We start from the raw sequence: 57,671 nt of genomic DNA, 5'->3' as shown, positions 1-57,671 counted from the left end.
AAAAGAATCGTCGGCCTGAGCAACAAAACACGTAAAGGTCAGTGAAACGGATGCGGGGAAATGATAAACGGTATCTATTGTACTATCTGTGGAAATTAAATCAAATAACCGGAATGAATTAGAAATCAGGAAATAATTCGCCAATCAACTTCATAAACAAGGCATAAATATGAATTACTACGAATATCTGCGCAGTGTTACTAAACGAATTGACATCAGACAATTACAGAAATATGTTTGCATATAAACTAAAACTAATAACTATGAAAAAATCAATCTTCCCGTCGCAAGGCATGCAGAAAGCAATTGCAGTGATGGCCTTGTTTTTTACATTATGCCTGCAAACGAAGGCTTTTGCAACCGTTACAGCTTCAGGCTCTGAAGCTGCAGCCAACGTACTAACGGCAAGCACGCCGGAAACTACCACAGATTCGCTCGCTGCAGGATTACGCGGATGTGCCGGCACAGCAGGTCTTGCCGCATATCCGTTGGGATGCTACGTTTATTTCAGCGACATCTCAAGCGTTACAAGTGGCACTGCTTGTGTGTTCACCATTGATTTCGGCGACGGCACAACAGAAACGGGAACAAATCCGTGGTTTACGCACAGCTATGCACAGAGCGGAACCTACACCATTACTTACGTGATACAGATTTGTGCCGAGAATGGCTCTACCTGCTCAGACGACGTAACCATTTCGGTGTACGTGCCGTGCTTTGATTAACCGGCAATCAATATTGTTTGGGAGATATTTTCAGGGGCGCGAATCATCGCGCCCCTGAATAAATTATTGTCCCTGCGCCAGCGAAAACGCTTTCTTACCGTCGTAAGTCATAAGCATTTCTACCGAGCAGATTTTAAGTTCGGCAGCCACACGCAGTGATTCATTCAGAATATCCTGCTGCGACACCGGCGCATCATTTTTGCTGATTACGCGCACGCGGTACTGGTTCATGCACTCGGTAAACACCGAGCCTGTGGGCCATACCTGTGTGCCACGGTTGGAGATAAGCTGAAGTTCAAACGCTGGTGTAAGCACGCGCTGAAAGGCTTCGGCCACCTTTACCGGTTGCGCATTGCTTTCAACAAAGAAATCGGCACCAATGATTTCGCCTTTTTGTGCAGGCGTTTCCTTGATGAGATTTTGCGTAAGCGGCTGCGGTGCTGTAAACGTAAGCGTATCGGGCTGAGCATCGGCTACAGGCGTGTTTGCAGGCTTTTTGCCGAGATTGGCGATAATGGCATCTGCATACTGCTGTGTATGGAGTGCGGGTGTGCCGGGCTTGCCGAAATCAGCCGTATGCGCACCTTCTTCGAGTGTGTAAAGCAGTGCGTTTTCAATTTTGGCCGCGCTTGCAGTTAAGCCAAGATGACGCAGCATCATAATTCCGCTCATGAGCAGCGCCGTAGGATTGGCTTTCTGCAGCCCGGCAATATCGGGCGCGGTACCATGCACGGCTTCAAAGATGGAAATATTGTCGCCAATGTTGGCCGAGGGCGCAAAGCCAAGTCCGCCCACAAGTCCGGCGCAGAGGTCAGAAATAATGTCGCCCTGCAAATTGGGCAGTACCACCACATCAAACTCGCCGGGCTTTGCCACCAGTTTCATGGCCAGATCGTCCACAATAATATCGTTGGCCACCAGATCGGGATAGTCTTTTGCCACCTCGTAAAACGCTTCGAGGAAAAGACCATCGGTAATTTTCATGATGTTGGCTTTGTGGCCGCAGGTAATTTTGCGCGCCTTTTTCTTACGCGCCATTTCAAACGCATATCGGTGTACCTGCAGCGAGCCGGGCCTGGTAATGAAGCGGCGGCAAAGCGCCACATCATGCGTAAGCATGTGCTCGATTCCGCCGTAGGTATCTTCAATATTTTCGCGCACAATGGTAATGTCAATCGGAATACCGGCCTTGCTGAACACGGTTTCCACACCATTGAGCGAACGGAACACACGCTTGTTGGCATACGTATTCCACACCTTGCGGGCCGTTACGTTAATGCTTTTTACACCTTTGCCTTTGGGCGTTTCCATGGGGCCTTTAAACAAAATGCCCAAACTTTCAATGGTGGCCTTGGCTTCGGGCGTCATGCCGGTGCTGAAACCCTGATCGTACATGTATTTGCCCATGTCAACTGGCACAAACTCAAGCTCAACTTGTGCTGCGCGGAAAATGGAAAGCACGGCTTCCATAATTTCTGGGCCGATACCGTCGCCCTTGGCTACTGCTATTTTCATACGTGTGGTTTAGATCCGGGGGGCGAATTTACACACAATGAAACCCTTGTACAGTAATTAGTTTGAATGTAAGGGCAGATTTAATGAAGATTTTAAGAATCAGCGCCGTTTATCTGGTTTTCATTACCGGCTGATGGTGTTGGGATAAGCCTGAATACACCGTAATGTAATAGCTTCCCGGAGCGAGATCGGCCGGAATTCCGATTCTGTTATCAAACGGAATAACACCTTCGAGCACCAGCCGCCCCGAAGCATCACTCAGCCTGAAACGGCTTTGCGGCGCCACACCCTGCACGTTGAGCTCGTTGCTGAACGGATTGGGGAATACCGAAATACCCGCCTGAGCTGCTGGCTCATCCATCCCCGAAATAATATTACCCACCGTTACGCAAACCGAATCAGCGCACCCGGCCGAATCGGTTACCGATACACAATAAACTCCCGGCAACAAGCCGGCAGCCGATGAGGAACCGGAAACAGCAGGACTCCACACAAACGAAACAGCATTACTGCCCGACACATACACCGCTGCCGAACCCGTTCCTGCACTGTCCACATCACTCACCACCACGGCCGAATCAATATGAATTGCCGGAATGGAAATCACATAAACAGTATCAGTTCCGGTGCAACTGTTGCTGTCACTGACCAGCACAGAATAGGTTCCCGCGCAAAGGTTATTTCCCGAAACCGGACCACTGCCATCAAAGAATGAAAATGTATAACCGGGAGTTCCGCCAGAAGCCGAGGGGCTGATGTTCCCGTTGCAATTGTTACATACCGAAGCCTGCACGACTGCCTGTAACTGAAGCGGAGGCGGATCGGTAAGCGTTACACTATCCGTCACAAAACAACCCGCACTGTCGGCTATGCTTACCACATAACTGCCCGCACATAAGTTGAAAAAAGTATTTTGTGCCTGCACTGCAGTATCAAGTACAAACTGCACAGCACCCGGTGAGAGCAGCTCCACGGCTCCGTTACAACTGTTTGCACACAACGGGTTGGCCGGAACCACCGTAAGCGGAGGGAGCGGCGGATTAGGAATGGTTTGTGTGAAATAGAACAAACAACCGTTTTCGTTTTTTGCCTGCACCGGATAAACACCGCTGCAAAGCGCAGTAAATACATTGAATGGCTGGTAGGTTAAACCGCTGTCGATACTGTATTCATAATTCCCCGGCAGTGAGGGTTGCACACTTAATTCCGCATCGCAATAATTGTGACAGGCGGGCAAAATTACACTTGCCGAAAGTGTAACAAACGGAGGCGCTGCAACCACTACAGTGGCGCTGTCAGTACAACCCGGCTGGCCGGTTACCACAACCTGGTAGGAGCCTGCGCAGAGGCTTGCAAACACGGGTGATGCTTGTGGTGTGGTATTGTTGAGCTGGTACTGATAACTCCCCGGAAGCGAAGGCTGTATCTGAATGCTGCCATCACACCGTTCGAGACAGGATGTGCTGTCTGTAGTAACCTGTATTGTAAACACAGGAGCCGGATCAATAAACGCCGAATCCGTAAACACACACCCCGGTACACGCTGCAACGCAATGGCTTGCATTCCCGGACACAACCCCGCAAACACACTGTCGGTCTGGTACGGCCCGTTGTTGATACTGAACTGATAAAAACCCGGAGGATTAACCTGCGACACTTCCAGCACGCCTCCGCAAAGTGAGGCGCAGGTAGCAGCCTGCGTGTTGTACTGCGCCACAGGCGGCGGCATCACCCCCACCGTCACCATAGCCGTATCATTATCGCCAAAAGAATTACGCACAGAAATACGGTAAGTACCTGCACATAAATTGCTGAATACGTTGGACGACTGAAACGGTAAATTATCAATGGCATACTGATATACTCCGGCCGGCGATACACTGGCTGTGATTACGCCATCGCACACACTGCTGCACGACATGTCGTTCACAACCGCAGTGACTACAATTGCCTGCGGTGCAGATTGCGGAACCTGCGCATAAACCACAGAAAAGGGGCACAGCAAAAACAGGATGAGTAAAAAACGGGATGAATGCATTAGTTGGTCCGGGAGGGTGCAGTACTACGAATTTAACCTATTCTGCGTTATGTTCAACCTTAACTGCCAGCAAATTAACCTACTTTGAGTTAAGAATAAAGTAGGTTTATTGGGTTCGATGTATATTCCCGAACCCCGCATCTTTTGTACCTTCGCAGTCCTTTACAACTCATTTTTGCTTTATGCTTCGTACACACAACTGCGGTGAACTCCGCATAGCCGATGCCGGAAAAACAGTAAGCCTTTGCGGCTGGGTTCAATATACACGTATGGCCGGAGGCGTGGCCTTTGTGGTGCTGCGCGACCGTTACGGCCTTACACAGCTTACGTTTAACATGGCTGTAAACGAAGCCTTGTTTAAGCAGGCCTCCGAACTGGGCCGCGAGTTTGTAGTACGCGCCACCGGCACCGTGCGCGAGCGCGAAGCCAAAAACCCCAACATGCCCACCGGCGATATTGAAATTATCGTATCGGAACTTACCGTGCTCAACAGCGCAAAAACTCCGCCGTTTACCATTGAAGACGAAACCGACGGCGGCGACGAACTGCGCATGAAATACCGCTACCTCGATTTGCGCCGCAACCCCGTGCGCGAAAGCCTCCTGCTGCGTCACCGCGTGGCACAGGCCACACGCGCCTACCTCAACAACCAGCAGTTTATTGAGGTGGAAACACCGGTGCTCATCAAATCCACTCCCGAAGGTGCGCGCGATTTTGTAGTGCCCTCGCGCATGAACCCCGGCCAGTTTTACGCACTGCCGCAAAGCCCGCAAACCTTCAAACAACTGCTCATGGTGGCCGGCTTCGACCGCTACTACCAGATTGTAAAATGCTTCCGCGACGAAGACCTGCGCGCCGACCGCCAGCCGGAGTTTACACAGATTGACTGTGAAATGAGCTTTGTGGAACGCGCCGACATTCTGAACATGTTTGAAGGACTTGTGCGCTTCCTTTTCCGCGAAGTAAAAGGCATAGACATTGGCGAACTGCCGCACATGAGCTACGCCGATGCCATGAAATACTACGGCAGCGATAAACCCGACACACGTTTCGGAATGCGCTTTGTGGAACTGAACGACGTGGTAAAAGGCAAAGGCTTCCCCGTGTTCGACAATGCCGAACTCGTGGCGGGCATTTGCGCCACCGGCGCCGCTTCGTTTACACGCAAGCAGATTGACGAGCTTACCGAGTTTGTGAAACGTCCGCAGGTGGGCGCAAGCGGCCTGGTGTATGCACGTGTAAACGACGACGGCACCATCAAATCATCGGTGGATAAATTTTACAGCGAAGACGAACTGAAGAAATGGGCCGCTGCATTCGATGCCAGGCCCGGCGATTTGCTGCTGCTGCTGGCCGGCAATACCGATAAAACCCGCAAAGCGCTGAACGAGCTGCGTCTGGAAATGGGCACACGCCTCGGCCTGCGCGATAAGAATACGTTCTCCTGCCTGTGGGTAATTGATTTCCCGCTGCTGGAGTACAACGAAGACGAAGGCCGCTGGTTTGCCATGCACCACCCGTTTACCGCGCCCTGGCCCGAAGACCTTGCCAAACTCGATACCGATCCCGGTGCAGTACGCGCCAACGCTTACGACATGGTGATAAACGGCGTGGAAGTGGGCGGCGGCTCCATCCGCATTTTCGACCGCGATTTGCAGGCGCGCATGTTTGGCGTACTCGGCTTTACGCCCGAAGAAGCGCAGGCCCAGTTTGGCTTTCTGATGAATGCGTTTGAGTTTGGCGCACCTCCGCACGGCGGCATTGCCTTTGGCTTTGACCGTCTCTGCTCACTCTTCGGCGGTGCCGATTCTATTCGCGATTTCATTGCTTTCCCGAAAAACAATGCCGGCCGCGATGTCATGATCGATTCGCCGTCGGTTATTGATGCGAAACAGTTGAAAGAACTCAGCATCAACACTACCGTATAACCATGCGCAAACTCCTGCTCACCGCACTGATTGGCTGTTTTGCATCTTTGCTCGGTGCGCAGGAGGCAGATACTTCGCGGATTGGCATTTATCGTTTGCTCGCTTTGCAGCCCGGAGATTCATTGATGGATTACCATTCCTTCGGTGTGGGCTTTTCCAATAGCGATTCTTCCTTGATTTTCTTTTTCGTGCGAACTGCACCCGATGCCAACCGGAATCAGATTACATTGGTTTACCCGGCGGTTAGTGCTTACGATGGATATAAAGCAGTTCTTCATCCTGATACATTGCATATCTCATCATCGTGCTTTGCCCCGGCTCAGATTGATACGGTTTGGCTGGAAAATGCGGATGAAGACAGGGAAGATGAGTTATGTGTATTGTTCTCCGTTTACCCATACTGCGACCTATATCGTCCCAAGCAGCATCTTGTAGTTTACGACAATTGTTATACCGCTAACAATCAGCATACCGTCATTCTTAACGGGTTTATTAAACGTGGCGCACTCAATGAGTTGAAACACCTGAGCACCACATTTCCCGGAATGAATATGCACAAGTCACCATACACTCAATTCAACAACATACTCAGCCGGCATTTTGCAAAACCACATGCCGCATTGCCCCCGGTAATGCGCAATGACCTGAACTACCTCTACGATTCAATTGGCGTGCAGGGTTGCTTTGTACTATACGACCCGCAGTTGCAGCAATACACGTATGTAAATCAGTCAATGGCCACGTGGCAAGTCACTCCGGCTTCCACTTTCAAAATCTGCAATACACTTATTGGTCTCGAAACAGGTGTATTGAAAGATGAACAGCAGGTATTTGAATGGAATGGCAAAAAGCACCAGAACCCCAACTGGAATAAAACTCAAAATCTGCAGGAAGCCTACAAAAACTCAACCGTGTGGTATTATCAGGAACTGGCGCGGCGTGTGGGTGCAGCACGAATGAAGATGTGGCTCGATTCGTGCGGCTACGGAAACGCAGATACCACCGGAGGCATAACACAATTCTGGCTCACCGGAAAATTGCGGATCAGTGCCGGACAACAGATCGAATTTTTAAAACTCCTGCACGACAATAAGCTCCCGTTTTCGGAACAAACAATGGGTACCACAAAGAAAATAATGATTAATGAAGCGAACGGCCAATTTACCATGTACGGCAAAACCGGCTGGGGCTATACCGATTCGCTGCTCATGACCGGCTGGTATGTGGGTTATGTGGAAGTGGGCAGCAAAGTATATTACTTCGCCAACCTGCTCACCACCTCAACTGATTACAACAATCCGCATTTCGGTAATGCCCGTAAGGCACTGGCCTATCGCATGCTGCGTGAAATGCAGGTGATTCCTTCATCCACCAATTAACGCCCTTTCATCAATCCATACCAAACACTGACTACTGTCAGTGTTCAATATTTAGACATTTATCTAAATATCGAATTTCATTGTAAATTTGTTTCGTGAATACATTATTTAAAGCCTTAGGCGATGAAACCCGACGTGAAATTTTGGCGATGTTGCGCGAGCGCGACATGACCGCAGGAGAAATAGCCGATGCGTTTCACATCAGCAAACCAAGCATATCGCATCATCTTGATTTGCTCAGGCAGGCTGGTTTGGTTACCTCGGAACGCAACGGGCAGTTTATCCTTTACACGCTCAACACCACGGTGCTTGATGAAGCACTGAGCTGGGTAATGAGCCTGAAAACGAAAAATGATAACCCTAAAAAGAAAAAACAATGAAAACGATCTTTACAAAGCCTTTCGAACTTGTGCTTCTTGCACTTTCGCTGGCGCCGCTCATTTTTATGGCTGTAACCTGGGGCAGCTACCCCGAAAAAGTACCTGTGCACTGGGGCCCCGACGGGCAGGTTGACAGAATGGGCAGCCCCGCCACGTTTTGGGTATTTGCATGTATCGGGCTGGCTGCCTATCCGCTGCTGCTGCTCATCCCCAAAATCGATCCCAAGCGCAAACAGCTGGCGGCAGACGATAAAGGCTTCGGCTCGCTGCGGCTTGTGCTTCATCTCTTCTTTGCCGCACTGCCCGTTGTGGCCGCTTTAGCCGCGCTGGGCACAGTTACCGATATTCCGCGCATCATTACCATCATGGTACTGCTGCTGTTTCTCGGCCTGGGTAATTACATGACGGTGGTAAAGCCCAACTACTTTGCCGGCATCCGCACCCCGTGGACACTCAGCAACGATGAGGTGTGGCGCAAAACACACCGTCTTGGCGGCCGTGTGTGGGTAATTATGGCACTAATCATGCTGCCGCTTGTGTTTCTGCTACCGGCCGAAGCCATGTTTATCACCTTCATTTCCGGAATTTTACTCAGCACGGCAGGGGTAGTGGTTTACTCTTATCTGCTTTGGAAAAAACTCAGCAAAACACCTACACAGCAGTAAACACTGCCATAAAAAAAGCGCATCACCCTTTGCGGATGATGCGCTTTTGCACTTATTGGAGAGTGGTTCAGCTTACAAAATAAGCATGGCATCGCCGTAGCTGAGGAAGCGGTATTTTTCCTTCACAGCTTCCTTGTATGCCTTCATAATCAGATCATAGCCGCCAAACGCAGTTACCATCATCAGCAGCGTCGATTCGGGCGCGTGGAAGTTGGTAATCATGCAGTTGGGAATCTGAAAATCATACGGCGGAAAAATAAAGCGGTTGGTCCAGCCGATGTAGGGCTTCAGCAAACCTTCGGTAGAAACGGAGGTTTCTATGGCACGCACGCAGGTGGTGCCTACGGCGCACACGCGCTTTTTACGGATTTTAGCGGCATTCACCACATCGGCACACGACTGGGGAATTTCTACCTGCTCCGATTCCATTTTGTGTTTGGTAAGGTCTTCCACCTCCACCGGGCGGAAACTGCCCAGCCCCACGTGCAGGGTAAGCATGCCAAAGCCAACGCCTTTGAGTTCGAGGCGCTTAAGCAACTCGCGGCTAAAGTGCAAACCGGCTGTGGGGGCCGCTACTGCACCTTCTACGCGGGCATACACGGTTTGGTAACGCTCGGCATCATCGGCCTGCAGCGGACGGCGTATGTATTTCGGAATGGGTGTGTTGCCCAGCTCCTCAATGGTTTTCTTAAATTCCTCGTAAGGCCCGTCGAACAGGAAACGCAGTGTGCGGCCGCGTGAGGTGGTGTTGTCAATTACTTCAGCCACCAGCGAATCGTTTTCGCCAAAATAAAGCTTGTTGCCGATACGGATTTTACGGGCCGGATCAACCAGCACATCCCACAAACGGCTTTCGCGGTTAAGCTCACGCAGCAGAAAAACCTCGATTTTTGCCCCGGTTTTTTCCTTATTGCCATACAAACGGGCCGGAAACACCTTGGTATCATTCAAAATCATGGCATCGCCGTCTTCAAAGTAGTCGAGAATGTCTTTAAAAAGCTTATGCTCGATTGTACCTGTTTTGCGGTCAATCACCATCAGCCGCGACTCATCGCGGTTTTTTGCCGGATAATCGGCAACAAGTTCGCGGGGCAGCGTGAATTTGAACTGTGATAGTTTCATAGTGCGTGTGGGGAGTCGTACTGCTACGGGCCGGTAAACCGGCTATCTCGCCTGGTTGTTTAGTGATACATGGTTCCAGTACACTACAAAAGGAGTTTTGCCATCACCCAGAGTAAAATGCCTGAAAATCGGGCGCAAATATATCCCCCAACATACCCCGTTGTCAAGAGGTTACGCCATTTTTTTCAAAATATGAAGGGAATGTTGGGTGTTTGTAAACGTTTTCAGGGATAAAAATTTCTCTAAATGAACTTAATTGAAGGATAAACGCAGGTTTAGATGCGATAAGACCGGGAATTAATTTTTTCGTATTCCCCTGAGCTAATGTAAAATTAACGGTTGTCAGCCGCATGATCAGGTATCCGTGGAAACATCCTGCCCTGCTCACGGTTAATTCACCAAAAATCAAACAGTTAACTGCTTTTTGCAACTGGAAACAGGTTTAATCCGACCGAAAACTGAAAATCCGTTAGCGGTAAGAAATTTCGACGCTTTTTTTGAAACCAATCCATATTTGTGCGTTATTAGATCATCTCCCCCAAAATAAACCGCTTTTTATGCCTTTACATGTTTTCCTTAGACAAGGATTAATGGTTCTGCTTTTACTTTTTTTCAATTTGACATGGGGGCAAACAGCGCCAAAACCAAAAAACTACAGTTGCATTACGGCTCACTTCAACACCACACAATGGCTGGGTATGCACAACCGTGCTATTGACAGCACCGGCATTCTTACGCAGAACAAACAATATCACGCACTCTCCATTGCCATTTGGGGAATTATGAATTATCACGAATACCAGGCCACGGCAAACAAAGACGCCCGTGCACAGGTAATTAATCAGTATCGCTATTTCTGCGATACGGCTTTAGTGGAAATAAGTAAAGACAGAAAATACATGGGGCTGCCATACCGTTTCAAGTTTCACGACTTAAATGCACCCTGGTATTCGGGAATGACGCAGGGCGTGGCGCTTTCCTTTCTGTATCGCTACTATGATCTTACCAAAGACAAAACCGCACTGGTAAAAATGCAGCAGGTTGCACAGTTTATGCTCCGCACGCAGGACAATAAAGGAACAATTGGCAAAACACCCGAAGGTTATTTGTGGATTGAAGAATACCCGAATTCAAAAAAATCGCCACAGGTGCTGAATGGTTTTATTAACGGACTCATCGGCCTTGCTGAATATCTTGAAGTATTTCCGGGCGATACGGCTGCGCGGCGGGTGCATAATGCGGCCTATCAGTCGTTGCTGAACACCCTGCACAAGTACGATACACCCACATGGACAAACTATAACCGGACAAACAGCGGCGTGACGAATGAATATATGAGGTATCAGCTTACGCAGATGGAGCATTTACTGTACTACTACGGCGACTCTGCATTTTACCGGCAAATGATGATCTGGTCGCCAATGGCAGTCAATAAATTCGACACGAGAACCCAATTCTACAAAGCGCCCCGGTATCAGTTTGCTATTGCCCTCGACTCCTCTAAAACCATCGGCGGGCTGCAAACCAGCAAATTATTTGAAGACAGTCTTAAAGCCATACCGGGCGGCATCCAGCTGCGTAAAAAGCATTATGCCGCATCAGATTCGCTGTCGTGCAGGCTACGTGCAGGTGCCACCCACCAGATAAGCTGGCAAAACGAGGTGCGTTTTATCCGCCTCGGTTTCGACACGCTTTTTGCCGAACTGCCTGAAATTTGGGTACGTAAAGGCACCGGTTCATGGAAGCGTGCTGCTGTGCAATCGCAAAACGGCACACTCTGGGTGCAGGCCGCCACACCGTTTACTGCAATCCGTTTTCATTCGGGCAAACGCCGTTACCAGCTGCGCCACATCACCAGCCTTCCACACAATTATGCCATTCCTAAGTTTCTGTTTTACAAATTCAGGGGCAGGCATTACCTCAGTGCCGGCCAGTTATATCAGCTAAGCGCACAAACCCGGCAAATTGTTCAGGCCAACGTATTTTACCGTTATGCCGATAAGCCCGAACAGCTTGCCAAGCAGATCTGGAAACAGGAACAGTGTGTGCAGCTAAACGGCACGTTTGTTCCTCCGGCCGAAGGGTATTATGAATTTTATATCTGTTTCCCTTACTATTTCCCGGCTCCGGAGGTGAAGAATTTTGATGTGCTCAAAATTTAAGGTTACGCAGTATCTCCGTCCACATTCAGGCTTTTTTCCATTTCCTCCATCAGTTCCATAAACTGCGCTGTAGTAATGGCGTCTTTCACGTCAAACTCGCCTATTTTGGTTCGGCGCAGGGCGCTCAGGTGCCCGCCGGCGCCCAACGCCTGCCCGAAATCGCGTGCCAGTGAGCGTATGTAGGTGCCCTTGCTGCAGGCCACTCTAAAATCAACTTCAATAAGTGCGTGGCCCTGCTCATCGGTAATGCGGCGTATGCCGGTAATGTCAAATGCCGGAATTTCCACCTCGCGCGGCGGCATGGTTGTTTCGCGGCCGCTGCGGGCGTGTTCGTAGGCCCGTTTGCCGTTTACACGAATAGCCGAAAATACCGGCGGCACCTGCGTTTGCTTTCCCATAAACTGCATGGCAGTGCGGTGCAGCAGCTCATCACTTATGTGTGCGGTTTCAAACCACGCATCCACCGGCTTTTCAAGATCGCAGCAGGGCGTGGTGGCTCCTACCACAATGGTGCCGGTATATTCTTTTTCCTGCGCCTGAAAGCTGTCGAGCCGCTTGGTGAATTTGCCTGTGCAAATAATCAGCAGCCCTGTAGCCAGCGGATCAAGCGTACCCGCATGCCCCACTTTGGCTTTTATTTTCAGCCTCCGCGTAATCTGATATTTCACGCGGTTCACCGCATCAAACGATGTCCAGGTAAGCGGCTTGTCAATAAGCAGCACCTCACCGGCCGCAAAATCATAGGTGCGCATCATGCTACGGTAAGCGGAAAAAAGAAGAAATGAATAACAAGCAGCACCAGCCCCAGCGCTATACGGTACCAGCCAAACACCGCAAAACCCCTTCGCGAAAGGAAACCGATAAAACCACGTATGGCCGCTATGGCTACTACAAACGCTACTACATTGCCCAGCAGCAGCATTTGTGTCTGATCGGGTGTAAAGCTGCCGCCCTCCTTCCAAAGCTTAAACAACTTGTAGGCCGTGGCCGCAAACATGGTGGGCACCGCCAGAAAAAACGAAAACTCGGCCGCCGCCCGCCGCGTTAGTCCCTGCGTTAACCCGCCAATAATGGTGGCCGCTGAGCGTGATACGCCCGGAATCATAGCCACCACCTGAAACAGGCCAATGAGCAATGCCGAGCGCGGTTTCACCTCATCGCTGCCCTGCGTTTCGTTTCGCGCAAACCATTTATCTATAAACAAAAACACCACGCCGCCCAGCACCAGTGTTACGGCTACCACAATTACATTTTCAAGCAGTGCATCAATGTAATCGTTCAGCAAAAAACCAAACACGGCGGCCGGCACAAACGCAATGGCCAGTTTCACATAAAAATTCACGCTTTGCAAAAAACGTTTCCAGTACAGCACCAGCACCGAAAGTATGGCACCAAGCTGTATGGCTACGGTAAACGTTTTCACAAACGGATCGGCCGCAATGCCCATAAACGACGAGGCAATAATCATGTGCCCGGTTGACGATACCGGCAGAAATTCAGTGAGCCCTTCAATAACGGCCAGTACAAGTGTTTCAGCTATACCCATCGGAAAAAGAAAAATGTTTCCCGGACTTTCGAGCGGAAAACATTTTGCATGGTTGAAAAAGCGTGTATGATTTGGTTAGGCCTGTGTTTTGCCTTTGTGCATAATGCCGTAAAGCACCACCACAAAACCCAGCAGCAGCACAATGGGCGATACCGTAATACGGCGTGTGCTGAACATTTCTTCGTTAAACACATTCGGATCGTCAGACCCGCCGCCTACCATAAGCAGATAGCCGATAATGAGCATCACCACACCACCAAGTATAATCAGGTAATTGGTGCGGCCAAAAGCCATTGTGGCAGGTTTCGCCTTCTCTGAAGAAGCAGCAGCAGCGGGGGCGTCTTTCTTTATGTTAATCTTAGCCATAACGCAAAGATAAGTATTGAGGCCAAAGTGGGAACGGTGCCCCGTGTTTTTATGACTTATTGGAGTTTTTGCCCCTGAATAGTTTGGAGCGAACCTGCGGGAAGCCTCAAAATACCGTCCGCTCCTGCTTTCCGCTCCAATCAACTAAAACAAAAAAATTAGTATTCACCTCTACGAGATCTTAAAGATCTCGTAGAGGTTAGCCACAGTTTTTGTTTTAGTTGATTTCCGCTGCAATCAGGGCTATACACCCAAATCGTCCGGTGCAATAAAAAACCAGCTTAGAGGCTGTTAGTTCCGGTAAAGCGCATCCGCACTTTGGCGCAGGTATTTGCGCACGGCCATTATGGTGCTTATCCACGTAATGCCTACACCCAGCAGCAGTTGCAGCAGCGCCAGCAGGGCCAGCGTTTGCACATCGCCCAGCTGCACCAGCTGCAAATCGCGGAAATTACGGTCAAGCGCCAGAATTACAACTGTGGTGGCCGCAATTGCCAGCAGCGCGCCCATTATGCCGTTTACCACACCGCGCCACACAAACGGACGGCGGATAAAACGCTGCGTGGCGCCCACCAGATCCATGGTGCGGATCAGGAACCGCTGTGAATAGATACTAAGCCGCACCGTAATAAATATTATCACCACTGCTATAAACAACAGCGCCGCACTCACCACCGTAGCCACCAGCCCTAATGAACCCATGCGGTTGTTCAGTTCGCCCACTAAGTCTTTCTGATAAACCACGTCTTTTATTCGCGCGTCGCTGCGCAGCTCCTGTTCAATAAATGTCAGACTGTCGGTATTGGCGTATGCAGCCTTGAGGTTGATTTCAATGGTGGGCTGCAGCGGATTTTCGCCCAACGTGGCAATAAAATCCTCGCCAAGTTCCTTTTTCATCATTTCAGCGGCCTCCTCGCGTGAGATGTACAGCGTACTTTTCCGCCACGGTGCCCGGTCAATCGTTTTCTGAAGGTTGATAATATCTGCCTCCCGCGCATCACGGTCAAGCAACACCATTACCGACACGTTTTCGCGCACATAATCAGAAACCGAGCGCGCTTTCAGCAGCATGGCGCCCAGCAGGCCCAGCATAATCAAAGCCAGTGTAATACTTATTACAATGGTGGCAGAAGCGGTGCGGAAACGGTTGCGGAACGAAAGTGAAGCCACTGGAAAAAGGTTTGCGGCGAAAATACAAACCTCACCCACCCGCTTTAGTCCGCACGCCCGAAAGTTTTACAAAAAACATCGTGAAAAACCCCTGAACGACCGCCCTATTCACGCTTTTGCATTATTTGCATACCAAAACCCGGTTTTCAAACCACCGGTTATAAACCCGGTTTGCACAACTTATTAACATCCCGGCTCAGATATTCACATCCTCTTGCTTTCACACGGGCAATGACCTTTCTTTGGGATGCTCACACATAAAAACAATTATTCAACGCAATGAAAAAGTTTTTTACACTGGCCCTGCTGCTCGCTTCCGGTCTGTTCATCACAGCCCGCGCCGAGTATGTATGGAAAACGGGCTATGTGGTGCTCAATTCGGGCGACACCGTGAAAGGTGAGGTGCGTTACAACACCAAGAAGGAAATTGATCTTTACTCAAAAGTACAGATCAAACTTTCCGAAACCGAAAAGAAATCCTACAACCCTGAAAAGGTTAAATCCTACGGCTACGAAGACGTAAAATTCCTTTCCCGCCGCATTGGTGGCGAAATGGCCTTCGTAAAAGTACTCGCCACAGGCCGCATCAACGTGTATGAATTTCAGTACGAATTGCAGCGCGGAAGTGAAATTGTGGTAGAGAAAGAATACTTTATTGAAAATACCGATAAGCAGGGCGAAGAACCCCAAAAACTCAAAACCGGTAAATTCAAAAAAATCGTAGCCGATCTCATGGCCGATCATACCGAACTGGTAGAACGCATTCAGGCCGAAGACAAAAAATACGAACTGACTGATTGCATCGAAATAGCCGAAGAATATAACGAGTGGGCTGCCTCCCAAAAAGGCAACTAACCCGAAGATTTCCCTTAGTAGTAGTTTCCGCCGACGACCCGGGTGCCTCCAAGCTCCGGGTCGTCTGGTTTTCAGTCAAGCCTGCGGCAAGGCAGGCTGCATCCGGTTTCCATCGTCGAAGACGATAGAAACCGGATGCATTGATTAAAAAAGTTTGCAACTTTTTTAAAACAAGCCCTCCAAAAATTTCCCAGGCAGCCTGCCGCAAGGCACAGACTTGCACAAACAATGCGGAAAGTTTCTCCGGCTTTGAAGGAAAAAACTTTCCGCAGCACACAAAAAAGCCCCCTAAATTTCCCCCGCACACTGGCAAACAACGCCCACTAACCTTACCTTCGCTTTCCTGTTGTTCCGAACACACACTACACCATGAAAAAACTTTTTCTGCTCGACGCATACGCCCTCATTTACCGCGCCTATTTCGCATTCAGCAACAGTCCCCGCATCAACTCAAAAGGCCTCAATACCTCCGCTGTATTCGGCTTTACCAATACCCTGCTCGATCTGCTCAAGAAAGAACAGCCCACACACATTGCCGTTGTGTTCGACACCGCCGCTCCCACGCAGCGCCATGTGGATTATGAACACTACAAAGCAAACCGCCAGGAAATGCCCGAAGACCTGCGCGTGGCCATCCCCTACATCTACCAGCTGCTCGACGCATTCAACATCGCCACACTCGAATCAGACGGCTACGAAGCCGATGACATCATTGGCACGCTCGCCAAAAAAGCCGAAGCCGAAGGCTACATCACCTTCATGATGACACCCGACAAAGACTACGGTCAGGTGGTTTCAGAAAACATTTTCATCTATAAGCCCGGTTACAAAGGCGGCCCGCCCGAAAAACTCGGCGTCAAGGAAGTATGCGCACGCTACGGCATTGAACGTACCGAACAAGTCATCGACATTCTCGGACTCATGGGCGACAGTGTGGATAACATACCCGGCATTCCGGGCGTGGGCGAAAAAACGGCCATTGCCCTTGTGCAGCAATTCGGCAGTGTCGAAAACCTGATTGCCAATAGCGACAAGCTCAAAGGCAAGCAAAAAGAAAAAGTAGAACAACATGCCGAGCAGGCTTTGTTCTCCAAAAAACTCGCCACCATTCTGCTCGATGCGCCGGTTGAACTGAACGAAGAACAACTCCGCTACCGCGAGCCCGACAAGGAAAAAATTCGCGCCGTATTTGGCGAGCTTGAGTTCCGCCGACTCATGCAAATTGTGCTTGGCGAAGAACCTGCCGCCGAAGAATTAAACACATCGGCCGCATCGCGCAAAACAAAACCGGGGCAGATAGACATTTTCGGCAACACCGGCGGCGACGAAAGCGATACACAAAGCAGTGAAGATACAGCCGCACCCGTTACGCACAAAACCATTGCCGATACGCCCCACACCTATCACCTGGCCGACACGCCCGAAAAACGTGCCGCACTCATTGCACAGCTTGCCCAGCTCCAAAGCTTCTGCTTCGATACCGAAACCACCGGACTTGACGCACACAATGTAGAAATTGTAGGCCTCTCGTTCAGCTGGGAAGCCGGCACGGGGTGGTATGTACCGGTTTCGGCCAATCAGGACGAAGCGAAAGCCTTGCTGGAAGAATTCCGCGCGCTGTTTGAAAGTGAAAGCATCGGCAAAACCGGACAAAACATAAAGTACGACCTCAGCGTGCTGCAACGCTACGGCATTGCCCTGCGCGGACAGTTGTTTGACACCATGATTGCGCACTACCTGCTGCAGCCCGATATGCGCCACAACATGGATGTGCTTGCCGAAACGTACCTCCACTATTCGCCGGTGAGCATTGAAACACTGATTGGCAAAAAAGGCAAAGACCAGAAAAGCATGCGCGATGTGCCGCTTGACGAGATAAAAGAATACGCTGCCGAAGATGCCGATGTAACGTTCCAGCTGCGCAAGGTATTTGAGCCTGAGCTAGCATCGTCAAACGTGCGCCCGCTTTTTGATACAGTGGAAATGCCGCTTGTGCCAGTGCTTGCCGCCATGGAGGCCGAAGGCATTACGCTTGATACGGCCACGCTGGCCAAACAATCGGCTGCGCTGGCCGAAGAAATTGCCACGCTCGACAAACACATTCAGGAACTGGCCGGCACACCGTTCAATATTTCGTCGCCAAAGCAGGTGGGCGATATTTTGTTTGAAGTGCTTGCCATTGGCGACAAGCCCAAGAAAACCCGCACCGGCCAGTACGCCACCAGCGAAGACATTTTGCAGAAGCTCGTGGGCAAGCATCCCATTGTGGAGCAGATTCTCAACTACCGCGAAATGGTGAAGCTGAAAAGCACCTATGTCGATTCACTTCCGCAAATGGTCAATCCGCGCACCGGCCGCGTACACACCAGCTACAACCAGGTAGTAGCCGCCACCGGCCGCCTCAGTTCCGACAATCCCAACTTACAAAACATTCCCATCCGCACCGCCCGCGGCCGCGAAGTACGCAAGGCTTTTGTACCGCGCGGCGAAGGCTGGACCCTGCTCTCGGCCGACTACTCACAAATTGAACTCCGCATTATTGCCGCGCTCAGCAAAGACCCCGGCATGACCGAAGCCTTCAACCACGGCCACGACATCCATACCGCCACTGCCGCGCGCGTATTTGGCGTGTCGCAGGAAGAAGTAACGCGCGAAATGCGCAGCAAGGCCAAAGCCGTAAACTTTGGTATTATTTACGGACAATCGGCCTTCGGACTTTCGCAAAGCCTCAACATTCCGCGCAAGGAAGCGCAGGAAATTATTTCGCAATACTTCATCCAGTACAGCGCCATTAAAGATTACATGGACACGCAAATGGAGTTTGCCCGCGAGCACGGCTACGTAGAAACCATCCTCGGCCGCCGCCGCTACCTCCGCGACATTAACTCGTCAAACGCCGTAGTACGCGGCTTCGCCGAGCGCAACGCCATAAACGCCCCCATACAAGGCTCCGCCGCCGACATGATTAAAGTGGCCATGATCAACGTACACAAAGAACTCAAAGCCATGAACGTGCGCACCCGCCTGCTGCTGCAAGTACACGACGAATTGGTGTTTGATGTGCCGCTGGATGAAGTGGAGCTGGTGAAACCGGTTATTGAAAACGCCATGAAAAACGCCGTGAAGCTGAGCGTGCCGGTGGAGGTGGGAATGGGAACGGGGGATAATTGGCTGGATGCGCATTGAGGTGTAATTAGCGTTAAGAGTACAAAAACCTATTTGATATGCAGTGATAACTAAGTGTTATCGCTGGGATAGGCTATTTTCATAAGTCGTTTTTAGGATATATTCTAAACCATTGATTTTTTGAGTTAAAAAGCAATGTAATTATTGCCTCAAGCTACAATTCAAAATTTTGTTTTTATGAAATCATTATGCTAATTTTCGACATTAGATAGATGCAAATAATTAATAATTAGCATATATGAATCCCAATCCCATTAATAATCTTGATCCTCTGGACAAAGAGTGTTACACTACATTAAAAAATGAGTTTATTCAGATATTCAACAGCTTCAGATTGCTTTTCCTCTATCAGATCGCAGGTTTTGTGGCATTAGTGTATTCAAGTTCGAAAACCGAAACCGTTCTTTCCTCTTTTCTTATTTGCCTTTTTATGATAATACTCACTTGGATTTGCAATAACATAGGCAAAATATGGGTTTCACAAGCCGTAAGACAAGTATCCTATACGTTTGTGGCATTTGAACTTCCCAGATATAAATATGCTCAGATTAATACCGAGGATAAAGATTATGAAAAAGAAACGCGGGGACTTTGGATACTTGCTAATCGGGTAGAAAAAAACACATCAGGAACAAATGCAATAAAAAAAGAGAAAAATGGACTTCGGATTCGCCCAATAAATCAAAAATCAGTGATTTCCACCTATGTGCCCGCATCAGAAATTAAACTGTTTTATCAAATACAAATTGTCTATATCTTTTTTTCAGGTATTATTTTTTATGCACAAAGCTGCTTGCTTTTTGATGAAGCAAAAGTCAACTCCGAAACAGTCGTCACCCTCGGATCTATATTTGGAATTATTTATCTGATTTCTCTCTATTACTTCTTGGTTCATTATCGGGACAATAAAAACATCATAAACGACGCAACAATGGAATGGATCAATTACTTTAACAACAAAAAGAACTATGACAAAAAATATACGAGAGAAAACTATAATATATAACTTATTTAAGTTACTTTTATAAGTCAGAGTTTGGCGAGGGGAAACTTGATTTTCAGTATGTATGTGACAAAAGAAGTGATTTTAAAATCAGTGGATTATACTACTATTTAAGTTAAGTATAGTTTGCCAGATTTTGAGCACATGAACTGACCCAGACGCAAAGTCTCAACTAGTTATTGCAAGTGTCTAACGAATTCATCAGGGCATAAAATGGCATCATTTGAAAAATATTTCATACAAACCAAGGGACAACCGGTTGATCTTGCTGGTGAGACTATTTATTTGTCGGACACCATTAGCCTTAAGCTTAATGAAGAAATTATAGTGATAATCGAAAGCACTAATTCGGAATTCATTCAGGGTATTGGCTTTACCGAAAATGTCTCAATATTTGGAGAGACTGTAAAAAAAGCAGTAGTGTTTGAACATTATTCTATTCCCCCAGAAGAAAGAAAGAAAAAGAAGTCGAAGCTTCCTTTTACTTTTACAGTCAAATGTAAAAATAAGAAGGGATACATAAGGTTTTACAACATGGCTCTAATCAACGGAACGCAACACATGGGTCATAATGGTTTCGCAATGAAAAAAGAAAAAACCGAGACGGGCTGGCGATATAAATGCAATGACGTAAAACCCAACGACGACTTTACAGATCTAATATTTACAATAAGCAGACACGCAAGTATAGCGTAACTTTATGCCGCCACCTCGCATTTGACAGCGCCTAGTTAAAAATGCTAATGAGCGGGGCTATCTCATCCTCTTCTTCGCAAATCCGAAGTTAGTTTTGCGATATTATCACTACTGACAACCGTCACTAAGACAATAGCTAATGAACGATCTTGACTATCTTACAAATCAACTAAATCAATTAGTTGGTTTTCTTGAAGTTTCAGATGAACAAGTTTACCAACGAATAAAGCATCACTACCGTTTTAATATAAGAATGACTATTGAACAGCTTTATGGAAACAATTTTGATAATTACAAAAATCATATAACAAAATCTGCTCTTCTTTTAGGCTTAGTTCATTTTGAGGGCTTCTTGACTTTGAGGACTTCTTGACTAAAAGTATTGTAAAACTATTAGTTACAAACCCAGACAAAAACGATTTTAAAGTAACTCTCAGAACAATAAAAGAAAAGGGCGACAATTTAATTTTATCACTCGCCGAGAAACAGTCAAGGCACTTGACTTTAGCGGAAAAAATTAAATTTATCGAAAAGAATCTTCAAGGAATTTCGGCATAATTGTTTACTGAAGTAAAGTTTGTAAACGACATTCGCAACTGTTTAAGGCATCACAATGGTTTGGCAGACAAAAGACTTATTCCAAAATATCAATACGGGCAAAATATTTTTCTTAATTCTGTTGAGGTAAATGGTTATGGGCTACAAGCAAGGCAATTGGCAAGAGAAATTTGGAGCAAAATATAACATCGCATAACATTGTATTGGCATTATGGCGGCTGACGAATATAGGCTCAAAGTTTGTGCTGCTATCTAGCTTTTGTACTATATCTGCTGACGCATTGCTATTTCCGCCATAACGTCAATACTTTAACATTGGCGACAATACTTTATAAACATACATCAAACTATAGAGACACATGAATCAGACTGAATTTTGGAAAAATTTCCGTTTGGGGACAGAACTGCAAATTTCAGGATCTTTCATATTTAACTCACTACATACTTTTGACAGAATGGATATTTTCTATTTTGAAGAAGATTGTTTTGAGCTTCTTTATAATTCCTCTGTCGGTGTTGAGCGAATTCTAAAAATAGCAATTATTCTTTCAGAACACACAGAACACATCAACCAACAAGATTTTGAAAGATCGTTAATAACTCATAATCACCTAGACCTATTTAACAGATTAAAGAAAAGGCATTCTTTAAAGTTTTCAGACGTGCATATTCATTTCCTGCAAATGTTATCTGACTTCTATAAGTCAAGCAGATATGACAGATTTGGACTTCATTCTGTATATAATGAAAATTCAAGCAAGGCTTTGCTTATTGATTTTTTTGAAAAGCATCTTAAGACAAAAATTCTTGCGGAACTTCCTGTTTCAACAGAGATTGATAATCGAATGAGAAACTTTTGGGGCAGAACAATTGGCAAAATATCTCAGACTCTTTACGGCTTGATTGAAGAATTAGCAAGTGCCTTAAATATTTATACTTATGAAATTACATATGACACAAAAGCATACAAAATATTTATCGCCAAAGATTTTACTTTTGAGAGGGAGAAAACACTTCGCAAAGAATTACTGATTGCATTTCTTCAAAATAAATTTGACGATGGATTTGTTGAATTTATTAATAAAATAAAGCCCATTGAATTTGAATCACATTCAGCTAATGAATATATAAAATATTTAACTGACATTCACCCTAAACAGATTCTATTGGAGGAATTAGAAACCAGATACGAAGATGCTCCGTTCGACAAAGAAAGGGCACAGTACGTTTCAATAATTGGTTCCGACAAAAAACTTGAAGAGGACGATGATGACTATTTTTAGTAGCATATGCCGCCAACAGGGTGGGCGTTATGCGAACTGAAGCACAACTCTCAACTTTGGTAGATGCGGCAACTGTGTTTCTAAGCTTGACTGATATTGCCCAACAACAAAATTTCACTTTAACTATTTAACTTTACAAAACTACCTTAACGAGCTGAAAGTTTTTCAATTTCTGCCCATCGCAAATCTACAACCCGTCCCCCCCCTACCAAACCACCACCCGCTCCGTAACCTACACACCCCCGGCGCCACATCCAAATTTAACTGAAAACGACCCGCGCCAAACGACATAGCAGACGCCGCCTGCATACACCCGCTTACATTGGTGTGCGTAAACTGTGCATCGGCATCGGGCAGTAATTGGCTGAATGCGCATTAAGAACACAAGCCTACATCGCATCCAAAGGACTTTTTACATTGCCCTGGCTTTTCTTGCTAACGTGCGTGTATATTTCAGTGGTTCGAATATCGTTATGTCCAAGCAGTTCCTGAATAAGGCGAATATCTGTTCCCTGTTCCAGTAAATGTGTGGCATAACTGTGTCGTAAACTATGTATGCCTATCTTCTTCCTTATCCGCGCCTTCTTCATGGCCTGTTTAAACACCGCCTGCACGCTCCTCACACTATATTGTCCGCCATACATTCCTTCAAAAAGAAAATCTTTGGGTTTGTAAGTAATAAAATACTCACGAAGTTCACCCAATATAGACCGGGGCAAATTTACATAACGGTCTTTCTTCCCTTTGGCACTTACAACCATCACCTGCATACGCTTACTGTCAATATCTGAAATTCTCAGATTTACAATTTCACTTACCCGCAAGCCCATACCGTAACAGAGCTTCAGCATTACCCGATGTTTGATATTCTCTGTTAGCGATAATATCTTTTTCACATCATCCATATCCAGTACTTTAGGCAAGGAACTCGGTTTCTTAGGTCGTGGAATTTCTAAGAAGAACTTCTCACGCCGGAGCACTTGTTCGAAATAAAACTTAATTGCATTGATACGGCTATGCAAATGGTTTTCTTTCATTTGTAATTCCTGTATGCAATACAAGAAATAGGCCCGCAATCGCTCGGAAGTAAGTTTATCAACAGGATATTTTTTTAGCACATAAAGTAATTGGGCAAACTCAATGGAATAGGTACGTATTGTGTGCTGGCTGTATCCTTTAAGCAGGAGTTGCTCTTTAAAACGCTGAAAAGCCGCTAAGTTAACAGATGCAATTTGGGATAACACTTCCTTTCCTGAAGGCTGATCCTCTAATTGAAATAATTTCCGGTGTTGAGGACTGTTATTTACGTACCACATTTTTTTGCTTTGGCTCCAAACCGGCCGGGTATGTTCTTTCAAATGTGCAATCAGCAAATTATCCTTAGGAAATGAAATCCAAATCACGGATAGCCCCTTATGGCTTCCAAATGTGAATGAATAAGAATTCCAGCTATTGCGCATTTTGTATATCCTCAAATTAGATATTCATTATGCGCAATATACGTATTTTATATATCTTTTTACTTAAATCCTTGTTTTAATGGGATTTGCTGTGCAACTATTTCGAATTTGAAAAATGGAATAATTGCGTATATTTGAAAGTTATGCACAACCATAGAATGACACGAGCAATAATATTCATATTGACCATTTTTTGCAGTTTGACAGTTAAGGCTGACTTACCAGGACCCGCATATCAGTATGACAGATACTCCGAAGACGAGAAATTTTATTTCAAATCAATCCCATTTTACAATTACGACTTGACAAATTTTGGGAAGACCATTGTTTATGATAGTAAAAGCAAAAAAGAACTTTACAAAATTGACAACTACTTACCAACAGAAGCATTTATCAGTAACACAGGGAAGACTTTAGTTACAACGACCTATTGGATGTGGGGGCATTCAGACTTTGAGAAACAGGAGTTGATAGAAATTTTCATTAACGGAAAAAGTTCAATTACATATTTCATAGACGATTTGGTAACAGACAAAAGTAAACTTCAACAAACAAGTTCACATACTTTGTGGTATAAGACAATGAATGTTACCAATGACACATTATACATTAATACTCTTGAAGATAAGATTGTTTGTATTGAGTTGTTGACAGGAAAAATAATCAACCGACATAAAAAAGCAGATTTTAAAAAGTGGGATAGTATTACGAAAATTCCAGAACCTCAGACAAAATACTATCGTGACATTAAATATCCTGAAGGCTATTTATTTCCTGACCTAATTACGGGAAATAAATTTAGAGAAAGTTTAATTAAAGGACTAAACAGGACAGAAGTAAAAGAATATTCAGACTGCAAATATTACATTATGGTTTACGGGACAATTGATAAGAAAGGCAATTGCGAAATTTTTATGATAAGAACAAGCGTGGACAACAAAGAAGATAAAAATTGGGAACAACAAGTTAGCGAGTGGGTAACTAAACAGAAGTATAAAACAAACTTAATTCCTGAAAACTGTGACAAATGGGTGTTTCAAGAATATTTCTACCTCAAATGACAAGAATGGCTGTGCATAACACGGGTTTTGCGTCAGGCGGGGTGACGTGCAAACTTGGAGCATTGTGCTTCTAATGAACTTTAGTAATATATTGAAACTTTGTGCTTCGAAATCCCGCCCGAACGCAAAGCCCGAAAACGTTGTGCGTCATATTAGAAAAACACGAAATAGACAATGAACAAAAAATTGAAAATGATTTACATACTACTATTATTGACCTTAAACTTTTCTTGTATTGAAAAGAAATCAACAGAAAAAGAAACTGATAAGCCCGAATTGGTAGTAACTTCAAAAACCGACACCTTAAAATTTACTTCTGGAATACGTGCTATCTTTCAGGACAGTAAAGGTAATTATTGGTTTGGAAGCCATAACGAAGGCGTAAGTTTATATAATGGAAAATCATTTGAATACTTTACAACAAATGAAGGGTTAGCAGACAATCAAATCCGTTCAATCCAAGAAGACAATAATGGAAAAATTTGGTTTGGAACTGCAAGAGGAGTTAGTGTATATGACAAAGGAAAGTTTACTAATTATCCATCTATAAATAACAACCCAATATTTGATTGGAATAAAACCAATGGAGATTTATGGTTTAATGCGGGTGCGGAAGACGGAATAAATCGTTTTGACGGAATAAATATGAACTATTTGATTTTCCCAAAACCTAAAAATAAAAATGCTGATAATTCTGACAATACTTATGGTGTTACGGGTATATCAAAAGATAAAGACGGTAAAGTATGGATTGCAACTTATGCAGCGCTATTTAACTATGATGGTAAAATGGTAAATATCTTTGATAAAGAAAAATTAAACCTAAAAGATAATGAGCGTTTGCATATAAGAAGTGTATTAGCAGATTCAAAAGGACGAATTTGGATAGGAAATAATGGAATTGGCGTTTTGCTTATAGAAGGTAATTCAACAATTAATTTTTCTGAAAAGCATCACTTAATTCATCCAACAAGTAAAAGAAATGGAAATAAATCAGAACCAGGCACATTGGAACACCCTTTTGCTATTGAAGAAGATTCGGAAGGCAATATTTGGTTTGGAGATTTATATACAGGAGCTTGGCAATTTGACGGTAAAACTTTGACAAACTATTCAATTAGTAACAAACTATCTAACCCAATGATTTGGACTATTTATAAAGACAACAAAAACAATTTGTTTTTTGGAATGGCAGACGGAAATATATTTAAGTTTAACGAAAAGGCTTTTGAAAAGCAATTTTAAGAAATACGAACGCACAACAGCAGTTTGGCAAAATGGCGGGTTCAGTGCTAAATTGAACATTCGGATTTCTAATAAACATTTGTGCTAAATTGAAACTAAGCACTTCTAAATCCGCCACTTCGCCAAGCTGCAAACCGTTAGGCACAATTATAAGACAGACACCATAACAATGAACATTGCTTATACGACAAGAAATTTTCACCCTGACGAGTTGCGAATATTAAAGACATTGAAAACGCAGAAAGAAAAGGAAACAAGTAGTAAAATTAAGTTCTATCATTTTCTTATTGCTGGACTTTTAGGAGCAGGTTTGACATATATTACGACTATAATTCCAGACAGTTTTTGGACGTTTCTTTTCGGGACAATTGCTGTTTTCGCCTTTTCGTTTATTGTTTTTGGGCCTTACGAAATCTACAAACAGAAAAACAGACATAAATTATTTTTACGACAACTAAGTTCAGCTATAGAGAAAGGGACGGTTGACACTTGCCTAGTTAACACCAAACGTATTGCAATAGCACCAGAATATGAAGATGAAAGCGACTTGTATATTGTTGAGCTTAACGACAACGAAGTTTTATATATGTGGGACACTGAATACAATTTAAATAAAAAGTTCCCATGCTTAGACTTTGAAATATACGAGGACAGCTTTTTCAAACTCGTTGGCAGACAGATTTACCCGTTAAGTGAAAAAGTTCAGCCAGTGAAAATTGACAAGAAAGCAAAATGGAATTTTATGAAAACACATGGAGCATCGGGACATTTAGAAACGGAAAAAATAAACTTTGACGAACTACTACAGAAATATAATAACTGTGCCTAACACGGGTTTTGCGTTAGTGGGCGGACAGTACGAATAGAAACATTTTAGCAATTAATTAACTTTGGTGCTGGCAGACAGTTTACGGTTTCAAAAGCCCACCAACGCAAAGCCCGAAAACGTTGGTGGCAATTCACTCTTAGACTCACTCCACGATCTCCGAAGTTAAGGATTAGAAAAAGGGAGAATTTATACTCCAAATAAAGCCTATAAACAACGGAATCAAACATTAAACAAAACGTCAGTTAGTGTCACAAAACAAACTCAATAACTTAGCAATTGCATGCAAATTAAAACGTTCAAACCACAAAACAAAGAGCTTCAAAGATACATTGACAGTTTTTACATTTTGGAACATTCTCGAAATGAAAAGAAAGTCAGTTATTTAACATTTCCTTCCATTATTACATTTGTATCAGTAGAACTAAATTCGGAAAGCATAATAACTTCAAAAAAAATTATTACCAAATTTTCCAAGTCGAAATCTATAAATACCGGCTTGGTTTGTAGATTTAATAAGCCTATTTGCTTTCAATATGAAGGAGACATAAAAGAAATCTGCATCTATTTTAAACCTTTAGGTCTTAATGCTTTTTTAGAAAAATCACTGGAAACTTATAGCACTAGTTATTATGATTCTTTTGTACCTTTTTTGGATTATGAAAAATCTATGAGCGAAATATTGAAAATAGAAGACAAAGCTTTATTAGCTCAAGAATTAGAGGCCTATTGGGCAACTAAAATTATTGGATTTGAACATCCTTTTTTATACAATGCCATTCATCTAATTCAAGAAAATTATAATATCAAAACATCTGATTTAGCAGAAGAGTGTAAAGTAAGCCAAAAGACACTAATATCACATTTCAAAAAACATTTATGCAAAACACCCTCAGAGTATAAGAAAATCCTTCGCTTCAGAAATGCCTTATCAGTAAAACATCAGTCCAATCAAAATACCAAATTGTCCGAATTAAGTTATATAATTGAATTCTTTGACCAATCGCATATGGTAGGCGATTTTAAATCATTAACTGGATTCACACCAAAGGCTTTCTTTAAAGATCTAAAAACGATTGAAGGCAGTAATATTCATTGGATATATAGTTAAGGTAAATCTTTTACAATTTTATCAGTATTCAATTTGCCAAATTTGTAGTCGATTAAAATAACTGACTATGAAAATAAAATTAACATTCCAATATGTATTGACATTTTTAGCTCTGACTTTTATGATGCACGAAGCACATGAAATAGTTCACACTTCTGTTGGACGTTTAATTTGCGGATGTTGGGGTCAAAGAGATTTTAATGTTTGGGGACTTTGCGATAGCTGTGAAACAAATCCATATGGAATATTTTCAACTATCGCAGGACCAGTATTTACATTTGTAATGATTTGGTTTGGAAGTTTTCTTTTGGATAATAATAACCAAAACCAAAAAGCTTTAGGTTTTTCATTGATATTTGCTAACATGCCCTTTGGAAGAATATTAAATCCAATATTTGGCGGTGGAGACGAAGTGGTGGTGGCTGATACATTTATTGATAACTGGGATTTATCGAGGATTATCGTTTTGATTTTGATTATACTTATTGTAGCTTTTCCTCTCATAAAAGCATACAGACTGATTGAAAACAGGCATAAAATCGGATGGTTTTTAATGTTTTTACTATTGCCATTTATTTTTGACATATTGATAGTTCTATTAGGTATGAATACATTGCTAGCAATGGGAGTATTGAGCAAAAATTGGATTTTCGGTTCACCAGTTCTGGTAACCGTTTGGACAATTACAGTAACATTAATATTTGTATTAACTAGAAAAAACATATTCAAACTAATAGCAAAATAAACTGCCACCAACACAAGCTACACGCAATGCGGAGCTTGTGCAAGTTGCAAATGTATTTTTTCAGCAGCAGAATATTTTTTGCATTTGCCATTAAGTTCAGTATATTTAATAAAGGTTTTCGGTTAAGAGAGTTTTGTGGTTATTTATTCCGCACCGCGCGTAGCCCGAAAACGTTATGGGCTACAATCAAAGCTGCTTGACCTTACAGAAAGTACAAATGACTACGAACAGAAATGGGACGTTTCATCAGAAGCAAAGTGGACTGAAATCATCGGACAAAAAATAGTCGACTTCAAAATAATATGGGAAGAGACCTGGACTTCAAATCTTGACAGCCCAAATAAAGTTTATACAACATATCCGCAGACAATTGAGATCAAAACGGAAAACGGATAGACAATTATTTTAAGTGCTTCTGAATTTAATCGTGACGAAGAAACTGAAATTTTTCCATTAATGGACAACCTGCTCGTTACGACAAATGTTGACTTGGCGAGACAACTAAATTTTATAGAATGATAAGAAATGCAGCCCATTACAGCACATTGGCAATAGGCGGGGTTTCGTCTATGCTTGAAACTTTTGTGGTTACAGAAAGTTCAGTTCTCCGCATCAACATTGGCGGTAAAAAACACGTCCATCGAAAATCTGCAAACCGTTAGGCATAATTTTAAAATAACACGGGCGACTAAACTTTTTTGAAAATAGTACCACCAACAGGATTAAAAAATGAAAGCTGAAGAAATAAGTAGTATTGATAAACTCATAGAGAATAATAAACACTGGGCATCTGATGTAATTAAGGATGATCCTGAGTATTTTGCTAGGTTAGCAGACGTTCAAAAACCTGAATTTTTATGGATAGGTTGCAGCGACAGCAGAGTACCTGCTGACAGAATAACAGGAACACAGCCAGGTGAAATTTTTGTTCATCGAAACATAGCAAATATGGTTATTCATACTGATATGAATTTATTGGCTGTGTTAGAATATGCTGTTGACCATCTTAAAGTTAAACACATTATAGTATGCGGACACTATGGCTGTAGCGGAGTTAAGGCGGCAATGAGCAGACACGACTATGACCTAATTAACAAATGGATTAGAAATATTAAAGATGTTTATAAAAACCATAGAAACACAATTGATTTTCAAACGAAACCAGAAGATAGATTAAATAAATTAATAGAACTTAATGTTGAAGAGCAAGTAATGAATTTAGCCAAAACCAGTATTGTTCAGCGTTCTTGGAAAAAACATCAAATTCCATCAATCCACGGTTGGGTTTACAGTTTGCAAGATGGTCTTATTAAAAAAATATATACAATGACATATAAGGACTATATGGACCCACTTTATGAGTTTGACGACCTTTAAACCGCTAATTTAAAAGATAAAACAGATATAATTATACTATTTCATTATGATAACAATCGACAACTATTTAGACAGCCATTACATACACAGAAGCAACTGGTTGAGAGCTGCTGTTCTTGGTGCAAATGACGGTATAATTTCAATTTCAAGTCTTGCTATTGGGGTAGCTGCTGCAAGTTCGACAAGAGAGCCGATTGTTTTAGCAACAGTCGCTGGACTTGTTGCTGGTGCTTTATCTATGGCAGCGGGTGAATATGTTTCTGTAAGTTCTCAAACAGACACCGAAAAAGCAGACATTGAAAGAGAGATTAAAGAACTTAAGGAAATGCCAAATGAAGAACTTAATATTTTGGCTCAAATCTATGAGAAACGTGGACTGAAAAAAGAAACAGCTATGCAGGTAGCAATTGAACTAACCGAAAAAGATGCATTAGGAACTCATATTAGAGACGAATTAGGTATCAACGAAATAAGTCAAGCAAATCCAATACAAGCTGCTTTAGCATCAGGAGCATCTTTTACTGTTGGTGGTGTATTACCGCTTTTAGTTGCTCTTTTTGCACCCATTAAAGGAATGGAATATTGGTTGTATGGTTTTACAATAATTTTTCTCGTCATTTTAGGAGCCACATCTGCGAAAACAGGTGGTTCAAGTATTAAAAAAGCTATCTTGCGAATTACAATTTGGGGAACAATTGCAATGGTGCTTTCTGCGTTAGTTGGTTACCTATTTGGAGTAAACATTTAATTCAAAAAATAAAATATGAACGGGGCACATTGGCATTTAGTGGTAAATCATTTTCCCATCATTTTCCCTATCGTGGGAGTAATCGTAATGATTACAGGACTTATTTCAAAATCAGAAGCTGTGAATCGGACGGCATTTATGATTTTTATTCTTGGTGCATTAACCGCGATAGCAGCTATGAATACAGGTGAAGGTGCTGAAGAAGTAGTAGAAAACATAAATGGAGTTACTGAAAACTTCATAGAAACCCACGAAGAAACAGCAGAAACATTCGCTATACTTTCTTACATTCTCGGTGGCATTTCTTTGCTAGGACTTTGGACTAGCTTTAAACAAAAATCTTTTTCTTCAATAATTTCAATTGCAACATTGATTTTCGCATTTGTAGTATTATTCTTTGCTAAACAGACAGGTACAACTGGCGGTGAAATAAGACACACCGAAATAAGAAGCAGTAATAGTGTCCCTGCGACTGACAATAATAACGCTGAAAAAGACGAAGACGATTAATAATGATAAAAACAGAAAAGCAAGGTTTACTTCACCTGCTAAAAATTGCAACACCGTTTATTATAATTACAACGGTTTATACAATTTTTGTGCTGGCTCTTGAAGAATATTTCGGTGACCACATTTACAAAATATCTGGACAAATAGGTTCGGTATTTGGTCTAGCTGTGGCTTTCTTCCTTGGTTTCAGGATGAACTCTGCGTATGACAGATGGTGGGAAGCAAGGAAAATATTTGGTGAATTGACAAACAATACACGAAGCTTTGTTGCTAAAATTTATGCCTACTATGGAAATGAACAACATTTCAAAGAAACCAAACAAAATAATCTAAGCCTTAAAGGGCGTAAAATCATAGGATTAAGCATTTTATATATTAGACAGCTAAAAAATGAAATGCAGAACAACTTACATCCAACATTTGACAACCAATCTATCGAACTAATATCAGACTTTAAAATCAACACTGATAATAAAATTTCAAATGAAATTTTATTGGCCATCACCAAAGAAATTGAAGATGATTTTGCACCAATAGCACGAATTGAAAAAGGAGATTTGATGCAACACATCAACCGTTTTTTTGACATTCAAGGAAAAGCAGAAAGAATAAAGAATACACCATTCCTAATGATTTATAGCGCATTCACTAAATTAATAGTGAGCTTCTATGTAATACTTATTCCATTGTTTATCGGTGACATTGACTTAGGTGGTGAAGAAAGTGGTTTTGAGTTTTTGGCTGTTCCAATAATGGTTATCATCAGCACAGCCTTTTTGACAATAAACAAACTTGCGAATTTGTTTGGAGAGCCATTTTCAGAAAACAAAACATCTGTAACCATAGACGAAATTTGTAAGACAATAGAACAAAACTGCAATGAAGTATGCGACAAACTGAAATAAAACCACGCCTAACAGCACCTGCCCAAAAGGCGGGGTTTCGTGTTTCAAAGACAGTTTGGTGGTTAATCAAACATTAGTTTTTCAAATCAAGTTTTGTCGTAAAAGTCCCGCCCTTCGCAAAGCTGCAAACCGTTAGCCGTCTTTGTAAAAAGACACCGTACAAAAATTGACAATGGAATTAAACCCGAAAACATATGAACCAAATATCGAACTGACAGAGTTTGTCAAACGATATTGGACATTAGACGGTGAAAAGGAAAATATACCTCTCAAAAACACCATTGTGCCAGACGGAACAATGAAATTAATATTTCACTACGGTGACACTTACAAACATCATTCTCAAAATGGTGAAATAACAATTTTACCAAAATGCTTTTTAATCGGACAATTGACAAAACCTTATGTGATTGAGCCGGTTGGCGTAACGGGCAGTTTTGTTGTTCAATTTAAGCCTAATGGATTTTTGCCTTTCTCGTCAATCCCAATTAAGGAGATGGAAAACAAAGCTGTACGATTGGATATATTATTTGGAGAAGACGGCAAAAAGCTTGGTGAACAAATATTAAATGCAAACTCTACGCCTGAAAGAATTCAAATTATAGAGGCATTTCTTTTCAAACAATTAACCAATAAAAAAACTATTGACAATATCGTAAAATCAACAGTTGAGACTATTTTCAACAGAAATGGCCGGTTTTCTGTAAATGAATTTTCAGAAAGCAATAACATAAACCGAAGACAATTAGCTCGGAAATTTTCTTCAGCTATAGGATTAAGCCCGAAGCAACTCGCCAAGACAATTAGAATTCAAACGACTTTGAAAGTATTGTTGAATGAAGACATTACAAGTCTAACTGACCTGGCTTATGAAAACGAATATTTTGACCAGGCACATTTTATAAAAGAATTCAAGGAATTTACAGGTTTAACACCAAAAGAGTTTTTCGGAGACAACCTTAAAATGTCGTTGATTTTTGACAAAAAATAGCCTTGTCCCATTTTTACAATTTTGCCACTTAGGGTGATTCTACCTTTGCATCGCAATCGTGCAAAAACATAAAAATCATAGTAAAATGGCAAATGTAAATCCAGTTGGTTGGTTTGACATCAATGTGGCAAATTTAGACCGCGCAAAAAAGTTCTACGAAACAGTTTTCAATTTAAAGCTGACAGATGCACCCATTGAATGGGGCAAACAATCATTTTTCCCTTTCAGCCCTGAAAGCCACGATATTTCAGGGGCATTGGTGGAGAAAGCCGATTTTGTTCCGAGCAGCAATAATACGGTTGTCTATTTTGAAACCGAAGACAATATTGCAGAAGAACAAAGAATTGAAGCATCAGGTGGAAAAGTTGTACAACCTAAAATGAATATTGGTGAATTTGGTTTCATCTCAATTTTCATTGACACGGAAGGCAATACAGTAGGCCTTCATTCTCGTAAATAAATTTCATTTATGGCTTACGACACAAATCTTGCTGACAGAGTTAGAGAATATCTTGCCGAAATACCGGAAATAGACATTGAAGAAAAACTAATGTTCAATGTTCTAAACTTTATGGTAAACGGAAAGACTTGTGTTTGTGTAAGCGATGAAAAATTGATGTTACGCTTTGACCCAAGCCGACAGGAAGAACTTTACGAAAAAGAGGGTTACGAGACAATGTTAATGAAAGGCAAAGAATACAAAGGTTACTGCTATATAAATCCTGACGGGTTTAAAGACAGAAAAGACTTTGAATTTTTCTTAAACTTATGCCTTGAATACAATAAAGTTGCAAAATCATTCAAGAAACGAAAGGCGAAATAAAACAACGAACGGCTACGGCCAACAGCGGCTTTGCGTCAGGCGGGGTTCAGTGCTTCGTCTGACGCTTTTTGCTATATTTTAACTGTGGTGCTCCGTATCGAGTGTAGTGCTAAAAATCCCGCCCGAACGCAAAGCCGCCGCTCGTTACAATCTCCCCCTACCAAACCACCACACGCTCCGACACCCACACACCCCCGCCCCCCACCGAAAGCACATACACCCCCGGCGCCAGATCCACATACAACTGAAAACGACCCGCGCCAAGCGGCACAGCAGACACCGCCTGCACACGCCCGCTTACATCGGTGAGCGTAAACTGCACATCGGAATCGGGCGCGGGGCAGGTAACCAGCAGCTGCGAAAACGCCTGTGCCGGATTGGGCCACACACTGAGCGCGGGCAACGCCGTTTCTGCAACTGCATTGGGAATAATGCGTGCCACCCACGGGTCAACATCCACCACATCAGTTGAATCGCCGGGCTGCGGGAATGCGTAGCCTACAGCAAACGAAAGATTGCCCGCCGCATCCAGCACAGGCTCGCCAATGGAAGCCGTTGTGCCTTTGCTCACCACCATGGCATGGTTGCCCCAGCTGTCCCAGTTGCCCGGAACGGTTTGCACAGCGCGCCAGATATCGTAATCGAGCGAGTACCAGAATGTCCACGGGCCGTTGTTGGGTTGCCGCCAAACGTGCGGATGCTCAATGTGGCCTGCTGCTGCCGAAACGGTGGTAATGAGTTGCGGTGCGCTCCACGTTACACCATCGTCGTTGCTGAGTGTGTAGTAAAAATCGCGGAAGGCGGCGTTGGTGTATTTTTCAAACACCAGCAGCAATGTATCGCCGTTGAGGCGTTCGAGGTGCGGATTGTCGGCCTGAAACTCGGTGGAATCGGGATTGATGGGTGTGGGCAGACGCACGGCCGAGGCAAAACCCGAAAGCGTATCGGCCGCATTACGAATCATCCAGATGTCGTTGTTGCGGGTGAACAGAAAAATATCAATCAGCGCGGGATTTGCGGCATTGAACACCGGCATGGGCGAACCTTCTATGGCGGCCTGCGTGCGTATGCCCGAAAGCTGCCAGTTGTTGAACAGCCCGGTGGAGGCATCTACGCGGCTATACACAAGGTCGATATTGATAAACGTATCGCAGCCGAATGCGTTGCCCGTAATATCCATGCCGTAAAGCGGGGCATAGCTGCGGTAATAGGCGCCGGTGCCAAACACATCGCAAAGGGTGTAATTGGGATTTCCGGCGGTGGCGCTCATAAAACCAAGCCACGAAAACAAATCGGCCGGCGAATAAAGCGCATACAGCATGGTGCCGCTGCGGTTCAGGTGAATGCCGTCTTCCCAGCCGTAACTGTGCAAGGGCTGGGCCTGCGGGGCAAAATAACTGGCGGCAAAAGGTGCCTGAATTACCGGCTGCTGCACGGCTTTTAAACTGTCCCAGCGCTGGGCCGCGGTCTGCGCCTGCAACAAACCGCCTGCAAGCCACATGAGAAACAAGACCGGATAAACGCGTATTTGGCACATCATACCGAAAAATTACGACAATTCCGGCTCACTTTGTAACTTGCGATTCGCATTCGCGTTCAACACCACATTAATCACGCTTAGCTGAACCCGCTTTTACGCATGACCCGAATCAAATTTGCCGCATTTCCGGCCATATACATTTTTGTGGTGCTGGCTGCACTTGCATCTGCCGCAGGCTGCACCAGCGAGGAGCCATCGGGCACGGTGCAGGATACCCTCACAGACACCAACGCCGCCAACACGGCCTCGGCCGAAAATGTATTCTACTACATTCCCTCACCTATTGAAATGGCCGACCTGCTGCGCCGTGCCGGTGCGGGCTACGACAAAGACCTGCCCAACGCGCCCGAAAATGTATCGCGCTACACCACCACCACTTCGCAGGCGCTCAACCTGGGCATCTATGGTGCCGATCTTTCGTTTGCCGGCATCATGAACCAGACAGCCGAAACGATGATGTTTATGAGCTGCGCCAACAAGCTGGCCGATGGGTTGCACGTATCCGCAGCCTTTTCGCCCAGCCTGCGCAACAGGCTTGAAGCCAACATGAGCAGCCGCGATTCGGTACTGAACATTATTACAAACGCCTACTGGGACTGTGATGCCCTGCTGCACGAAAACAACCAGCAGCACGCTTCGGCACTGATGATTGCCGGGGGCTGGGTGGAAGGACTTTACCTTGCCTGCCGTGTGGCCGAAAAAACAAACAACAACGAAATCCGTATCCGCATCGCCGAACAGCGTTTCTCGCTCGACAAACTCATTGACCTGCTCAACAGCCATAAAAACGCCGACCTTCAGGCACTGGCTGCCGATTTGCAGGAGCTGAAAAAAGAATACGATAAACTCCCCGCCCCCCCCGAAACGTCGGCTAAAGAAGAAAACGGCATCACCGTAATCGGCGCCGAAGACGAAGTAAAGCCTGTAAGCCTTAATGCGCTTGAGTTCAAGGCTATTTTCGACAAGGTAAAGGTGATTCGTGAAAAAATTGTGAGCCGGACCTGAGCGGCCGTTTGAAACCCTGCACACACACCCCACGTAAAAAACGCATGAACTGGCACAATTCGTGTTTGTGCTTTTTCAAACAACTCCAATGCGTCGTTTTTACATCGCTATTACTGCTGCTGTCCTCCTTTTCGCTTCTGCCGGCGAGCTTGCCTATGCGCAATGCAGCAAAAACTGGTCACGCAAATGCATCACCAAAGTTTCGCCGTTTACCCACAACGGACAAATGAATACAGTGCAAATGCGCGAAGGACAGAAAACGGAAGCCGTACTCACGTTCAACTCCGGACAGGATTACCGCATTCTTGTATGCGCCGAAGAAACACTCGAAAACGTTTCGTTTGTGGTGTATGATATGAAAGGGCGTATTGTGTTCGACAGCAAAACCAAAAACAATACGGATGTGTGGGATTTTAAAGTAAAAACCACCACGCAGCTTAAAGTTGTAGTTGACGGCGGCCGTAACGAAAACAGCAAAGGCAACGCCACCGGCTGCGTATCCATACTGGTAGGATTCAAGAGTTCCTGATTATTTGTTTGCAAACAAAGCGGCTTCCGGGTAATTCCGGAAGCCGCTTTAATTTTACGCTTGTGCGAATGAATTACTGACGCAAAAATCGTTGCGTACTGAAATTCCCTCCGCTGCTTTCGAGCTGAAGCAGATACACACCTTTTTCTAATGCGTCAACGGTAAGTTGCGAAGAAGTCAGTACACCTGATTCCACCATACGCCCTGAAAGATCGACGATGCGGAAGCGACGGCCGGTGAGCGTTTCTGACGAACGGATGTGAAGCACTTCAGAAGCAGGCACCGGATAAAGCGACCATGTGTCGGTTTCCACGGCTTCGATACCCGTAGGAACTGAAGACACCACATTCACCACAAAAGGCGAACTGGCGGCCTGCTGTGCAAGACGGAATACGATAAGCGACTGACACAGGGTATCGTAACAATTGCCGGCCTGATCAATTATGCTGAGACAAATGGTATAAGTCCCCGGCTGTGCATACACATGTGAGGGAAACGCAGTGGTATCGTAGGTATTGTCGCCCCAACTCCAGATAAAGGTGGCTGAAGGTGAAGCTGTGGAAAGATTAATCACCCACGCCATCGGGCTGCTCTGCAGGGTATCATAAACAATATAAAAATCAGCATTGCATGAGGAGGGATTATTCCCAATCACATTCATCAGTGTGTCGCAGGCCAAATCAAAGCACATCGCCGCAGAATCATACACAAATAAACATATTGCATAATTACCCGAAAGTGCATAGCTATGTGTCGGACTTGCAAGCGAAGATGTATTTCCGTCGCCAAAATCCCAATAATAGCCGGCGGTGGGCGAACTTGTGCTGGTATTGGTGAAGCTGTACACATTACCGGCATTGAGCGTTGTAGTAAACGATGCATTGCATGATGATTGAGTTTGTACGGCCACATAAGCAGTATCGCACGATGAACAGCCGTTAGCATCTGTTGCACATACTACATACTGACCGGGCAGCAAACCGGAAACAGTACTACCGGTATCGCCGTTGCTCCACGCATACGTGTAGGGAGCCGTACCACCCAATGCAGTGGCAGAAAGCACTCCATCCGCACAGGTTGCACAGCTTGCATCTGAAACCGGCATTGAAAACACAACTACATTGCAAATTACATTCCCTGTAACCGCTATCGTATCCGTTACAATGCTTAAACACTGACTCGCGGAATCGAGCATAGAGAGTGTGACCGGATAATTTCCGGGAGCGGAATACGTATGTGAAGGATTCACACTAAAATCGCCCGGCGTATTATCGCCGAAATTCCACCAGAAATAGGTAGTATTGGGATTAACCGGTGTGGATGTATTGGTGAAATTCACCACGTTGTTTTGGGTCTGGCCTGCATTAAACGAAGCCGTACATTGCCCGGATGCCTCAACAGAAAAACCTGCCAGCAGCGTCAGAAAGAGAATTTGTTTTTTCATGTGAATTAGATTTTAAATTCGACCGCAAGATCATCTGCCGTTTATTTAGAAAAATTCAAACATCTCGCCTCCCTTACTCCCTCAGCTGCAATCTAACCGAATTTAAACCGATTGAACAAAAACAATTAATTTTACATTATTACGATACAAAACCAATACAACATAGCAATAACAATACCTAGAATATTATTCATATTATTTATTTTAACAACTATTCGAATCTAAAACCACTTTCATCTTCACCTCTCACGCAGTGTACAAACTAAACAAACAGAACTAAACTCAACATTGGTTTTAGACCTCAGAAGCGGTCCAGACTTTACCCTTCGGCTTTGAAATGGACAATTTTGAGTTGTACTCAAACTGTAAGGTGTAGTCAATGAATGAAGTCCGGGAATATCCGAAAAGCAAAAAGCCCCGGAAATCCGGAGCTTTTTACATCGATACACACAAACAAACTGAACTACTGCTTCATAAAACGTTTTACAGAAACATGACCCTCATCATCCGTTACAGTTAACAAATACACACCGGGCAATAAATCAACAATTGAAATCCGGCTTTCATTAAATACACCCGCATGTACCTCGCGGCCCGTTACATCAAGTATGTGATAATTCAAATCTTTAAGTGCGGCAGGAGTTTGCACATTGAGCATATCATTTGCCGGATTGGGATACAACGACCAGCCAAGTTGTTCGAGTTCACTCGTGCCGCTGATAATTACCTGAATGGTATCACAAAAGGTTGACTGGCAAGTAGAATCAAACATGGTGAGGCAAACAGTATAATTGCCCGACGAGGTATAGGTAGTAGAAGGATTTACAGCCGAACTCGACTGACTGTTGCCGAATGTCCATGAAAAGAAGTAACCCACTGTTCCCGGCAACGATGTATTGGTAAACTGCACCTGCCCCGAACCATTTACTGAATAGCTGAATGCAGCCTGACAGGGCGGCGGCGGGTTGCCGTTCACCTGAATGGTATCGCAATACGTTGACTGGCAGTTAGCCGAGTCAAACATGGTGAGGCAAACAATATATGAACCCGGCGACGCATACGTATGCGACGGACTCACGGCCGAACTTGTCTGGCTGTTCCCAAAACTCCACGAAAACGAATACCCCGAAGTGGAAGGTGTGGAGGTATTGGTAAATGCAATTACTCCCGGCCCGGTTTGCACCCATGTAAAACTGGCATTACACACCTGCGCATTGCCGGTCACCTGCACCGTGTCGCAATATGAATCCTGACAGTTAGAGAGCGAATCGAAAATGGTGAGACAAACAAAATACGTCCCCGGATTGGCATAAGTATGCACCGGATTGCTTTGATAACCCGTTTGCTGATCGCCAAAAGACCAGATACCGTTTACAAATGCGGGTGTAGATGTATTTGTGAATGCAATTACATTGTTCTGTGTTTGCGACCAGGTAAACGATGCGTTGCATTGGGCTGTAAGATTACCGGAAAGAATCATATAACCGATAATGAAGGTAAAGAAGGCTTTCATTGTGTTGATGTTTTAGATTACTGCACAATGTTACGCCGGTAACTACGTACAGGTTCAACAAGGAATTCGGTTTTCTTACCTGTTCAATTCATAAATAATCGGGGAAATTATCCCAACGGCATACACTGGCTTATCGCACAAGTGCTAAACAAAAACTAAACAAAGCGCCCGGATCTAACGCCCGGAACAATTATCAGCAATGCATTTCAGAGGAAAAGAGAAAGCCGGCTACGCTGTAAACCGGCTTTTTTTGTTTAGAAAATAAAATTTCGGAAAATCTTCCTTCTTCAGTTTCTTTTCTGCCTTATTTACTGATGCGGTTTTGCCAGTGCGGCCACATATTTTCCGATAATATCAAACTCAAGATTCACCACATCGCCGGCTTTGAGCAGATGAAAATTGGTATGCTCCCAGGTATAAGGAATAATGGCCACTGAAAACTCACCGGGCAAACTATCCACTACGGTAAGGCTTACACCATTCACACACACAGAGCCTTTGGGTACAGTTACAAACCCCGAAGCCGCATCGAAGCCAAACCGGAAAATCCAGCTGCCGTTATCATCTTTTACTTCTTTGCACATGGCAGTTAAATCCACATGCCCCTGCACAATGTGCCCGTCGAGGCGGTCGCCGAGACGGATGCAGCGTTCGAGATTGATTTTACTGCCGGGCTGCAGGTTGCCAAGATTGGTTTTGCGAAGTGTTTCGGCAATGGCGGTAACGGTGTAGGTGTTTTCTGTAAGCGCCACCACCGTTAAGCAGGCACCGTTATGTGCAATGCTCTGGTCAATTTTCAATTCACCGTTAAATACGGCTTCTACTTCAATATGAAGGTTGCCTGCTTCGTGGCGCAGTGTGCACACGCTGCCCAGCGTTTCTACTATTCCTGAAAACATAAAACGGTTTGTTACTGCGGCCGGGCCGATGGTTTACCAAACAAATGTACGAAGCCCTTCAGTTCGCGCTGCTTTATTCCCGACAGATGAATTTCATTCACGGTGCATACATAATAATATACACCGTCGCTGCAAAGCCGGTTGCTCTGCATACCCAACCCGTCCCAGCGCACAGCCGGATCGGTGGTTTCAAACACCAGTGCGCCCCAGCGGTCGTATATTTTCAGATCAATGCTTTGGATGTGGCGGTAAGGAAACGGCACAAACAAATCATTTATGTTGTCGCCGTCGGGTGTAAATACGTTGGGCAATTCATACACCGGACAGTTGTCGATGCAGAACACATTGCTGAAACTGCTTTCGTTGCCCAGTGTATCGGCAGCCGTAATGGCATAACACCCCGCCACCGAACTTAAATCCTGAAACAGCAACTGCGTATCGTTTGCATTGGTAATGGTGGCAATAATCTGAAACGGCTGCCCCTGCTGCGGTGTAAACCATACATGATAAAGCACCACATCATCGGTAGTACAGCCGTCAATGTGCATCGGGTTTGTCCACACAAGCTGGTTGTTTCCGGCATCGCAGTCTGAAACTACGGTAAGGCCGGGCGGGCAGGGCGGCGTGCTGTCAACCGGCGTGGCGCATACTTCCTGCGAGCGGTTATAAAGCGGCGAGGGCAGCGTGGCATTGTTGTACGTGCCCACTGCGCGCACATAATAGCAGTACTGTGTGCCGTTGAGCAAACCGGTATCGGTAAAATTGCGGCTGAATGCGTAGCCTACAGAATCCCACGCACTGCTTAGCGTATTGAAACGGAAAATATCGTACCGGATATTCGTCCACGGCACCACTTCATTCCACGAAAGCTGCACCTGATTATCGGCGCCCGCCGCAGTGGCAAATACTGACGATGCCTGCTGCGAGTTGCCAATACTTCCGGTTGAAGCCGCAAAGTCGATACGATACGTGTAGGCTGTGCCCGAGGTATTTAAGCCGCCGTCGGAGTAAAGCGTGGGAAGCTGTGTAAAAAACGGAACGGTAACCGTGCTTACTACAGCCGGGTTGCTGAGCGTAAATCCGGTTGCGCGCTGTATGGTTAGTGTGTAAGGCCCGGGATTGGCCAGCGTATCGAAATTGATGCCGTCGGGAATGGCGTTCACCCAACGCAGATCGAGTGTGCCTGCGGTGGAGGAAGTGGACGTAATGTCCACATGGGTAATCACGGGCACATCGCGCAGGAGTTCGCTGCAGGCTTCTGGCGAGGCGTAGCTTTGTGCTCCGTCAACGTACACAGCACACAAGCGGTAGCAGTAATCGAGCCCCGGCACAAGTCCGCTGCCGTTGTTATTATCCACAAACGTAGTTACCGGATCGTTTACAATACCTGCCAGCACAAAGCCGGTGTAGGCCGGCACGCCGGTTTCGCACTGGGCCGGATTCCAGCCACTGGGGCCGTTGCGACGATAAACACGGTATTGCAAACGCCGGTTGCCCGAAGGATTGCATGGCGCTGCAGACCAGCTGAGTGTCATCGACGAGCCCTGCGGTGTGGCGGTGAGCGTGGGCGGGCCGGGAGCCACCACCGTAATGCGCACCGACTCAATATCAGTTAACGGCGTAACGCTGTGATTATCGGTGGCTTTAAACGTAACGATCCACGGTTGCAGACGAACTTCTTCGCAACTGGGTGTCCACGTAAATGAAGCTGAAATAGGCAGCGGCGAATAGCCCGGACCACTTGGTGTAAGCACAGCCGGATTAGGCTGCAAAGCAAACGCGCCGCCAAGTCCAAGCAAACGCACTTGGTCACTGGCATTGGGGTCGGTAACCGTAAAATTGAAGCTTACATTGGTATTGGCATCCACACACAAATCGGGCAGATTGGGAATTTGCGGCGGATCATTCTGGCAGTTGTCTTCTACATCTACCGACATATCGCGAAGCACAGTACCTATACGTACCCGGTTTCCGTTGGGTAAGCTCCGCCACTCGTCGATATAAATAACCAGATTGTACTTGCCTTGAATTTGAGGTGTACACCACGACAGATCGCCGGTTACCGGATCTATTTGCAAATTACCGCCTCCGGCCACATTGGGCAGCTGGTATCCGGCAATGGGATTGCCAAGTGTATCAAGGCAAGGCCCTACACGATATGAAAGGCTGTCGCCGTCAGGATCAACTGCTCCGGCATTGTGATAAAAGCACGAACCGGTGCAGGCTTTATCAAGCGGTAAACTGGTGAGTGCGGGTGTGGAATTGCAACCAATGTTGGGATCCACAAACACCTCAGTTTGCAGGTAAAAAGGTTCGTTTACCGAGTTGGGAATATTTACGATGCCGGCAACCCTGTTCGGATCTTTCATTCGGATGATGTACGGGGTGACTCCGCTTGGGCCCGGATACGTGTGTGTGGCCCGGTAGTAGTTTACCTGAATATTGGGGTAGCTGCTGCCAAGCAGAATGCCCATAGTAGAAGGAGAAGGGCAATTGCCCGCAGGCCCGTCCACACGATAAACAATTTCCGAATTGCCATCGCCCCACTCTACAATTAATTCACAACGGTCGGCCGGACTGTTTGAATCGGTATAGGTTGTTACGGTTACTTCAATTACGTTGTAGCCCGGCCCTACACAGCGTGTGGTTATTTCGCCGGCTATATTGTGTGTGGCTTTCGCTGCAAATACAGCAAAGAAGAACACAACAAATAGCAGCAGACGTTTCATAAAGAATGTGAGTTAATCAGCGCAGAAGAATAACAGTAGGAGTTTGAACGGTTGCGCTGCGATGCTGTGTCTGATCAACCATAAACGCATTAAAGCGAATCGTATCGCGCGAAATAAAGTCTTTGTTTACCGTTAAATACACATCACCTTCAACGCCCTTCTGTGAGCGTGTGAGTGGCGGAATACGGTAGTTGTAGTAAATGGAATCGGGCGCAGCGGTGGAAATATTATCCTGCGGAATAAAATTCCCTGCATTATCACGCACATAAAGTGTAAGCACCAGATTTGAATCAGTCCCGGTTTCATCCACACCAATATCTCCGTCACCATCAGTAAACGAAAATACCACCTGAAGTGAATCGGATGTATTGTTTTGAATGAATTCTTTAAACGTAAGCACAGGTTCAACCGGGAACACAGGTTCCGGTTTACATCCTGCACACAAAAGCAGGGTGATGACAGAAAACAGAAAAAAATGCTTCATCCGTTGCCGGCGGTTTACTTTCAAATATAAAAGAAATCGGGCTGCCGGTCAATAATTAATCACCTGCTCTTCGATGTGTTCCGGAAGTTCACGATACTGATACTGCTGATTCCGAAGTTGCGGCACAAAGCCTGCTTCTTCAATGGCGGCCATAATTCCCTTGTAGGTAAAGCGGTGCGGCGCACCGGCAGCCGAAACCACATTTTCTTCAATCATAATGCTGCCAAAATCGTTTGCGCCGGCGTGGAGGCAGATTTGCGCCACTTCCTTACCCACTGTGAGCCACGAGGCCTGAATGTTTTCGATATTGGGCAGCATGATGCGGCTCAGTGCCAGCATACGTATATATTCGTCGCCGCTTACATTATTGGTAATCCCTTTTACACGGCGCAGCAGTGTGCCGTCGTCTTGAAACGGCCACGGAATAAACGCGATGAATCCTTTAGCATCAGCCGGCTTTTCGCTTTGTACCTGACGGATAAGTGCCAGATGCTCGAAACGTTCTTCAAGGGTTTCGATATGGCCGAACATCATGGTGGCCGAAGTGGTAAGGCCTAGCTGATGTGCGGCGCGCATTACATCGAGCCATTCGCGGCCGGAGCATTTGCCTTTTGAAATGAGCCGGCGCACACGGTCGTTAAGAATTTCGGCACCGGCGCCGGGCAGCGAATCCAAACCAGCCTCCATAAGTGCACGCAACACTTCGGTGTGTGTTGATTTTTCGAGCTTGGTGATGTGTGCAATTTCCGGCGGCCCAAGTGCATGCAGCTTCAGATTCGGGTAAAGCGATTTAAGTTCGCGGAAAAGATTTACGTAGTAACTCAGTCCGAGGTCAGGATGATGCCCGCCCTGAAGCAGAAGCTGCTCACCACCATAGCGGAACGTTTCTTCTATTTTACGTTTATAGGTGGCAATGTCAGTAATATAGCTCTCGCTGTGACCAGGGATACGATAGAAATTGCAGAATTTGCAGTTGGCAATACACACATTGGTGGTATTCACATTCCGGTCGATGATCCAGGTCACCTTACCGTCTTTCTTTCGCTGGCGGCGCATTTCGTCGGCCACAGCCATCAGTTCGGCAGTGGGCGCGTGGTGATACAACCAGATTCCTTCCTCGGCCGAGAGAAACTCGCCTGCTAATGCACGTTTATACAGTGTGTCGGTTTGCATGTGATGAATGTCGGAATCAGAACAATTCCAGTTTATACATTGTTTCGGCGGAACACAAATTTGCCGTTAAATCGCATAATGATTTTCTTACATTAGGCGTTTCAAAATTACGAAACATGATCGTTCCCGAGTTAACTGATGCGCCGAATGCTGCAAAAGCCGCTATCTGGCTCATCAGCAAAGCCGCCGATATATCCCGCATCGGTTTAAACAAAGCCGAAACCGAATTCATTCGGCAATCGCTCACCGGCGACCGCCGTCAGGCTTTCCTCACCGGCCCCGGGCGTATGCTTGCCGTGCTGCTGAAAGACCATAAAGAGCAGCCCGGCCGCAATGCCGAAAACCTGCGAAAAGCCGCCGCACAACTCACCACCTGGTGCAACGAGCAGAAACTGACCACCATACAACTGTGCGACACAACCGACAATGCGCACGATCTCCTGGCTTTTGCCGAAGGTATGCTGCTGGCCAACTACCAGTTTCTGAAATACCGCAAAAACCCCGCGAAAGAGGCCAATCCGCTGAGCAAACTCACTATTGCCTCGCGCACCGTAACCGCAGCCGACATTCAGCACCTGCATATTGCCTGCGAGGCCACCTGCCGCGCCCGCGATCTGGTAAACGAGCCGCTAAGTACACTTGATGCCACAGCCCTTGCCCGCACCTTTAAACAATATGGCCGCGATGCCGGGTTCAGTGTCGAAATCCTCAACCGCGCCAAAATCGAATCGCTCAAAATGGGCGGACTGCTGGCCGTAAACGCCGGCAGCGAACGCCCGCCCACATTTACCATAATGGAATATAAGCCCGCCAAAGCCCGCAACAAAAAGCCGGTTATTCTGGTGGGCAAAGGCGTGGTGTTCGACACCGGCGGCTACAATATTAAGGTGGGCAACCACATGGAGACCATGAAGTGCGATATGGCCGGGGCTGCAGCCGTGGGCGCTACGCTGTGGGCGGTGGCTAAAGCCAAATTGCCTGTGCATGTAATTGGTTTAGTGCCCGCTACCGACAATATGATTAACGGATCGGGCTTTGTGGCGGGCGATGTACTTACTATGTACAACGGCCTCACGGTGGAAGTACTCAACACCGATGCCGAAGGCCGCCTCATTCTGGCCGACGCGCTCAGCTATGGCGAAAAATTTTCGCCCGAACTGGTTATCGACCTCGCCACACTTACCGGCGCGGCCGCCGCGGCCATTGGCCCCGTGGGCATTGTGTGCATGGGCACGGCTTCCGAAAAAACCAAAGACGCCCTCAAAGCCAGCGGCACACGCGTACACGAACGCCTGGCCGAGTTTCCGTTCTGGGATGAATATGACGAGATGATTAAGTCTGATGTGGCCGAAATCAAAAACATCGGTTCGGCCTACGCGGGCGCCATTACAGCCGGGAAATTCCTCAGCCACTTTGTGAAAGCGCCGTGGATGCACTTTGACATTGCCGGCCCGGCATTTCTGAGCAGCAAGGATGCCTACCGCCCAAAAGGCGGCACCGGCAGCGGCGTGCGCCTGCTTTTCGACTTCTTTAAAAACTACACCGGCGCATGAAACGGCTGCTGGCTGCCGGTTTTTGTCTGCCTCTGGCTGTAGCCGTGCTTTGCAGCAGCGGCCCGGCAAACGAGCCTGCACTGGTTTTTGTAAGCTACGACAGCGGCGAAACCGGTGCGCATTTCCAGCACATTAACACTGCACAGCCCGCCTCGCCGCGCACCATTACCGAACTGCTGGCCCTGCCCGTGCCCACTGCCACCAACCGCGGCGCCACACGTTTTGATATTGGCCGCAACTTCATTTACAACAACCGCTGGCTGGTGACCGGAAACGGCGATATTATTGATCTGGTACAGAAAAAAACGGCGATTCAGACACATGACCGTTTCATCCGCACCGGCACCGATTCGCTCATCTTTTACACCAACGACATTACCCGTGGAAAATACTTTTCCGTTTTCCACACCAAAACCGGCACCTACACACAGGTAAGCAAACCCGGCTGGAAAGCCCGCCCCGGCCGCGATGCCGAGGCCGACTGCACCACGCAGCCGTTTCGCATTTTCGAGTACCCGGCCTCCGCACCCAAAATAGAACGTGTGGCCGACGCCGGCTGCGGCGAAGACCTGAGCCTGCAACCCGGGGCAAAACCAGCCTGCCCCATTCTCTGGCTCAGCCACACACAATTTATCTTCCCGAAATACTCCGAAAAAGGCCGAACCCTCGAAATTGTGCGGGTGGATGTGGAAGCCTCCGCACAAACCAGCCTCGGAAAAATTACCGATGTACTTCCCGCATCTTCGCCGTTCCGCTTCCTGAGCGGCGAAAACAACCAGCTGCTTTTCTGCTGCGGCAAAGGCTGGTATGAAATCGACCTGAAAAACGGGACCCTGCTTGCGCAGCCCAGACTTGAGCTGGGAAACGATTTCAGCGTTGAGCTGCAAAGCTATCCTTTGCAGGGAAATCCGATTTATTACCGCACACAAACAATAGGTACGTACTTTTGTGATCCGGAAATGATTTACACCGCCCCCGGCGCCATCGCTTTTTGTGCCGACCATGTAATTGGCGGGCAGCGTTTCCGCAAAGGTATTGCCGCCTGGACAGTTTCTGCCGGTATGTGGAAATGGGTGGGCGACGGAGATGTAGCTGCCGTGTGCGGCTGGACGAACTGATAAACGAAATGAACGAACATAAACTCAGAATTGGCATTACCCTCGGCGATCCGCACGGTATTGGCCCTGAAGTAGTAATGAAAGCATTGCACGATCAGGCCCTGCTTGATTTGTGTACGCCGGTAATTTTTGGCAATGGCAAAGTGCTCAACACGCACCGGAAAGCCATTGGCATGGAGGAATTTAACGTAAACGTGGTGCGCGATCCCGACAACCTGCACCAGCGCCGCGTAAACCTCTGGAGCACCGGCGAAGAAGAGTTTCAGCCCGAATTCGGCAAGCCTTCGCCGGCGGCGGGGCAAATGGCCTTACGCGCCCTGCAAACAGCCTGCGATGCCCTGCAGAACGGCAAAATTGATGCGCTCGTAACCGGGCCCATCGACAAGCACACCATCCAGTCGGCAGAGTTTGCTTTTGCCGGGCACACCGAATACCTGCAGCAACGTTTCGGCGCAGGGCAGTCGCTCATGCTGCTTGTGCACGACGATTTGCGCGTGGGACTGGTTACCGGGCATGTGCCGGTTGACCGTGTGGCGGCGCTGGTCACAGCCGAAAGCATTACACAGAAAGTAAAACTCATGCTGAAATCGCTCACCGAAGATTTCGGCATCCGCAAGCCGCGCATTGCCGTGCTGGGCTTAAACCCGCATGCCGGCGACAACGGCACCATTGGCAGCCACGAGCAGCAAACCATCATTCCGGCCATTGAAGCCCTGCGCGGCGAAAATCACCTCGTTTTCGGCCCCTACCCGGCCGACGGTTTTTTTGGCGCCGGGCAGTGGAAGCAGTTTGACGCCGTGCTGGCCATGTACCACGATCAGGGGCTGGCACCATTTAAGGCACTGGCGTTTACGGCCGGGGTAAATTTCACGGCCGGGCTTCCGGTTGTGCGCACCTCGCCCGACCACGGCACAGCCTACGATATTGCCGGCAAAAACCTGGCCGACGAAACATCCACGCGGCAGGCTATTTACCTGGCCATAGACGTGTACCGCGCACGCCGGGGCTGGGCCGCACTGAACGCGAACCCGCTTAAAACACAGCCCATGCGCTCACGCGATCGTGACCGCGACCGGTAGGCGGTTCGGGCAGGGCAATCAGGTTTTGGGCCTGAATTTGGGGGGGGAAAGTGATTTTTCGGCTCAATTTCTTGTTCATATCCTGTTAATTTGTGTACTTTTGCGACCCTTCCGTAAAAAGTAGGATGCCTTATGAAAGCACTGAAAGAATATGAAATACCTTTTTCAGGGTTAAAAGATGGCAGCCACAGCTATACGTTCGAACTCACGCGCACGTTCTTTGAAGCGTTCCCGTATGGCGAAATTGAAAACGGAAAAGTGGATGCACAACTGGAGTTGTTCAAACGCCCGGATATGCTTACGCTCGACTTTTCACTGAAAGGTGTGGCCGAGCTGCTTTGCGACCGTTGCGGCGAGCTGTACAACCAGCCCATACAAGGCAAACGACAGCTTGTGGTAAACCTGAATGCCGACAGCTATAACGATGAGGACGACCTCATTACGCTTCCGGCTTCCGCACACAGCATTGATACCGCTCATTGGTTTTATGAGTTTGTAATGCTGCTGCTGCCCGCACGACGTGTGCATCCTGATAATGCCGACGGCACAAGCGGTTGCGATCCGGAAATGCTGGCCCGTATAAACGAACTGGCCGCACCCGAACCAACCGACCCGGGCGAGGAAGAGACCGACCCGCGCTGGGACGCCCTCAAAAACCTGAAATTCGATTAAACACAGCAATACCAATACCTTAAACAACTACAAGTCATGCCGAATCCAAAGAAGCGCCATTCCAAGAGCCGCCGCGACAAGCGTCGCACTCACTATAAGGCTGATGCTCCGAACGTATCGACCTGCTCTGTGACCGGAGAAGCTCACCTCTGGCACCGTGCCTACTGGCACGATGGCGCCCTCTACTACAAGGGCAAAATGGTGATGGAGAAGAAGGACTAATCCTTAACTCCTCCTTATGAAAATCGGGATTGACATCTCAGGTGGCGATTTCGCACCCGAGGCTCCGCTTGCGGGTGTCGCCCTTGCCTACGATGCGCTGCCTGCCGGCGTGCGTCTGGTACTGATCGGCGATCAGGAACAGATTGCAAACGGGCTGGCAGCCATTCAGTTCGACGCTGGCCGCGTGGATATTGTACACGCGCCGGAAGTCATTGGCATGGACGAACATCCTGTAAAGGCTTTTTCTCAAAAGCCCAACTCTACTATTTCAGTAGGGTATAAGCTTTTGAAGGAAGGCCGTCTCGATGCGTTTGCAAGTTGTGGCAACACCGGCGCCATGCTGGTGGGCGCCATGTACACCGTAAAAGCAATTTCGGGCGTAATTCGTCCGTGCATTACAACCGCCCTTCCAAAAGAAGAAGGCGGTTTTAATTTGCTCCTTGATGTAGGCAGCAATGCCGATTGCAAGCCCGATGTGCTTTACCAGTTTGGCATTCTGGGCAAACTTTACGCCCAGCACGTGTTTGGCATTACCGACCCGAAAGTGGGCCTGCTCAACATTGGCGAGGAAGCCGAAAAAGGCAACCTTGTAAGCCAGGCCACACACACGCTCATGAAAGACAGCCGCGACTTTACCTTCACCGGAAACGTAGAAGGCCGCGACCTGTTCAGCGATAAGGCTGATGTGATTGTGTGTGAAGGATTTACCGGAAACGTGGTACTGAAATTTGCCGAATCGTTCTATTCGGCCATCCGCAAACGGCACATCGACGATCCCTACTTCAACCGCTTTAATTACGAAATTTACGGCGGTACACCCATTCTGGGGATTAACGGAAACGCCATTATCGGACATGGCATTTCGAGCCCGGAAGCCATTAAAAACATGTTGCTTCTGGCCCGCGACGTGGCCGAAGCCAAACTCCCCGAAAAAATCAAACAAGCCTTCTGAACCACATGAAAATCAGAGCTGCCATCACAGGTGTAGGCGGATACGTTCCCCCTACGGTTCTCTCCAACCAAGACCTCGAAAAGATGGTGGACACCACCGACGAGTGGATCATGGCCCGCACCGGAATACGCGAACGACGTATTCTGCGTGGCGAAGGGCAGGGCAATTCGGTAATGATTATTGAGGCCGTAAAACAGCTTCTGGAGCGCAAAAACCTCGATCCGCTCGACGTGGACATGCTTATTGTGGGCACCGTTACGCCCGACCATGTGTTTCCTGCCACTTCAAACATTGTAACCGCAGCACTGGGCATGAAAAATGCCTGGGGCTTCGATCTCTCGGCGGCCTGCTCGGGTTTTCTTTACTCGCTGGCTACCGGGGCGCAGTTTATTGAAACCGGACGCTACAAAAAAGTAATCGTAGTAGGCGCCGATAAAATGTCGGCCATTATTGACTATACCGACCGAACCACCTGTGTTATTTTTGGCGATGGCGCGGGCGCAGTTTTGCTGGAGCCTTCGGAAGACGAAAACGGCATTCAGGATTTCATGCTGCATGCCGATGGAAACGGCTGTCAGCACCTGCACATGAAAGCCGGCGGCTCTGCTTATCCGCCAACTGCCGAAACGGTAGAGAAGAAAATGCACTACGTGTATCAGGAAGGACAGGCTGTGTATAAGCACGCAGTGTATAATATGGCAGAAGTTTCGGCCAATATCATGGAACGAAACAACCTGAAATCAGACGATGTGGCTTACCTGCTGGCGCATCAGGCCAACAAACGCATCATTGACGCCACCGCAAACCGTATGGGCATTGGCGGCGACAAAGTGCTGATGAACATTGAACGTTATGGCAATACCACATCCGGCACCATTCCGCTGCTGATGTGGGATTACGAAAAGCAACTGAAAAAGGGCGATAATATTATTCTTTCGGCCTTTGGCGGCGGCTTTACCTGGGGCGCCATTTACCTGCGCTGGTCATACGACACGAATTAAACTTCCATTGAAAAACAGGTTCCCCGCCCCGGCATACTTGTTTATCAGACGGAAAGTCTATATTTACCCTCCCAACACAAGAGAACCTTACTTAAAACGCACGCAATGAAACTGAATGAAATCCAGGACTTGATCAAGTTCGTGGCCAAATCAGGGGTCAGCGAAGTTGAACTGGAAACCACTGACATTAAGATCGTGATTAAGACCACGAGCGGCAAATCGGCCAAAGATGTTCCGGTGGTATATCAGCAGGCTATGCCCGTAGTACAGGCTGCTCCGGCCGCTCAAGTAGTTACAGCTTCACCAGCTGCCGAAACCACTGCCCCGGCCGCCAAACCCGCAGCTGCCGAGTCGGCCAATACAGTTACCATAAAATCGCCCATGATTGGTACGTTCTACCGCTCACCGGGTCCCGATAAGCCGATGTTTGTAAACGTAGGCGACGAAATCAAACCGGGTAAGGTAACCTGCATCATCGAAGCCATGAAGCTGTTCAACGAAATCGAAAGCGAAATCAGCGGCCGCATTGTAAAAGTGCTGGTTGACGATGCTTCGCCGGTGGAGTATGATCAGCCCCTGTTCCTTGTAGAGCTGGCCTAAACAGCCTTTCTGCAGTAACCAAATGCCGGAATCACATCCGGCTTTTCTTTACCGGCCCTCTGTCACCGCAGAGCAGCCGCACTACTGACTTATCTGAATGCAAGCTATGGCAAAAGATAAAATGTTCAAGAAGATACTCGTGGCCAACCGCGGCGAAATTGCCCTGCGCATTATCCGCACCTGCCGCGAAATGGGCATCAAAACCGTTGCCGTTTACTCCACTGCCGATAAAGACTCGCTGCACGTGAAATTTGCCGATGAGGCTGTGTGCATCGGGCCTCCGCCCAGCAAAGACTCCTATCTCAACATCCCCAATATTATTGCGGCTGCCGAGATTACCAATGCCGACGCCATTCACCCCGGCTACGGATTTTTGTCGGAAAACTCCAAGTTCTCCCGCATCTGTCAGGAGCATAAAATCAAGTTCATTGGCGCAACCCCTGAGCAGATTGATGCCATGGGCGATAAATCGAGCGCCAAAGATACCATGAAGAAAGCCGGCGTGCCCTGCATTCCCGGCAGTGAAGGCCTCCTGACCGATCTGGAAGATGCCAAGAAAAATGCCCTAGAAATCGGCTACCCCGTTATCATCAAGGCTACAGCCGGTGGCGGCGGACGTGGTATGCGCATTATCTGGGAAGAAAGCCAGCTCGAAGCCAACTTCGAATCGGCCAGCAAGGAAGCAGAAGCCGCCTTCGGAAACGGCGCGCTCTACATGGAAAAATACATTGAAGAGCCCCGCCACATCGAAATTCAGATTGCCGGCGACCAATACGGCAAAGTGTGCCACCTGAGCGAACGCGATTGCTCCATTCAGCGCCGCCACCAGAAACTGGCCGAGGAAACGCCCTCGCCGTTTATGACCGACGAACTGCGTGAACGCATGGGCGATGCCGCCATCAAAGCCGGCGCTGCCGTGGCCTACGAAGGCGTGGGTACAGTGGAATTTTTGGTTGACAAACACCGGAATTTCTACTTCATGGAAATGAACACCCGCATTCAGGTAGAGCACCCGATTACCGAAGAGGTTATCGACTACGACCTGATCCGCGAGCAGATTCTTATTGCTTCGGGTGTACCCATTTCGGGCAAAAATTATTACCCGCAGCTGCACGCCATCGAATGCCGCATCAACGCCGAAGATCCGTTCAACGGCTTCCGTCCTTCACCCGGTAAAATTACCGTGCTGCACACACCCGGTGGCCACGGCGTTCGCGTTGATTCGCACATCTACGCCGGCTACACAATTCCGCCTAACTACGATTCAATGGTGGCCAAGCTCATTACCATGGCACAAACCCGCGAGGAAGCCATCGCCAAAATGCGCCGCGCCCTCAGCGAGTTTGTAGTAGAAGGTGTAAAAACCACCATCCCGTTCCACCTGCGTTTGATGAACGACGAAAACTTCATCAAAGGCAACTACACCACCAAATTCCTTGAATCATTTGATTTGAGCGAGTAAGCGGAACGATACAAATAACGAACGGCCGGACTAACTGAAAAGTCCGGCCGTTCTGTTTTTGTCATCACCATCAATGCACAATTACTACACGCTGCACACGCACGCCGGTGTCATTGCTTACACGCAGCAAATACGTACCCGAAGGAATTGATGCAGTAGAAAGTGTGTGCGTGGTATTCGTTGTGGCGAATTGCTCCACCACTTCGCCCTGCAGGTTGAGCAGTTCAATGCGGGCTGTGCCGCTTGGTTGTTCAAGTTCAATACGGAGTGATTCGTTGGCGGGGTTGGGGAAACTGCGTACAGCAAGCAACTGATTTTCGGGCGTGCTGAGATTGAAATAGGTATCCGGATAAACTGTACCTACCGTATCGCCGTTTTTCACATACCCCATCAGCAATTCATAACGTGAGTACTCGAACAGCTGATCCCAGTTGGCTTCAATCATCCCAAGTCCTTTTACATAACGGGCATAAATAGCCATATTAAATATAGGCCACTGCGGTATATTTTGCGAAAATGGCTCAATACCATATAATGTATCAGATGTACTGCTGAGCGGAAACCATGCAACAGGACCACCACTCATCGAATATTCTCCGAAGAAGGCTCCGGGGTTATTGAGTGAGTCGTGAAAATATTGCCATTCATTTACTCCTCCTCCGCTCATTGTATCACCGCAACCCCAATAGCGTTGCGGGTAATAGGAGTATGAATTAAAAAACCGGGGTTCAATTAATGAATGATTGGGCTGATTAAGATGATGTGACGCGCAATTTGTAATCACATTTACGAATCCGGGATTATACGTATTCGAATAGGTGGGCGGTATATTCATTTGCGCAGCTTGCTGTGAACGGCTGCTGTGATATACTTCATACGTATATACAATGCTGTCGGAATAATTCTGCCGCTGCAGCACGGTGTATTTTGACCATGCGGTAATGAGTTGCCCTGAACCGGGTTCGAATGAAAAGCCATAATACTGAAACACATCTCCTGTCTGAAAATCGTAGTAATCAAACATGGTAAGCATCTGGTGCCCGAGATTACGGTTTTCAATGCCTTTCAGCCGGTAATATTGCCCTGATGCAAAAGCTGCCGGCCACTGCACAATACCATGCGTGGCCGACCACACCACCGTATCGCCGGTAGAAAGCAGGACTGTTTTTACCGAGTCGGGCTGCCCCAATATGGTTGTTTGTGTTTTGCTTATTACCTGCGCCGTTACAGCAGGCGTAGAAGCAAACGTCCAGCTATCGCCCACTTCAGCAAGGGTTTGCAGGATGCGTGTATCACTTCCGGTAAATGTGCAAATACCGTTAACTGCTTTCTGGATGGAATAACCAGCTACAACTGCCGGAAGATTCTGAAGCCCGTAGCACGAATCGCACGACGGGCCGCTTGTAAACGTAAGGCAGTTTATACAACCGGTTTTGTTAAACGTAAATGTGGTATCGCCATTGCTTGCGGCGTAGCTTACCGGGAAGAATGAGCCGCTGATTTCGGCATCACCGTCTTTCTGGTAATGAAACGTGTCGTTAAGCATTACCGGTGTCCAGCGCTGGGCGTTGATTACTCCGGCAAACAAACACAGGAAGAGAATGAGTAGTTGTTTTTTCATGCGGGTTATTTTTAATAAAAGTAGCCCGGCATCCGCATACATCAAAACTGTAATCTAAACAATCTTACGCCCTCAGCGCATGCTCCGGTCCTTCTCCAGATTGGAGGCACTGTCGTCCCACTGCATGCCCCAGCGTTCAATTTCTTCGGCGGTCCAGAGTTCGGGGAAGAAGATGATGCGCTGGAATTTGGGCGGGAGGTATTTGCCCCAGTTGGTGCCGCCGGTGGCGGGTACATCCTGCCCGGGCTGTTTGCCGGTGAGGTAGCGTGTGGACGAGTGGAAATGCTGGAGTTTCCAGTTTACGTTTACATTCCGGTCCAGTTTGCGGAGAACGTCTTTCAGTTCGTCGGTTTTCTCGGTTTCGGGCAGGCTGCGGTAGAGTGCGGCCAGGTTGGTGTCTTTGTTCTCGTCGGCAAGTTCGTAAAAGTGCTGGCTGTATTTTTCGAGAAACATGCGCAGCGTAAGTGTGGGCGTACCGTCTTCGTTGGTAGAGCCATAGCGCCAGTATGCTTTTGCGGCCTGTTCGGCAAGCGGTTTGTGGCGCAGGGCCTCCCGCTCCGAATCGCTTACCAGGTTGGCAAAATCGGTAGAACAGATTTCAATGAAGCGGTATTGCGCCGACTGGAAGCCGCTTGCGGGAGTGAGCGAAAGGCGGTATCTGGTAAACTGTTCATACTCCATGCCCTCGCGCATAATGCGGAACGAGAAAATGAGCGCATCGAAATAACTGGTAATACGTGCCGCACGTTCGCGCAGAAACTTACCGTTGAGTTCGCCGTTGCGCCCTTTCTCGCGCAGCTGGCCGTATTCGTGCAAACAGAGTTTGAAATACAATTCAGTTACCTGATGATACATAATGAAAATGTGCTCATCAGGATAGGTGGTGCGCGGCTTCTGCAAGCTCAGCAGCGTATCAAGTTCTATGTAATCCCAGTAGCTGAGGTGTGTATTGTAGCAATAACCTTCGAGATAAGTATCGAGGCTTTGACCATCTTTCGCCAGCTTTTCCTGCAATTGCTGAAGCAGCGAAAGCGTTTTCTCTGAAAATTCGGGCATGTGTTTTTTGTTTGGACTGCCAAGATAGCCAGAGTGTTGATTAGATAAAAATGATGCTTGTCAAGTAAAGCACATTCATCAATAAAAGAAGGGCGAAAACGTTTCCGCTTTCGCCCTTCGGGGATGTATATTCAAAAAAACTTACTTCGTGGTTTTCAACGGCACGGCCAGACCTTTGGCGCTGGTAATGTCCATTTTTACCGAGCCTACCAGAATCTGCGCTTCCACGCGTACCGGAATTTTATTGGCATCGTCAGAAATCCAGATGTGCAGATCATCTTCTTTCTTAAACACGCGGCCTTTTTGTACTACCGGCACAAACTTCATGCAGGCAATGTTTCCAAGGTCGGTCTTAATGGTTTCGCGGCCTATAAATTTGATTTTCAAATCCCACACTTCATCGTCCATAAAGGTTTTCACCTCAAACAAATCACCTTTTTTGGCTTTTGAATAATCCATGGTCCGGGCAAAAAAGAACGACGAAACCATATCCTGAATATTCTTGGGCACGGTCATCATTTTACCGCTCGAATTAACCTGACCAAGCTGGTGGTTAAAGGTCTGATTCTGGGTAATTTTAAAACCACCCTCGTCGCATCGGCGCATAAACAGCCAGGGAATGAGTGCTTCCTCATCCACA

The 57,671-nt window shown here is 46.6% G+C and carries 52 protein-coding genes and 1 pseudogene (1 of these 53 running past the window's edge); 34 read left to right on the top strand and 19 right to left on the bottom strand.

The window, feature by feature from the left end; genetic code table 11:
• Window positions 1–263 precede the first annotated feature (263 nt).
• On the top strand, window positions 264–725 hold the full coding sequence (locus IM638_00950) for a PKD domain-containing protein (protein MCA6361580.1): 462 nt from the start codon (window positions 264–266) through the stop codon (window positions 723–725).
• Between the two features lie 63 nt (window positions 726–788).
• Here IM638_00950 and IM638_00945 read toward each other — a convergent pair whose 3' ends face one another.
• Together IM638_00945 and IM638_00940 are read right to left on the bottom strand one after the other, a co-directional pair.
• Entirely contained in the window at window positions 789–2,240 is a 1,452-nt protein-coding gene (locus IM638_00945; GenBank protein MCA6361579.1) for an NADP-dependent isocitrate dehydrogenase, read from the bottom strand.
• A gap of 109 nt (window positions 2,241–2,349) precedes the next feature.
• Window positions 2,350–4,278 carry a T9SS type A sorting domain-containing protein gene (locus IM638_00940; GenBank protein MCA6361578.1) on the bottom strand — a complete coding sequence of 643 codons (1,929 nt, stop codon included), beginning with the start codon at window positions 4,276–4,278 and terminating at the stop codon, window positions 2,350–2,352.
• Between the two features lie 182 nt (window positions 4,279–4,460).
• Between IM638_00940 and aspS the strand changes: the two genes are divergently transcribed.
• The 4 genes from aspS (at window position 4,461) to IM638_00920 (ending at window position 8,630) form a co-directional block, all read left to right on the top strand.
• Window positions 4,461–6,206, top strand: coding sequence for an aspartate--tRNA ligase (gene aspS / locus IM638_00935; GenBank protein MCA6361577.1), 1,746 nt, complete (start codon window positions 4,461–4,463; stop codon window positions 6,204–6,206).
• A gap of 2 nt (window positions 6,207–6,208) precedes the next feature.
• The gene (locus IM638_00930; protein MCA6361576.1) at window positions 6,209–7,585 is read left to right on the top strand and encodes a class D beta-lactamase; all 1,377 of its coding nucleotides are present in this window, start codon (window positions 6,209–6,211) and stop codon (window positions 7,583–7,585) included.
• A gap of 95 nt (window positions 7,586–7,680) precedes the next feature.
• A complete protein-coding gene (locus tag IM638_00925; protein ID MCA6361575.1) occupies window positions 7,681–7,965 on the top strand; it encodes a winged helix-turn-helix transcriptional regulator in 285 nt (94 codons plus the stop codon).
• Window positions 7,962–8,630 (top strand): SdpI family protein, encoded by a 669-nt coding sequence (locus IM638_00920; protein ID MCA6361574.1) that lies wholly within the window; start codon window positions 7,962–7,964, stop codon window positions 8,628–8,630. The genes IM638_00925 and IM638_00920 overlap by 4 nt, the downstream gene beginning before the upstream one ends.
• Window positions 8,631–8,702: 72 nt before the next feature.
• On the opposite strand, the gene queA is transcribed toward IM638_00920, so the two are convergent.
• Both queA and IM638_00910 read right to left on the bottom strand, forming a co-directional pair.
• Complete coding sequence (gene queA / locus IM638_00915; protein ID MCA6361573.1) at window positions 8,703–9,752, bottom strand: tRNA preQ1(34) S-adenosylmethionine ribosyltransferase-isomerase QueA; 1,050 nt, start codon at window positions 9,750–9,752, stop codon at window positions 8,703–8,705.
• A gap of 163 nt (window positions 9,753–9,915) precedes the next feature.
• On the bottom strand, window positions 9,916–10,182 hold the full coding sequence (locus IM638_00910) for a hypothetical protein (GenBank protein MCA6361572.1): 267 nt from the start codon (window positions 10,180–10,182) through the stop codon (window positions 9,916–9,918).
• Between the two features lie 160 nt (window positions 10,183–10,342).
• On the opposite strand from IM638_00910, the gene IM638_00905 reads away from it, so the two are divergent.
• The gene (locus IM638_00905) at window positions 10,343–11,914 is read left to right on the top strand and encodes a hypothetical protein (protein ID MCA6361571.1); all 1,572 of its coding nucleotides are present in this window, start codon (window positions 10,343–10,345) and stop codon (window positions 11,912–11,914) included.
• A gap of 2 nt (window positions 11,915–11,916) precedes the next feature.
• Here the strand turns inward: IM638_00905 and truB are convergent, their stop codons facing one another.
• From truB to IM638_00885, 4 genes are all read right to left on the bottom strand, one after another.
• Complete coding sequence (truB, locus tag IM638_00900) at window positions 11,917–12,666, bottom strand: tRNA pseudouridine(55) synthase TruB (protein ID MCA6361570.1); 750 nt, start codon at window positions 12,664–12,666, stop codon at window positions 11,917–11,919.
• Window positions 12,666–13,460 carry an undecaprenyl-diphosphate phosphatase gene (locus IM638_00895; protein ID MCA6361569.1) on the bottom strand — a complete coding sequence of 265 codons (795 nt, stop codon included), beginning with the start codon at window positions 13,458–13,460 and terminating at the stop codon, window positions 12,666–12,668. The genes truB and IM638_00895 overlap by 1 nt, the downstream gene beginning before the upstream one ends.
• 75 nt (window positions 13,461–13,535) lie before the next feature.
• The gene (locus IM638_00890) at window positions 13,536–13,754 is read right to left on the bottom strand and encodes a DUF3098 domain-containing protein (GenBank protein ID MCA6361568.1); all 219 of its coding nucleotides are present in this window, start codon (window positions 13,752–13,754) and stop codon (window positions 13,536–13,538) included.
• Between the two features lie 363 nt (window positions 13,755–14,117).
• The gene (locus IM638_00885) at window positions 14,118–14,996 is read right to left on the bottom strand and encodes a hypothetical protein (GenBank protein ID MCA6361567.1); all 879 of its coding nucleotides are present in this window, start codon (window positions 14,994–14,996) and stop codon (window positions 14,118–14,120) included.
• A 279-nt stretch (window positions 14,997–15,275) separates the two neighbouring features.
• On the opposite strand from IM638_00885, the gene IM638_00880 reads away from it, so the two are divergent.
• The 5 genes from IM638_00880 (at window position 15,276) to IM638_00860 (ending at window position 22,577) form a co-directional block, all read left to right on the top strand.
• Complete coding sequence (locus tag IM638_00880; protein MCA6361566.1) at window positions 15,276–15,851, top strand: hypothetical protein; 576 nt, start codon at window positions 15,276–15,278, stop codon at window positions 15,849–15,851.
• A 369-nt stretch (window positions 15,852–16,220) separates the two neighbouring features.
• Window positions 16,221–19,037 (top strand): DNA polymerase I, encoded by a 2,817-nt coding sequence (polA, locus tag IM638_00875; GenBank protein ID MCA6361565.1) that lies wholly within the window; start codon window positions 16,221–16,223, stop codon window positions 19,035–19,037.
• A gap of 238 nt (window positions 19,038–19,275) precedes the next feature.
• Window positions 19,276–20,043: a hypothetical protein gene (locus IM638_00870; GenBank protein MCA6361564.1), complete on the top strand. Its 768-nt coding sequence runs from the start codon at window positions 19,276–19,278 to the stop codon at window positions 20,041–20,043.
• Between the two features lie 210 nt (window positions 20,044–20,253).
• Window positions 20,254–20,736, top strand: a complete 483-nt coding sequence (locus IM638_00865) for a hypothetical protein (protein MCA6361563.1) — start codon at window positions 20,254–20,256, stop codon at window positions 20,734–20,736.
• A 917-nt stretch (window positions 20,737–21,653) separates the two neighbouring features.
• Entirely contained in the window at window positions 21,654–22,577 is a 924-nt protein-coding gene (locus tag IM638_00860) for a hypothetical protein (GenBank protein ID MCA6361562.1), read from the top strand.
• A gap of 389 nt (window positions 22,578–22,966) precedes the next feature.
• Here the strand turns inward: IM638_00860 and IM638_00855 are convergent, their stop codons facing one another.
• The gene (locus tag IM638_00855; protein ID MCA6361561.1) at window positions 22,967–24,037 is read right to left on the bottom strand and encodes a tyrosine-type recombinase/integrase; all 1,071 of its coding nucleotides are present in this window, start codon (window positions 24,035–24,037) and stop codon (window positions 22,967–22,969) included.
• A 158-nt stretch (window positions 24,038–24,195) separates the two neighbouring features.
• Between IM638_00855 and IM638_00850 the strand changes: the two genes are divergently transcribed.
• From IM638_00850 to IM638_00795, 12 genes and pseudogenes are all read left to right on the top strand, one after another.
• The gene (locus tag IM638_00850) at window positions 24,196–25,098 is read left to right on the top strand and encodes a hypothetical protein (protein MCA6361560.1); all 903 of its coding nucleotides are present in this window, start codon (window positions 24,196–24,198) and stop codon (window positions 25,096–25,098) included.
• Between the two features lie 174 nt (window positions 25,099–25,272).
• On the top strand, window positions 25,273–26,343 hold the full coding sequence (locus IM638_00845) for a diguanylate cyclase (protein MCA6361559.1): 1,071 nt from the start codon (window positions 25,273–25,275) through the stop codon (window positions 26,341–26,343).
• A 169-nt stretch (window positions 26,344–26,512) separates the two neighbouring features.
• Window positions 26,513–27,172, top strand: a complete 660-nt coding sequence (locus IM638_00840; GenBank protein ID MCA6361558.1) for a hypothetical protein — start codon at window positions 26,513–26,515, stop codon at window positions 27,170–27,172.
• Between the two features lie 280 nt (window positions 27,173–27,452).
• A complete protein-coding gene (locus tag IM638_00835; protein ID MCA6361557.1) occupies window positions 27,453–28,280 on the top strand; it encodes a helix-turn-helix transcriptional regulator in 828 nt (275 codons plus the stop codon).
• Window positions 28,281–28,347: 67 nt separating this feature from the next.
• Window positions 28,348–29,025, top strand: a complete 678-nt coding sequence (locus tag IM638_00830) for a hypothetical protein (protein ID MCA6361556.1) — start codon at window positions 28,348–28,350, stop codon at window positions 29,023–29,025.
• 744 nt (window positions 29,026–29,769) lie between these two features.
• A complete protein-coding gene (can, locus tag IM638_00825; protein MCA6361555.1) occupies window positions 29,770–30,402 on the top strand; it encodes a carbonate dehydratase in 633 nt (210 codons plus the stop codon).
• A gap of 46 nt (window positions 30,403–30,448) precedes the next feature.
• Window positions 30,449–31,150, top strand: a complete 702-nt coding sequence (locus tag IM638_00820; GenBank protein ID MCA6361554.1) for a VIT family protein — start codon at window positions 30,449–30,451, stop codon at window positions 31,148–31,150.
• 15 nt (window positions 31,151–31,165) lie between these two features.
• Entirely contained in the window at window positions 31,166–31,660 is a 495-nt protein-coding gene (locus IM638_00815; protein ID MCA6361553.1) for a hypothetical protein, read from the top strand.
• Window positions 31,661–31,662: 2 nt separating this feature from the next.
• Window positions 31,663–32,547, top strand: a pseudogene (locus IM638_00810) (hypothetical protein).
• A gap of 190 nt (window positions 32,548–32,737) precedes the next feature.
• Window positions 32,738–33,556, top strand: a complete 819-nt coding sequence (locus IM638_00805) for an AraC family transcriptional regulator (protein MCA6361552.1) — start codon at window positions 32,738–32,740, stop codon at window positions 33,554–33,556.
• A gap of 85 nt (window positions 33,557–33,641) precedes the next feature.
• Entirely contained in the window at window positions 33,642–34,016 is a 375-nt protein-coding gene (locus IM638_00800) for a VOC family protein (protein ID MCA6361551.1), read from the top strand.
• A gap of 9 nt (window positions 34,017–34,025) precedes the next feature.
• Window positions 34,026–34,379, top strand: coding sequence for a TfoX/Sxy family protein (locus IM638_00795; GenBank protein ID MCA6361550.1), 354 nt, complete (start codon window positions 34,026–34,028; stop codon window positions 34,377–34,379).
• Window positions 34,380–34,536: 157 nt separating this feature from the next.
• On the opposite strand, the gene IM638_00790 is transcribed toward IM638_00795, so the two are convergent.
• Entirely contained in the window at window positions 34,537–35,919 is a 1,383-nt protein-coding gene (locus IM638_00790) for a T9SS type A sorting domain-containing protein (protein MCA6361549.1), read from the bottom strand.
• A gap of 99 nt (window positions 35,920–36,018) precedes the next feature.
• On the opposite strand from IM638_00790, the gene IM638_00785 reads away from it, so the two are divergent.
• Together IM638_00785 and IM638_00780 are read left to right on the top strand one after the other, a co-directional pair.
• A complete protein-coding gene (locus IM638_00785; protein ID MCA6361548.1) occupies window positions 36,019–36,924 on the top strand; it encodes a hypothetical protein in 906 nt (301 codons plus the stop codon).
• A gap of 88 nt (window positions 36,925–37,012) precedes the next feature.
• The gene (locus IM638_00780; GenBank protein ID MCA6361547.1) at window positions 37,013–37,453 is read left to right on the top strand and encodes a hypothetical protein; all 441 of its coding nucleotides are present in this window, start codon (window positions 37,013–37,015) and stop codon (window positions 37,451–37,453) included.
• A gap of 73 nt (window positions 37,454–37,526) precedes the next feature.
• Here the strand turns inward: IM638_00780 and IM638_00775 are convergent, their stop codons facing one another.
• From IM638_00775 to mqnC, 6 genes are all read right to left on the bottom strand, one after another.
• Window positions 37,527–38,897 carry a PKD domain-containing protein gene (locus IM638_00775; protein ID MCA6361546.1) on the bottom strand — a complete coding sequence of 457 codons (1,371 nt, stop codon included), beginning with the start codon at window positions 38,895–38,897 and terminating at the stop codon, window positions 37,527–37,529.
• 463 nt (window positions 38,898–39,360) lie between these two features.
• Window positions 39,361–40,410, bottom strand: a complete 1,050-nt coding sequence (locus IM638_00770) for a PKD domain-containing protein (GenBank protein ID MCA6361545.1) — start codon at window positions 40,408–40,410, stop codon at window positions 39,361–39,363.
• Window positions 40,411–40,718: 308 nt separating this feature from the next.
• Window positions 40,719–41,309: a riboflavin synthase gene (locus tag IM638_00765; protein ID MCA6361544.1), complete on the bottom strand. Its 591-nt coding sequence runs from the start codon at window positions 41,307–41,309 to the stop codon at window positions 40,719–40,721.
• Window positions 41,310–41,320: 11 nt separating this feature from the next.
• Window positions 41,321–44,038, bottom strand: a complete 2,718-nt coding sequence (locus IM638_00760; protein MCA6361543.1) for a gliding motility-associated C-terminal domain-containing protein — start codon at window positions 44,036–44,038, stop codon at window positions 41,321–41,323.
• 16 nt (window positions 44,039–44,054) lie between these two features.
• Window positions 44,055–44,456, bottom strand: coding sequence for a hypothetical protein (locus tag IM638_00755; GenBank protein MCA6361542.1), 402 nt, complete (start codon window positions 44,454–44,456; stop codon window positions 44,055–44,057).
• 114 nt (window positions 44,457–44,570) lie between these two features.
• Entirely contained in the window at window positions 44,571–45,695 is a 1,125-nt protein-coding gene (gene mqnC, locus IM638_00750; GenBank protein ID MCA6361541.1) for a dehypoxanthine futalosine cyclase, read from the bottom strand.
• A 116-nt stretch (window positions 45,696–45,811) separates the two neighbouring features.
• Between mqnC and IM638_00745 the strand changes: the two genes are divergently transcribed.
• From IM638_00745 to accC, 9 genes are all read left to right on the top strand, one after another.
• Window positions 45,812–47,248 carry a leucyl aminopeptidase gene (locus IM638_00745; protein MCA6361540.1) on the top strand — a complete coding sequence of 479 codons (1,437 nt, stop codon included), beginning with the start codon at window positions 45,812–45,814 and terminating at the stop codon, window positions 47,246–47,248.
• Window positions 47,245–48,366 carry a hypothetical protein gene (locus IM638_00740; GenBank protein ID MCA6361539.1) on the top strand — a complete coding sequence of 374 codons (1,122 nt, stop codon included), beginning with the start codon at window positions 47,245–47,247 and terminating at the stop codon, window positions 48,364–48,366. The genes IM638_00745 and IM638_00740 overlap by 4 nt, the downstream gene beginning before the upstream one ends.
• 8 nt (window positions 48,367–48,374) lie before the next feature.
• A complete protein-coding gene (pdxA, locus tag IM638_00735) occupies window positions 48,375–49,445 on the top strand; it encodes a 4-hydroxythreonine-4-phosphate dehydrogenase PdxA (GenBank protein MCA6361538.1) in 1,071 nt (356 codons plus the stop codon).
• 132 nt (window positions 49,446–49,577) lie between these two features.
• Window positions 49,578–50,117, top strand: coding sequence for a DUF177 domain-containing protein (locus IM638_00730; GenBank protein MCA6361537.1), 540 nt, complete (start codon window positions 49,578–49,580; stop codon window positions 50,115–50,117).
• 36 nt (window positions 50,118–50,153) lie between these two features.
• Entirely contained in the window at window positions 50,154–50,339 is a 186-nt protein-coding gene (gene rpmF, locus IM638_00725; protein ID MCA6361536.1) for a 50S ribosomal protein L32, read from the top strand.
• Window positions 50,340–50,355: 16 nt separating this feature from the next.
• Complete coding sequence (gene plsX / locus IM638_00720) at window positions 50,356–51,291, top strand: phosphate acyltransferase PlsX (protein MCA6361535.1); 936 nt, start codon at window positions 50,356–50,358, stop codon at window positions 51,289–51,291.
• A gap of 5 nt (window positions 51,292–51,296) precedes the next feature.
• Window positions 51,297–52,292 (top strand): ketoacyl-ACP synthase III, encoded by a 996-nt coding sequence (locus IM638_00715; GenBank protein ID MCA6361534.1) that lies wholly within the window; start codon window positions 51,297–51,299, stop codon window positions 52,290–52,292.
• A gap of 105 nt (window positions 52,293–52,397) precedes the next feature.
• On the top strand, window positions 52,398–52,892 hold the full coding sequence (accB, locus tag IM638_00710) for an acetyl-CoA carboxylase biotin carboxyl carrier protein (GenBank protein ID MCA6361533.1): 495 nt from the start codon (window positions 52,398–52,400) through the stop codon (window positions 52,890–52,892).
• A gap of 121 nt (window positions 52,893–53,013) precedes the next feature.
• Window positions 53,014–54,354 carry an acetyl-CoA carboxylase biotin carboxylase subunit gene (accC, locus tag IM638_00705; GenBank protein MCA6361532.1) on the top strand — a complete coding sequence of 447 codons (1,341 nt, stop codon included), beginning with the start codon at window positions 53,014–53,016 and terminating at the stop codon, window positions 54,352–54,354.
• 70 nt (window positions 54,355–54,424) lie between these two features.
• On the opposite strand, the gene IM638_00700 is transcribed toward accC, so the two are convergent.
• From IM638_00700 to IM638_00690, 3 genes are all read right to left on the bottom strand, one after another.
• Window positions 54,425–55,975 (bottom strand): T9SS type A sorting domain-containing protein, encoded by a 1,551-nt coding sequence (locus IM638_00700; GenBank protein MCA6361531.1) that lies wholly within the window; start codon window positions 55,973–55,975, stop codon window positions 54,425–54,427.
• A gap of 72 nt (window positions 55,976–56,047) precedes the next feature.
• The gene (locus tag IM638_00695) at window positions 56,048–57,031 is read right to left on the bottom strand and encodes a tryptophan 2,3-dioxygenase (protein MCA6361530.1); all 984 of its coding nucleotides are present in this window, start codon (window positions 57,029–57,031) and stop codon (window positions 56,048–56,050) included.
• Window positions 57,032–57,172: 141 nt separating this feature from the next.
• On the bottom strand, window positions 57,173–57,671 hold the 3' portion of the coding sequence (locus tag IM638_00690; GenBank protein MCA6361529.1) for a DUF3108 domain-containing protein. It continues 284 nt past the right edge of the window; 499 of the gene's 783 nt are visible here — the last part of the coding sequence; its start codon lies beyond the right edge, outside the window — the gene reads right to left on this strand; the stop codon is at window positions 57,173–57,175.

The sequence above is a fragment of the Bacteroidota bacterium genome, assembly GCA_020402865.1.
Lineage (GTDB): Bacteria > Bacteroidota > Bacteroidia > Palsa-965 > Palsa-965.
This window is presented reverse-complemented; position numbering and strand designations above follow the sequence as displayed.

Coding starts and splice junctions, on each gene's coding strand:
- IM638_00950 (MCA6361580.1), top strand. CDS start 264: ATGAAAAAATCAATCTTCCCGTCGCAAGGCATGCAGAAAGCAATTGCA.
- IM638_00945 (MCA6361579.1), bottom strand. CDS start 2,240: ATGAAAATAGCAGTAGCCAAGGGCGACGGTATCGGCCCAGAAATTATG.
- IM638_00940 (MCA6361578.1), bottom strand. CDS start 4,278: ATGCATTCATCCCGTTTTTTACTCATCCTGTTTTTGCTGTGCCCCTTT.
- aspS (MCA6361577.1), top strand. CDS start 4,461: ATGCTTCGTACACACAACTGCGGTGAACTCCGCATAGCCGATGCCGGA.
- IM638_00930 (MCA6361576.1), top strand. CDS start 6,209: ATGCGCAAACTCCTGCTCACCGCACTGATTGGCTGTTTTGCATCTTTG.
- IM638_00920 (MCA6361574.1), top strand. CDS start 7,962: ATGAAAACGATCTTTACAAAGCCTTTCGAACTTGTGCTTCTTGCACTT.
- queA (MCA6361573.1), bottom strand. CDS start 9,752: ATGAAACTATCACAGTTCAAATTCACGCTGCCCCGCGAACTTGTTGCC.
- IM638_00905 (MCA6361571.1), top strand. CDS start 10,343: ATGGTTCTGCTTTTACTTTTTTTCAATTTGACATGGGGGCAAACAGCG.
- truB (MCA6361570.1), bottom strand. CDS start 12,666: ATGCGCACCTATGATTTTGCGGCCGGTGAGGTGCTGCTTATTGACAAG.
- IM638_00895 (MCA6361569.1), bottom strand. CDS start 13,460: ATGGGTATAGCTGAAACACTTGTACTGGCCGTTATTGAAGGGCTCACT.
- IM638_00890 (MCA6361568.1), bottom strand. CDS start 13,754: ATGGCTTTTGGCCGCACCAATTACCTGATTATACTTGGTGGTGTGGTG.
- IM638_00880 (MCA6361566.1), top strand. CDS start 15,276: ATGAAAAAGTTTTTTACACTGGCCCTGCTGCTCGCTTCCGGTCTGTTC.
- polA (MCA6361565.1), top strand. CDS start 16,221: ATGAAAAAACTTTTTCTGCTCGACGCATACGCCCTCATTTACCGCGCC.
- IM638_00870 (MCA6361564.1), top strand. CDS start 19,276: ATGAATCCCAATCCCATTAATAATCTTGATCCTCTGGACAAAGAGTGT.
- IM638_00865 (MCA6361563.1), top strand. CDS start 20,254: ATGGCATCATTTGAAAAATATTTCATACAAACCAAGGGACAACCGGTT.
- IM638_00860 (MCA6361562.1), top strand. CDS start 21,654: ATGAATCAGACTGAATTTTGGAAAAATTTCCGTTTGGGGACAGAACTG.
- IM638_00855 (MCA6361561.1), bottom strand. CDS start 24,037: ATGCGCAATAGCTGGAATTCTTATTCATTCACATTTGGAAGCCATAAG.
- IM638_00850 (MCA6361560.1), top strand. CDS start 24,196: ATGACACGAGCAATAATATTCATATTGACCATTTTTTGCAGTTTGACA.
- IM638_00845 (MCA6361559.1), top strand. CDS start 25,273: ATGAACAAAAAATTGAAAATGATTTACATACTACTATTATTGACCTTA.
- IM638_00840 (MCA6361558.1), top strand. CDS start 26,513: ATGAACATTGCTTATACGACAAGAAATTTTCACCCTGACGAGTTGCGA.
- IM638_00835 (MCA6361557.1), top strand. CDS start 27,453: ATGCAAATTAAAACGTTCAAACCACAAAACAAAGAGCTTCAAAGATAC.
- IM638_00830 (MCA6361556.1), top strand. CDS start 28,348: ATGAAAATAAAATTAACATTCCAATATGTATTGACATTTTTAGCTCTG.
- IM638_00820 (MCA6361554.1), top strand. CDS start 30,449: ATGATAACAATCGACAACTATTTAGACAGCCATTACATACACAGAAGC.
- IM638_00815 (MCA6361553.1), top strand. CDS start 31,166: ATGAACGGGGCACATTGGCATTTAGTGGTAAATCATTTTCCCATCATT.
- IM638_00805 (MCA6361552.1), top strand. CDS start 32,738: ATGGAATTAAACCCGAAAACATATGAACCAAATATCGAACTGACAGAG.
- IM638_00800 (MCA6361551.1), top strand. CDS start 33,642: ATGGCAAATGTAAATCCAGTTGGTTGGTTTGACATCAATGTGGCAAAT.
- IM638_00795 (MCA6361550.1), top strand. CDS start 34,026: ATGGCTTACGACACAAATCTTGCTGACAGAGTTAGAGAATATCTTGCC.
- IM638_00790 (MCA6361549.1), bottom strand. CDS start 35,919: ATGATGTGCCAAATACGCGTTTATCCGGTCTTGTTTCTCATGTGGCTT.
- IM638_00785 (MCA6361548.1), top strand. CDS start 36,019: ATGACCCGAATCAAATTTGCCGCATTTCCGGCCATATACATTTTTGTG.
- IM638_00780 (MCA6361547.1), top strand. CDS start 37,013: ATGCGTCGTTTTTACATCGCTATTACTGCTGCTGTCCTCCTTTTCGCT.
- IM638_00775 (MCA6361546.1), bottom strand. CDS start 38,897: ATGAAAAAACAAATTCTCTTTCTGACGCTGCTGGCAGGTTTTTCTGTT.
- IM638_00770 (MCA6361545.1), bottom strand. CDS start 40,410: ATGAAAGCCTTCTTTACCTTCATTATCGGTTATATGATTCTTTCCGGT.
- IM638_00765 (MCA6361544.1), bottom strand. CDS start 41,309: ATGTTTTCAGGAATAGTAGAAACGCTGGGCAGCGTGTGCACACTGCGC.
- IM638_00760 (MCA6361543.1), bottom strand. CDS start 44,038: ATGAAACGTCTGCTGCTATTTGTTGTGTTCTTCTTTGCTGTATTTGCA.
- mqnC (MCA6361541.1), bottom strand. CDS start 45,695: ATGCAAACCGACACACTGTATAAACGTGCATTAGCAGGCGAGTTTCTC.
- IM638_00745 (MCA6361540.1), top strand. CDS start 45,812: ATGATCGTTCCCGAGTTAACTGATGCGCCGAATGCTGCAAAAGCCGCT.
- IM638_00740 (MCA6361539.1), top strand. CDS start 47,245: ATGAAACGGCTGCTGGCTGCCGGTTTTTGTCTGCCTCTGGCTGTAGCC.
- pdxA (MCA6361538.1), top strand. CDS start 48,375: ATGAACGAACATAAACTCAGAATTGGCATTACCCTCGGCGATCCGCAC.
- IM638_00730 (MCA6361537.1), top strand. CDS start 49,578: ATGAAAGCACTGAAAGAATATGAAATACCTTTTTCAGGGTTAAAAGAT.
- rpmF (MCA6361536.1), top strand. CDS start 50,154: ATGCCGAATCCAAAGAAGCGCCATTCCAAGAGCCGCCGCGACAAGCGT.
- plsX (MCA6361535.1), top strand. CDS start 50,356: ATGAAAATCGGGATTGACATCTCAGGTGGCGATTTCGCACCCGAGGCT.
- IM638_00715 (MCA6361534.1), top strand. CDS start 51,297: ATGAAAATCAGAGCTGCCATCACAGGTGTAGGCGGATACGTTCCCCCT.
- accB (MCA6361533.1), top strand. CDS start 52,398: ATGAAACTGAATGAAATCCAGGACTTGATCAAGTTCGTGGCCAAATCA.
- accC (MCA6361532.1), top strand. CDS start 53,014: ATGTTCAAGAAGATACTCGTGGCCAACCGCGGCGAAATTGCCCTGCGC.
- IM638_00700 (MCA6361531.1), bottom strand. CDS start 55,975: ATGAAAAAACAACTACTCATTCTCTTCCTGTGTTTGTTTGCCGGAGTA.
- IM638_00695 (MCA6361530.1), bottom strand. CDS start 57,031: ATGCCCGAATTTTCAGAGAAAACGCTTTCGCTGCTTCAGCAATTGCAG.